This is a genomic window from Alcaligenes faecalis (assembly GCF_009497775.1).
Lineage (GTDB): Bacteria > Pseudomonadota > Gammaproteobacteria > Burkholderiales > Burkholderiaceae_B > Alcaligenes > Alcaligenes faecalis_D.
Map to the genome: position 1 here is coordinate 1381090 of NZ_CP031012.1, position 55182 is coordinate 1436271.

At 56.1% G+C, this 55182-nt stretch carries 64 protein-coding genes, 1 tRNA gene and 1 pseudogene (2 of these 66 cut by a window edge); 44 read left to right on the forward strand and 22 right to left on the reverse strand.

Going from position 1 to position 55182, the window contains the following annotated elements; all coding sequences use genetic code 11:
- The 11 genes from DUD43_RS06295 to DUD43_RS06345 form a co-directional block, all read left to right on the forward strand.
- Nucleotides 1-2279: the 3' portion of a virulence factor SrfB gene (locus DUD43_RS06295; RefSeq protein ID WP_153229581.1), read on the forward strand. The gene continues 940 nt to the left of window position 1, outside the view; only the last 2279 of its 3219 coding nucleotides appear in the window; its start codon lies beyond the left edge, outside the window; the stop codon is at nt 2277-2279.
- Between the two features lie 5 nt (nt 2280-2284).
- Entirely contained in the window at nt 2285-4855 is a 2571-nt protein-coding gene (locus DUD43_RS06300; protein ID WP_194273450.1) for a virulence factor SrfC family protein, read from the forward strand.
- Complete coding sequence (locus DUD43_RS06305; protein ID WP_153229583.1) at nt 4852-5904, forward strand: hypothetical protein; 1053 nt, start codon at nt 4852-4854, stop codon at nt 5902-5904. Before DUD43_RS06300 ends, DUD43_RS06305 begins: the two co-directional genes overlap by 4 nt.
- A complete protein-coding gene (locus DUD43_RS06310) occupies nt 5901-7895 on the forward strand; it encodes a vWA domain-containing protein (protein ID WP_153229584.1) in 1995 nt (664 codons plus the stop codon). The genes DUD43_RS06305 and DUD43_RS06310 overlap by 4 nt, the downstream gene beginning before the upstream one ends.
- A gap of 1 nt (nt 7896) precedes the next feature.
- Nucleotides 7897-8610, forward strand: coding sequence for an ABC transporter ATP-binding protein (locus DUD43_RS06315; RefSeq protein ID WP_153229585.1), 714 nt, complete (start codon nt 7897-7899; stop codon nt 8608-8610).
- A complete protein-coding gene (locus DUD43_RS06320) occupies nt 8601-9809 on the forward strand; it encodes an ABC transporter permease (protein WP_153229586.1) in 1209 nt (402 codons plus the stop codon). The genes DUD43_RS06315 and DUD43_RS06320 overlap by 10 nt, the downstream gene beginning before the upstream one ends.
- On the forward strand, nt 9799-11355 hold the full coding sequence (locus tag DUD43_RS06325) for a formylglycine-generating enzyme family protein (protein ID WP_153229587.1): 1557 nt from the start codon (nt 9799-9801) through the stop codon (nt 11353-11355). Before DUD43_RS06320 ends, DUD43_RS06325 begins: the two co-directional genes overlap by 11 nt.
- Nucleotides 11356-11402: 47 nt before the next feature.
- Complete coding sequence (locus tag DUD43_RS06330) at nt 11403-12134, forward strand: hypothetical protein (RefSeq protein WP_153229588.1); 732 nt, start codon at nt 11403-11405, stop codon at nt 12132-12134.
- Between the two features lie 10 nt (nt 12135-12144).
- The gene (locus DUD43_RS06335; RefSeq protein ID WP_153229589.1) at nt 12145-12651 is read left to right on the forward strand and encodes a hypothetical protein; all 507 of its coding nucleotides are present in this window, start codon (nt 12145-12147) and stop codon (nt 12649-12651) included.
- Nucleotides 12652-12657: 6 nt separating this feature from the next.
- On the forward strand, nt 12658-14250 hold the full coding sequence (locus tag DUD43_RS06340) for a vWA domain-containing protein (protein WP_153229590.1): 1593 nt from the start codon (nt 12658-12660) through the stop codon (nt 14248-14250).
- 283 nt (nt 14251-14533) lie between these two features.
- Complete coding sequence (locus tag DUD43_RS06345; RefSeq protein ID WP_153229591.1) at nt 14534-15850, forward strand: DUF445 domain-containing protein; 1317 nt, start codon at nt 14534-14536, stop codon at nt 15848-15850.
- Nucleotides 15851-16013: 163 nt separating this feature from the next.
- Here DUD43_RS06345 and DUD43_RS06350 read toward each other — a convergent pair whose 3' ends face one another.
- Together DUD43_RS06350 and DUD43_RS06355 are read right to left on the reverse strand one after the other, a co-directional pair.
- Nucleotides 16014-17669 (reverse strand): methyl-accepting chemotaxis protein, encoded by a 1656-nt coding sequence (locus DUD43_RS06350; RefSeq protein ID WP_153229592.1) that lies wholly within the window; start codon nt 17667-17669, stop codon nt 16014-16016.
- A gap of 286 nt (nt 17670-17955) precedes the next feature.
- Nucleotides 17956-19686, reverse strand: a complete 1731-nt coding sequence (locus DUD43_RS06355) for a PAS domain-containing methyl-accepting chemotaxis protein (protein ID WP_153229593.1) — start codon at nt 19684-19686, stop codon at nt 17956-17958.
- A 405-nt stretch (nt 19687-20091) separates the two neighbouring features.
- On the opposite strand from DUD43_RS06355, the gene DUD43_RS06360 reads away from it, so the two are divergent.
- From DUD43_RS06360 to DUD43_RS06370, 3 genes are all read left to right on the forward strand, one after another.
- Nucleotides 20092-21036, forward strand: a complete 945-nt coding sequence (locus DUD43_RS06360; protein ID WP_153229594.1) for an NUDIX hydrolase — start codon at nt 20092-20094, stop codon at nt 21034-21036.
- A gap of 94 nt (nt 21037-21130) precedes the next feature.
- Nucleotides 21131-22030 (forward strand): carboxylating nicotinate-nucleotide diphosphorylase, encoded by a 900-nt coding sequence (gene nadC / locus DUD43_RS06365; RefSeq protein ID WP_045931712.1) that lies wholly within the window; start codon nt 21131-21133, stop codon nt 22028-22030.
- A 22-nt stretch (nt 22031-22052) separates the two neighbouring features.
- Nucleotides 22053-23072, forward strand: coding sequence for a tripartite tricarboxylate transporter substrate binding protein (locus DUD43_RS06370; RefSeq protein ID WP_153231559.1), 1020 nt, complete (start codon nt 22053-22055; stop codon nt 23070-23072).
- Between the two features lie 32 nt (nt 23073-23104).
- Here DUD43_RS06370 and DUD43_RS06375 read toward each other — a convergent pair whose 3' ends face one another.
- Both DUD43_RS06375 and DUD43_RS06380 read right to left on the reverse strand, forming a co-directional pair.
- Nucleotides 23105-23377 carry a hypothetical protein gene (locus tag DUD43_RS06375; RefSeq protein ID WP_060186879.1) on the reverse strand — a complete coding sequence of 91 codons (273 nt, stop codon included), beginning with the start codon at nt 23375-23377 and terminating at the stop codon, nt 23105-23107.
- Nucleotides 23378-23593: 216 nt separating this feature from the next.
- On the reverse strand, nt 23594-24997 hold the full coding sequence (locus DUD43_RS06380) for a GntP family permease (RefSeq protein WP_153229595.1): 1404 nt from the start codon (nt 24995-24997) through the stop codon (nt 23594-23596).
- 315 nt (nt 24998-25312) lie between these two features.
- On the opposite strand from DUD43_RS06380, the gene DUD43_RS06385 reads away from it, so the two are divergent.
- Nucleotides 25313-25389, forward strand: a tRNA-Met gene (locus DUD43_RS06385).
- A 72-nt stretch (nt 25390-25461) separates the two neighbouring features.
- Here DUD43_RS06385 and DUD43_RS06390 read toward each other — a convergent pair.
- From DUD43_RS06390 to DUD43_RS06430, 9 genes are all read right to left on the reverse strand, one after another.
- Nucleotides 25462-26466, reverse strand: a complete 1005-nt coding sequence (locus DUD43_RS06390) for a tyrosine-type recombinase/integrase (protein WP_228125915.1) — start codon at nt 26464-26466, stop codon at nt 25462-25464.
- Between the two features lie 78 nt (nt 26467-26544).
- Nucleotides 26545-26811 carry a DUF4224 domain-containing protein gene (locus DUD43_RS06395; RefSeq protein ID WP_322742799.1) on the reverse strand — a complete coding sequence of 89 codons (267 nt, stop codon included), beginning with the start codon at nt 26809-26811 and terminating at the stop codon, nt 26545-26547.
- Between the two features lie 76 nt (nt 26812-26887).
- Entirely contained in the window at nt 26888-27115 is a 228-nt protein-coding gene (locus DUD43_RS06400) for a hypothetical protein (RefSeq protein ID WP_153229597.1), read from the reverse strand.
- A 104-nt stretch (nt 27116-27219) separates the two neighbouring features.
- Nucleotides 27220-27525 carry a hypothetical protein gene (locus DUD43_RS06405; RefSeq protein ID WP_153229598.1) on the reverse strand — a complete coding sequence of 102 codons (306 nt, stop codon included), beginning with the start codon at nt 27523-27525 and terminating at the stop codon, nt 27220-27222.
- Nucleotides 27522-27878 (reverse strand): hypothetical protein, encoded by a 357-nt coding sequence (locus DUD43_RS06410; RefSeq protein ID WP_153229599.1) that lies wholly within the window; start codon nt 27876-27878, stop codon nt 27522-27524. Before DUD43_RS06410 ends, DUD43_RS06405 begins: the two co-directional genes overlap by 4 nt.
- Nucleotides 27875-28069 (reverse strand): hypothetical protein, encoded by a 195-nt coding sequence (locus DUD43_RS06415; RefSeq protein WP_153229600.1) that lies wholly within the window; start codon nt 28067-28069, stop codon nt 27875-27877. The genes DUD43_RS06410 and DUD43_RS06415 overlap by 4 nt, the downstream gene beginning before the upstream one ends.
- Nucleotides 28066-28452: a phage protein NinX family protein gene (locus DUD43_RS06420; protein ID WP_153229601.1), complete on the reverse strand. Its 387-nt coding sequence runs from the start codon at nt 28450-28452 to the stop codon at nt 28066-28068. The genes DUD43_RS06415 and DUD43_RS06420 overlap by 4 nt, the downstream gene beginning before the upstream one ends.
- A gap of 286 nt (nt 28453-28738) precedes the next feature.
- Nucleotides 28739-29665, reverse strand: a complete 927-nt coding sequence (locus tag DUD43_RS06425; protein ID WP_153229602.1) for a hypothetical protein — start codon at nt 29663-29665, stop codon at nt 28739-28741.
- A gap of 276 nt (nt 29666-29941) precedes the next feature.
- Complete coding sequence (locus DUD43_RS06430; RefSeq protein WP_153229603.1) at nt 29942-30157, reverse strand: hypothetical protein; 216 nt, start codon at nt 30155-30157, stop codon at nt 29942-29944.
- 158 nt (nt 30158-30315) lie between these two features.
- On the opposite strand from DUD43_RS06430, the gene DUD43_RS06435 reads away from it, so the two are divergent.
- Complete coding sequence (locus tag DUD43_RS06435) at nt 30316-30951, forward strand: hypothetical protein (protein WP_153229604.1); 636 nt, start codon at nt 30316-30318, stop codon at nt 30949-30951.
- Here DUD43_RS06435 and DUD43_RS06440 read toward each other — a convergent pair.
- The 3 genes and pseudogenes from DUD43_RS06440 to DUD43_RS06450 all read right to left on the reverse strand — a co-directional run bounded on the left by DUD43_RS06440 (nt 30948) and on the right by DUD43_RS06450 (nt 32696).
- Entirely contained in the window at nt 30948-31844 is an 897-nt protein-coding gene (locus DUD43_RS06440; protein WP_153229605.1) for a recombination-associated protein RdgC, read from the reverse strand. The genes DUD43_RS06435 and DUD43_RS06440 overlap by 4 nt on opposite strands.
- Before the next feature lie 286 nt (nt 31845-32130).
- Nucleotides 32131-32466, reverse strand: a pseudogene (gene ssb / locus DUD43_RS06445) (single-stranded DNA-binding protein); the annotation flags it as partial.
- A gap of 2 nt (nt 32467-32468) precedes the next feature.
- Entirely contained in the window at nt 32469-32696 is a 228-nt protein-coding gene (locus DUD43_RS06450; RefSeq protein ID WP_153229607.1) for a hypothetical protein, read from the reverse strand.
- Nucleotides 32697-32835: 139 nt separating this feature from the next.
- Here DUD43_RS06450 and DUD43_RS06455 point away from each other — a divergent pair, with 139 nt between their 5' ends.
- A complete protein-coding gene (locus tag DUD43_RS06455) occupies nt 32836-33336 on the forward strand; it encodes a hypothetical protein (protein ID WP_153229608.1) in 501 nt (166 codons plus the stop codon).
- Between the two features lie 353 nt (nt 33337-33689).
- Here DUD43_RS06455 and DUD43_RS06460 read toward each other — a convergent pair whose 3' ends face one another.
- The 4 genes from DUD43_RS06460 to DUD43_RS06475 form a co-directional block, all read right to left on the reverse strand.
- Nucleotides 33690-33917, reverse strand: a complete 228-nt coding sequence (locus tag DUD43_RS06460; RefSeq protein WP_153229609.1) for a hypothetical protein — start codon at nt 33915-33917, stop codon at nt 33690-33692.
- Between the two features lie 420 nt (nt 33918-34337).
- The gene (locus DUD43_RS06465; protein WP_153229610.1) at nt 34338-34508 is read right to left on the reverse strand and encodes a hypothetical protein; all 171 of its coding nucleotides are present in this window, start codon (nt 34506-34508) and stop codon (nt 34338-34340) included.
- Between the two features lie 279 nt (nt 34509-34787).
- A complete protein-coding gene (locus tag DUD43_RS06470; protein WP_194273451.1) occupies nt 34788-35414 on the reverse strand; it encodes a type VI secretion system-associated protein TagO in 627 nt (208 codons plus the stop codon).
- A gap of 56 nt (nt 35415-35470) precedes the next feature.
- The gene (locus DUD43_RS06475; RefSeq protein WP_194273452.1) at nt 35471-35896 is read right to left on the reverse strand and encodes a helix-turn-helix domain-containing protein; all 426 of its coding nucleotides are present in this window, start codon (nt 35894-35896) and stop codon (nt 35471-35473) included.
- Between the two features lie 115 nt (nt 35897-36011).
- Here DUD43_RS06475 and DUD43_RS19400 point away from each other — a divergent pair, with 115 nt between their 5' ends.
- Entirely contained in the window at nt 36012-36287 is a 276-nt protein-coding gene (locus DUD43_RS19400; protein ID WP_416202946.1) for a hypothetical protein, read from the forward strand.
- Between the two features lie 166 nt (nt 36288-36453).
- On the opposite strand, the gene DUD43_RS06480 is transcribed toward DUD43_RS19400, so the two are convergent.
- Both DUD43_RS06480 and DUD43_RS06485 read right to left on the reverse strand, forming a co-directional pair.
- Nucleotides 36454-36744: a DUF2513 domain-containing protein gene (locus tag DUD43_RS06480; protein ID WP_228125916.1), complete on the reverse strand. Its 291-nt coding sequence runs from the start codon at nt 36742-36744 to the stop codon at nt 36454-36456.
- A 147-nt stretch (nt 36745-36891) separates the two neighbouring features.
- On the reverse strand, nt 36892-37095 hold the full coding sequence (locus tag DUD43_RS06485) for a hypothetical protein (RefSeq protein ID WP_153229613.1): 204 nt from the start codon (nt 37093-37095) through the stop codon (nt 36892-36894).
- Between the two features lie 103 nt (nt 37096-37198).
- Here DUD43_RS06485 and DUD43_RS06490 point away from each other — a divergent pair, with 103 nt between their 5' ends.
- The 26 genes from DUD43_RS06490 to DUD43_RS06610 all read left to right on the forward strand — a co-directional run.
- Nucleotides 37199-37720, forward strand: coding sequence for a phage regulatory CII family protein (locus tag DUD43_RS06490; RefSeq protein WP_153229614.1), 522 nt, complete (start codon nt 37199-37201; stop codon nt 37718-37720).
- Entirely contained in the window at nt 37717-37977 is a 261-nt protein-coding gene (locus DUD43_RS06495; protein ID WP_153229615.1) for a hypothetical protein, read from the forward strand. The genes DUD43_RS06490 and DUD43_RS06495 overlap by 4 nt, the downstream gene beginning before the upstream one ends.
- The gene (locus DUD43_RS19330; RefSeq protein WP_265588071.1) at nt 37974-38108 is read left to right on the forward strand and encodes a hypothetical protein; all 135 of its coding nucleotides are present in this window, start codon (nt 37974-37976) and stop codon (nt 38106-38108) included. Before DUD43_RS06495 ends, DUD43_RS19330 begins: the two co-directional genes overlap by 4 nt.
- Nucleotides 38095-38619 carry a hypothetical protein gene (locus tag DUD43_RS06500; RefSeq protein ID WP_153229616.1) on the forward strand — a complete coding sequence of 175 codons (525 nt, stop codon included), beginning with the start codon at nt 38095-38097 and terminating at the stop codon, nt 38617-38619. Before DUD43_RS19330 ends, DUD43_RS06500 begins: the two co-directional genes overlap by 14 nt.
- A complete protein-coding gene (locus DUD43_RS06505; RefSeq protein WP_153229617.1) occupies nt 38613-39503 on the forward strand; it encodes a hypothetical protein in 891 nt (296 codons plus the stop codon). The genes DUD43_RS06500 and DUD43_RS06505 overlap by 7 nt, the downstream gene beginning before the upstream one ends.
- Nucleotides 39487-40194: a hypothetical protein gene (locus DUD43_RS06510; RefSeq protein WP_153229618.1), complete on the forward strand. Its 708-nt coding sequence runs from the start codon at nt 39487-39489 to the stop codon at nt 40192-40194. Before DUD43_RS06505 ends, DUD43_RS06510 begins: the two co-directional genes overlap by 17 nt.
- On the forward strand, nt 40191-40571 hold the full coding sequence (locus DUD43_RS06515; RefSeq protein ID WP_153229619.1) for an endonuclease: 381 nt from the start codon (nt 40191-40193) through the stop codon (nt 40569-40571). The genes DUD43_RS06510 and DUD43_RS06515 overlap by 4 nt, the downstream gene beginning before the upstream one ends.
- A gap of 499 nt (nt 40572-41070) precedes the next feature.
- The gene (locus DUD43_RS06520) at nt 41071-41400 is read left to right on the forward strand and encodes an HNH endonuclease (protein WP_153231560.1); all 330 of its coding nucleotides are present in this window, start codon (nt 41071-41073) and stop codon (nt 41398-41400) included.
- Between the two features lie 105 nt (nt 41401-41505).
- On the forward strand, nt 41506-41979 hold the full coding sequence (locus tag DUD43_RS06525; RefSeq protein WP_153229620.1) for a TerS protein: 474 nt from the start codon (nt 41506-41508) through the stop codon (nt 41977-41979).
- Between the two features lie 89 nt (nt 41980-42068).
- Nucleotides 42069-43559, forward strand: coding sequence for a terminase large subunit (locus tag DUD43_RS06530; RefSeq protein ID WP_153231561.1), 1491 nt, complete (start codon nt 42069-42071; stop codon nt 43557-43559).
- Between the two features lie 4 nt (nt 43560-43563).
- Nucleotides 43564-44835 (forward strand): phage portal protein, encoded by a 1272-nt coding sequence (locus tag DUD43_RS06535; protein ID WP_153229621.1) that lies wholly within the window; start codon nt 43564-43566, stop codon nt 44833-44835.
- Complete coding sequence (locus tag DUD43_RS06540) at nt 44832-45509, forward strand: HK97 family phage prohead protease (protein WP_153229622.1); 678 nt, start codon at nt 44832-44834, stop codon at nt 45507-45509. The genes DUD43_RS06535 and DUD43_RS06540 overlap by 4 nt, the downstream gene beginning before the upstream one ends.
- Nucleotides 45510-45523: 14 nt before the next feature.
- A complete protein-coding gene (locus tag DUD43_RS06545) occupies nt 45524-46723 on the forward strand; it encodes a phage major capsid protein (RefSeq protein ID WP_153229623.1) in 1200 nt (399 codons plus the stop codon).
- A 50-nt stretch (nt 46724-46773) separates the two neighbouring features.
- Nucleotides 46774-46965, forward strand: coding sequence for a hypothetical protein (locus tag DUD43_RS06550; RefSeq protein ID WP_153229624.1), 192 nt, complete (start codon nt 46774-46776; stop codon nt 46963-46965).
- Nucleotides 46965-47297 (forward strand): head-tail connector protein, encoded by a 333-nt coding sequence (locus tag DUD43_RS06555; RefSeq protein ID WP_153229625.1) that lies wholly within the window; start codon nt 46965-46967, stop codon nt 47295-47297. Before DUD43_RS06550 ends, DUD43_RS06555 begins: the two co-directional genes overlap by 1 nt.
- Entirely contained in the window at nt 47298-47471 is a 174-nt protein-coding gene (locus DUD43_RS06560) for a hypothetical protein (RefSeq protein ID WP_153229626.1), read from the forward strand.
- Nucleotides 47468-47806, forward strand: a complete 339-nt coding sequence (locus DUD43_RS06565) for a phage head closure protein (protein WP_228125917.1) — start codon at nt 47468-47470, stop codon at nt 47804-47806. The genes DUD43_RS06560 and DUD43_RS06565 overlap by 4 nt, the downstream gene beginning before the upstream one ends.
- Entirely contained in the window at nt 47799-48260 is a 462-nt protein-coding gene (locus DUD43_RS06570) for an HK97-gp10 family putative phage morphogenesis protein (protein WP_228125918.1), read from the forward strand. The genes DUD43_RS06565 and DUD43_RS06570 overlap by 8 nt, the downstream gene beginning before the upstream one ends.
- 429 nt (nt 48261-48689) lie before the next feature.
- Nucleotides 48690-49196: a phage tail tube protein gene (locus tag DUD43_RS06575; RefSeq protein ID WP_153229628.1), complete on the forward strand. Its 507-nt coding sequence runs from the start codon at nt 48690-48692 to the stop codon at nt 49194-49196.
- A complete protein-coding gene (locus tag DUD43_RS06580) occupies nt 49193-49543 on the forward strand; it encodes a phage tail assembly chaperone family protein, TAC (RefSeq protein ID WP_228125919.1) in 351 nt (116 codons plus the stop codon). The genes DUD43_RS06575 and DUD43_RS06580 overlap by 4 nt, the downstream gene beginning before the upstream one ends.
- Nucleotides 49543-49785: a hypothetical protein gene (locus tag DUD43_RS06585; protein WP_153229629.1), complete on the forward strand. Its 243-nt coding sequence runs from the start codon at nt 49543-49545 to the stop codon at nt 49783-49785. Before DUD43_RS06580 ends, DUD43_RS06585 begins: the two co-directional genes overlap by 1 nt.
- Before the next feature lie 35 nt (nt 49786-49820).
- Nucleotides 49821-52364, forward strand: a complete 2544-nt coding sequence (locus tag DUD43_RS06590) for a phage tail tape measure protein (RefSeq protein ID WP_153229630.1) — start codon at nt 49821-49823, stop codon at nt 52362-52364.
- A 3-nt stretch (nt 52365-52367) separates the two neighbouring features.
- Nucleotides 52368-52853: a hypothetical protein gene (locus DUD43_RS06595; RefSeq protein WP_153229631.1), complete on the forward strand. Its 486-nt coding sequence runs from the start codon at nt 52368-52370 to the stop codon at nt 52851-52853.
- Entirely contained in the window at nt 52846-53355 is a 510-nt protein-coding gene (locus DUD43_RS06600) for a DUF1833 family protein (protein WP_153229632.1), read from the forward strand. The genes DUD43_RS06595 and DUD43_RS06600 overlap by 8 nt, the downstream gene beginning before the upstream one ends.
- Nucleotides 53352-53696: a hypothetical protein gene (locus tag DUD43_RS06605; RefSeq protein ID WP_153229633.1), complete on the forward strand. Its 345-nt coding sequence runs from the start codon at nt 53352-53354 to the stop codon at nt 53694-53696. The genes DUD43_RS06600 and DUD43_RS06605 overlap by 4 nt, the downstream gene beginning before the upstream one ends.
- Nucleotides 53693-55182: the 5' portion of a host specificity factor TipJ family phage tail protein gene (locus DUD43_RS06610; RefSeq protein WP_153229634.1), read on the forward strand. 1384 nt of this gene lie beyond the right edge of the window; 1490 of the gene's 2874 nt are visible here — the first part of the coding sequence; its start codon is at nt 53693-53695; its stop codon lies beyond the right edge, outside the window. Before DUD43_RS06605 ends, DUD43_RS06610 begins: the two co-directional genes overlap by 4 nt.

Below are 55182 nucleotides of genomic sequence, written 5' to 3' on the forward strand. Positions count from 1 at the left end.
TGTACAGCAAGCCGTTTGAAAGTCGCGTGGAGTTTGCGCAGACGGACTTCGGCAAGAACCACTTGTCCCTGAAAAGCGGACGTCCCACTGCCTTTTCCTGGCCCACTTTGGTGCGTGTCGGGGATGAGGCCGCGCGTCTGGCCGCCCGCCGTCGCGGTACCGAGGGCACGACCGGGCTGTCCAGCCCCAAGCGCTATTTGTGGGACGAAAACGAATACAAGCACGGCTGGCGTTTCAGTCAGCAGTACGACCGCTCCGATGCAGAACCGCGTGCCCTGGCTGCACCGTTCTCCCTGCATATCGACGAGCGTGGCGAAGCTCTGTACACCCTGGACGAAGACGACCGTCTGCCGGTGTTCGAGCCTTTCTATTCGCGCAGCTCGGTCATGACCTTCATGCTGACCGAGGTGCTGGCCCAGGCGCTGCTGCAAATCAACAGCCCGGCCCAGCGGGTACGCCAAGGTCACTCCAACAAGCCTCGCCGCTTGAGCAATATTGTTCTGACCGTGCCGCCCGGCATGCCTTTGGTAGAACGCAGCCTGCTGGCCGAGCGTCTGCGTCAGGCCATTGGTCTGCTGTGGACCAGCATGGACTGGTATCAAGGCGAAGAAGACCCTTATGGTCTGGAGCCTTCCGAGTCGGGCCGCATGCCGGAGAACCTGCGCGTACCTCTGCCCGAGTTCCGGGTGGAATGGGACGAGGCCACCAGCTCTCAGCTGGTCTACCTGTTTACCGAAATTACCCAAAACTTCGCTGGCCATGCTGACGAGTTCTTTGATGCGGTGGCCGCTCCCTACAAGGAAGATCGGGAAACACTGACGTTGGGCATTATTGATATTGGCGGCGGTACCACCGATATCGTGATCAGCGACTACACCTTGCGTCGCCCGGCAGGGGCGGGCGGTGGCAGCAACCTGACCATCTCGCCCAAACAGCGTTTCCGCGACAGCTTCCGCGTGGCCGGTGATGACATCTTGCTGGACGTCATCCAGCGCTATGTGCTGCCCGCTTTTGAAGATGCCTTGAGCCATGCCGGTGTGGAAGACACGGATGTGTTCCTGTCGCGTCTGTGCGGCAATGAAAAAGCCGATGCCGATAAAGCCGTCTTGCGTCAGCAACTGGCCTTGCAGGTCTTTGTACCGCTGGGCCTGGAGTTCCTGAAACGCTACGAAGCCTACGATCCGCATGAGGACCCGCGTGCCGTCCAGTCCTTGCCATGGGGCGAGCTGCTGGAGTTCGAGCACTTGCAGGGCGATCAGGCCAATGCACCGCTGTCCCACGCGTCGGCAGGCTCGGCCGATGCCTTGCCACGAGTCTCCAGCAAGGTGGTTCAGTACGTGCTGGACGAGTTGCACAAGCATGCCGGTCAGCGCGTCGATCTGGAATTGGCCAAGGTCGAGCAGCCTTTTGATCTGGCCCATTTGCACCAGGGTCTGGTCAGCGGTTCCCTGAACATCAACGATCCCTTGCGCGCCTTCTGCGAAGTGCTGAACTACTACGATTGCGACATTGTGCTGATGGCCGGCCGTCCTTCGCGTCTGCCGGGCGTGCAAGCCTACGTGCGCTCGCAAATGCCGGTATCGCCTGCGCGCTTGCTGCCTTTGCACAATTACCGCACGGGCAGCTGGTATCCCTTCCATACCAATGGTCGGATCGACGATCCCAAGAGCACGGCCTCGGTGGGCGCCATGCTGTGCCTGCTTTGCTACAACATGAATATTGACCAGTTCAATTTCAAAGTATCGAATCTGCGCCCGCGTTCCACCCTGCGTCACATCGGGATTATTGACTCCAATAATCAGATCAAGGATCAGGACATCGTCTACAAGGACGTGCTCCAGATGGACCCCGATACTCGCGAGGAAATGGTGACGCTGGAAAGTGTCAGCAGTGAAGACTCCGATGGCTACCACCTGCTGATGCAGGGCAGCTATCTGCGTCTGGGTTATCGACAACTGGATGTAGAGCGCTGGCCCGCCTCGCCCTTGTACTACCTGCACCTGAACGAGAAGGTGCGTCGCCAGATGGCCGATGCGCCCGACGATGATGGCCAACTGCCATCCATGGAAGTGACCTTGATGGTGGACAAGGCGTCCCAAGGTGGGCAAGGACGCCGTTTGATCAGCGATCGTCTGAAGATCAAGAACTCGGCACCCCGAGACTTCAAACTGAGTGGCGTGTCCAAAGGGGCCGTCCGTATCCAGCTCAACACCATGCTGGAAGCAGGCCTGGGTGATTCTCCATATTGGCTCGATAGCGGGAGCGTAGTGCTCAAATGATGGACATGACGATCTTACAGCAGGATTTGTGCCAGGACTGGCAGAACGTATACCAAGGTGCCGGACAGGCCATTGACTGGGTGATGCAGGCTCGCGCTTCGTCGCAGCGCCTGAACGCGCAGGCCGATAGCCTGGTGCTGGAACTGCGCCGTGCCCGCAATACCGCCCGTAGTCTGGGCGTGGTGTCGGGCCGCCCCATGACAATTGGCTTTTTTGGACTGTCGCAGGCGGGCAAGTCTTATCTGATTTCTAGCCTTGCCGCCGGTGGCAATGGCCGTCTGGAAACCAATTACGGCGGTGAAACCATCGACTTCCTGCGCCATGTGAACCCGCCTGGGGGCGGTAAGGAAGCCACAGGTCTGGTGACGCGCTTTAGCCGCAATGCCACCGCAGGCCCGGATGCCTATCCCGTCGAACTGCAGATTTTCTCTGAAGTCGATATGGTGAAAATCCTGGTCAATAGTTACTTCAATGACTTTGACAAGGAACAGATCGGCTACACCTTTGCAGCGGACCGCATCAAGGCCTTGATCGAATCGCTCAAGAGCCGTGCCGGTGCGAACGATGCCGGCTTGAGCGCCGATGATGCCGTGTCCCTGTGGGACTACGTGCGCAGCAGTTTTGGCAATACCACTCGCTTGCTGGACAGCACCTACTGGCCGGAGGTCATCAATCTGGCCCCCGCCTTGCGTCTGGAAGACCGGGCACAGCTGTTCTCCATCTTGTGGGGCGAGCAGGCTGAGCTGAGCGAGCTTTATATCGGCCTGGCTAAAGTGCTGCAGGCTCTGGGTCACCCCAGCAAGGTCTACGCACCGCTGACAGCGCTGATCCGTCGCGAAGGCGATGGCTTTGTGCAGCAAGACAGCATCATGAACGTGGACGTGCTCGAATCCCTGGGCAGTGCCACCGAGAAAAGCCTGAGCGTCTTGCCCGTACGCGAGCAGGACGGCCAGCCCGTTGTGGCCGCCCAGGCGGTGGAAGTGCCTTTGGCCCATCTGGCGGCGCTGACGGTGGAACTGACCTTCCCCCTGATTGGTGAAACCCAGGGCGGCGGCGTGGACAAGGTGGATCTGCTGGACTTCCCCGGTTACCGCGGTCGTTTGAATATTCGTTCCGTGCAGGATGCCGGTGCCGCTTCGGAAAGCAGCGGTGGCAACCCCGCTTCGCAACTGATTCTGCGCGGCAAGGTGGCTTATCTGTTTGAACGCTATACCGACCAGCAGGAAATGAACGGTCTGGTCATGTGTACCGCTTCGGACAAGCAAAGCGATGTGAAAGATGTAGAGCCTGTGCTGACACGCTGGGTCCATCGCACTCAAGGTGCCACGCCGCAGGAACGTCAGAACCGTAAAGTGGGCCTGATGTGGGCTATCACCATGTTCGACAAGCGCATTGGTGCCTCCCTGATTCAGGACGACGCCCAGGTGCGCGATAGCTGGGACGGCTTGATGAAGATGAGTTTCAAAGAGCGTTTCGGCCACTGCGAATGGTTGCAGCAATGGCGTCCGGACCAGCCGTTCTCCAACACTTTCCTGGTGCGCAAGCCCGGCATGCCCACCCCCTTTATTGATCTGGACACCGAAAGCCGGGAGCTATCCATTACGGCATCCGTGGCCGAGAAAATGGGGCGCATGCGTGGCAGCTTTATCGAAAACCCGCTACTGGCACAGCAATTAAGCGATCCGGCCGAAGCCTGGGACGCCATGCTGGCTTTGAATGATGGCGGCATGCAGCGTCTGCGTGCGTATGTGGCCCAGATTGGTGGCCTGGACTTCAAGCTGATGCGCTTGCAGGAACAGTTCCGCAGCTTGCATGACAGCCTGGTCAAGAAGTCCCTGCATTCTTGGTACAGCCAGGACGGCGACCAGCAATCGGTGGTCAAGGAAGCCCTGGCCAAACAGTTCCGGCAGGAACTGCCTGCTTACCGCGCCATCGTGGGCGAGCTGCTGGCTGCGCTGCATCTGCCGCAAGACACCTTGCGTGATCTGTTCCTGAGCCTGGGCTCCAGCAAGTCCGAGCCGGATGAGCCCGGCGTTCTGACGCAAGAGCAGCCCTTCGAGCAGCAGTACGCCGATCTGGTGTACCGCAGCTGGGTCAGCCAGTTGCGCGAGCTGCCCGCCAGCCGTACCAATCAGAACGTGCTGCGCATGCCGGTGGATTTGCTCTCCAGTCTGGTGGAAGAGCTGATTGTGGCCTCGGACCGTTGGGCCTTGCGCGACAAGTTGCTGGCTGTGCTGACCAAGCGCCGTCAAAGCGGCGTGCGTCGCGAGCGTCTGGCCGATCGCCAAGTTTGCAATGTGGCCATGACGATCAGCGAGTTTGTGACCTGGTTCTACCTGAAAGGCGGCAGCGACGACTTCTTCAAGAGCCCTAAAGCCTTTGCCCAGGATGGCATGCCGGTCTTGCCGGCAGAGCCCCAGGATCACGGCGCGATTTTCTTTGAACAATGGCTGGCCGCTTTGGCACACACCACTTTGCATAACGCCGGTTATGAAGGTGGCCGCGAACTGAGTCTGGAACAGAACCAGGCCTTGGGACGCATTCTGGAACGATTTACCGATAAGAGCGTGGCATGAAATTAAGATTTAGTTTGCAGGCTTTGGAGCCCGCGGTCCCTGGCCGTGCTCGTCTGTATGTGCGTGATTTGGATGAAGAGCTGGACCTGGGCGAATACGCGATCGCCATTCAGCGTAGCCAGAACAGCTATTACCTGCACTCGGCACAAAGCTGGGATGCGTCCTTGCGCTGGTTGCCGCAACAAGGCTGGACCGAGCATGAAGAGGGCATTGCTGTTCTGCTGAACGCTGACATTGTGGATTCGCTGCTGGCCAATGCCAGCGATGCGTATCAAATCACTTTGGCGGAGGCCAACGGCGAAGAACTGGGCCGCAGCCCGCTGAAACTGGACAAGGGTATCTTGCCCTCCACAGCCGGTGGCAATGCCCAGGCTATGGAGCTGACCATGCCCGTGGCCGCCGTACCTGAAACGCCCGCGCCGGAGCCTGTTGTTGAAACGCCTCCGGTGGTCGAAACGGTGGCTCCTCCACCGCCAGAACCCGTCAAGGTAGAAGAAGCGCCGGCTCCCAAAGTGGGGGCGATTGCTCCTGCCCCCGTGGCCCCTCCTGCCAAGAAAGGCGGCATGGGAAAATGGATTGGCCTGATCGTCCTCTTGTTGATTCTGGCGGGCGCAGCCGGTTACTGGTTCTACAGCCAATCTGCCAAGGACGACAGCCCGGCCGCCCCCGATGCACCCGAGTCCAAGCCTGCGGTCGTGGAAACAGACAACTGCACCATGGACAAGCTGGCAGACCGTCCCGGCCTGCAATTTGTGCAAGAGTGCGTCAAGGAAAGCAAAACCTCCGAACAATGGCTGGCCGTAATTGAAGAAGCCAAAAAGGCGGAGCAGTGTGACGTGGCCCAGCGCTTGTACGTGAACAAGGCGCAGTCCGGTGATGTGAAAATCGCCATGGCTTACGCCCGTGAATACGACCCCAAAGATCACCAGGCCAATGCCTGCTTTAGCAAGCCCAATCCGGCTACGGCTGCGTACTGGTACGAAACCGTCTTGCTGTCCGAGCCTGATAACGCGCAAGCCAAGGCCCGCTTCCAGGAGTTGAGTCAATGATGATGCGTCCCCTTGTTCGATTCAGTTTGCTTGGTGCTCTCCTGTTGGGCGCAAGCCAGGCACAGGCCGCAGCTCCCTTGCTGCAAGAGGGCAAGAAGACGCTGTATCAACGTGTTCTGACCACGCCGTCCTGCCGTCTGTTTTCTTCGGAAACGGATCAGCAGGGCAAGCCGGTGCCTGCGTTCAGCCGCTTTTATATTTATCAGCGCAAAGAGCAGGGCGGGGCAGAGCGTGTACAGGTGGGCCCGGACAGCCAGGGCAAGACCGTAGGCTGGCTGGACAAGGCCTGCACGGTGGACTGGAAAATGCAGTTGACCCTGGCCTTCACCAATCCGGCCAACCGCGATCGCATGCTGTTTTTCCAGGATCGTGCCTTGCTGGAAAAAGTGCTGGATACGCCGGACCCGGCCACCCTGGTGGCTCCTATGCGTCAGGCTTTGCGTAAAGACTCGCAAACAGAGGGCGTATTGGCGCAAGAGCCCGAGTACTTTGTGGATGTGCAGGAACAGTTCTACCTCTTGCCCGTCTTGAGCGGTGAAGAGGTCATGACTGAAAACGGCTTCCGTACCCGTTTGCTGAATGTGGCGTCCGTCACCAAGCACACCGCAGATCAGAAAGAGCCGGAAGCTGCCAAGAAAGAGCCTGAACAGGCTCAGGATCAGGATACCGCCCAGCGTACGTCCCAGATCAAGGGCTTTAGTGCTGCCGTGGTCTTTGTGATTGACTCCACCATCTCCATGGACCCGTACATTGATCGCACTCGCGAGGCCGTGCGCAAGGTTTATGCCAAGGTGGAAGAGCAGGGTCTGTCCGATCAGGTCAAGTTTGGCCTGATCGCGTTTCGCTCCAATATGGAAGCCGCGCCGGGCATCGAGTATTTGACGCATATGTATGCGGACCCCAATACCGTGACCAGCAGTGAAGACTTCCTGTCCAAAGTGTCGGACTTGAAGCAAGCCAAGGTGTCTACCGTGGCTTACGACGAAGATGCCTACGCGGGCGTGCTGGAAGCCCTGGACAAGGTGAACTGGAACAATTTTGGTGCGCGCTATGTGGTGCTGATTACCGATGCTGGGGCGCTGGAAGGCAATAACAAGTATTCCTCGACCGGACTGGATGCACCGCAACTGCGTATCGAAGCGGCCAAACCCGGTGTGGCGATCTACACCCTGCATTTGAAGACACCATCGGGCAAGAACAACCACGCCAAGGCCGAAGACCAGTACCGCGAGCTGTCCACTTACGGTGGTACACAAACCTCGCTGTACTACCCGGTCAATGCCGGTGACGTGAACCAGTTTGGCAAGATGGTCGATAACCTGGCGACCGCACTGACCGAGCAGGTCAAAGTGGCCTACCAGGGTGGGGATGCGATTGGCAGTGCAGCCCGTGCCCAGGAGACCGGCGACACCACCACCGACCAGATGCTGACCGACGCCGAGCTGATCGGCCATGCCATGCGCCTGGCTTATTTGGGCAAAACCACGGGCACCACCGCGCCTGAAGTGTTCCATGCCTGGATCAGCGACCGTGATCTGGTGCGCCAGAACATCCCGACAACCGACGTCCGTGTCTTGCTGACCAAAGCTCAGTTGAGTGACTTGAGCGATGTGGTCAAACAGATTCTGGATGCGGCCAACGAAGGCATGATCTCGCCTACCGATATGTTCAACCGCTTGCGTTCCGTGGCAGCGGCCATGGGGGCGGACCCCAGCACCCTGAAACAGGACAAGGGCACCAAGCTGGCCGAACTGGGCCTGATGAGCGAGTACCTGGAAGACCTGCCTTACCAGAGCGCGGTACTGACCTTGGATGAAGATACCTGGACCAGTTGGGATGCCTTGAGCCAGGAAAAATTCATTCGTGACCTGAGCACCAAGCTGCGCTACTACGAGCGCTACAACGCCGATGCGGATCGCTGGGTGTCGCTGGCTGAAGGCGCCGATGCACGTGATGACGTTTATCCCGTGCCGTTGGAGATGATGCCCTGACATGCTCCGCATTCAGCAGCTAGAGGTCTCCCGGGGGCAAGGCCCCCACGCTTTTCGTGTGCAACTGCCCGAGCTTGCTCTGGACGCGGGGCAGATTTTGGCCGTGACCGGCGTGAGCGGTTGCGGCAAAAGCACCTTGCTGGAAACCTTGGGCCTGCTCTTGCGACCCACTCAGGCTCAGGTCTTTAGCTTGGGTAAAGAGGCCAAGGACATCAATGCCTTGTATGCCAGCGGGCGCGAGTCTGAACTGGCTCAATGGCGGGCCAGAAACCTGGGCTTTGTGCTGCAAAACGGTGGCCTGCTGCCGTATCTGTCGGTCCGGGAAAACATGGTTTTGCCGCGCCGCTTGTTGGGTTTGCCCGTCAAGGCAGACCATCTGGACGCAGCCATTGCTACCCTGAAGCTGGAACGACTGCTGAATCTGTACCCCTCGGCCTTGTCCATTGGGGAACGACAGCGCGTGGCCTTTTCTCGTGCCATTGCTCACGCCCCTGGTCTGGTGCTGGCGGATGAACCTACCGCTGCCCTGGACCCCGAAACGGCTCACAATGTGTTCCAGCTGTTTTTCAGTCTGGCCAAGGAGCTGGATCTGGCGGTCTTGCTGGTTTCGCACGATTGGGACAGCTTGAGCCAGTTCGCTATTCCGCGCCTGCAAGCCAAGCTGGAACCGGGCTTGAGCATTTTTGTTCCCGAGGTTGCCGCCCCATGTTTGTAAACGTCTTTCGTCTGGCCTGGGCCGACTTGCGTTTTGACTGGCGCATCTCTTTTTGCATGGTCGCGGCCATGGTAGCCGTGGTGGCTCCCTTGCTGCTGCTCTTTGGCCTGAAGCACGGTGTGGTCACCCAGTTGCAGCAGGAGTTGCTGCAAGATCCGCGCAACTTGGAAGTGAAGATGTTGAGCAGCGGCAGCTTTGACCAGGCCTGGCTGAACAAGCTGCGTCAAATGCCCGGCGTGGGCTATGCCATTGGCATGACGCGCTCCTTGAATACCCAGGCAGATTTGCGTCTGGACCGACGCCGCTTTCTGGAAAATGTAGAAGTGCTGGCCAGCGCACAAGGCGATCCCTTGCTGCAGAATCAGGCCCGTGACTTGTCTCCCCATGAAATCATCCTGACTCAGGAAGCCGCCCGTCGCTTGAACTGGACAGCGGGCGAGTTCGTGCATTTGCGCCTGAGCCGCCGTCTGGACGGACAGCTGGAGCAGGGCGACAAGGCCATGACCGTGGTGGATGTGCTGGCGGAACACCGCTATTCGCGTCCCGCCGTGTTTGTAGCCCCGGAAACCTTGCTGGCGCTGGAATACGCTCGTGATGGTTTTCAAATTCCCGATTTTTCCCTGCTGACTGGCAAGCCTTTGGCCGCTGATATGCCCGTGCTCTACGCCCGCGCCCGTGTCTATGCCAGCACGATTGATCAGGTTGGCGAGGTGGCAAAAGGCCTGGAGCAGCAAGGTATTCCAGTCGCCAGTCGCTACGCTGATATTGAAAACGTGCGCGCCATCAACCGGGTGCTTAGCCTGATCTTTGGTGTGATTGCTTTGACCGCTATCGTGGGCTGCGCAGCCTCTTTGGGCGGAGCATTTTTGGCGAATGTGGACCGCAAGCGCAAAGATCTGGCGGTCCTGCGTTTGCTGGGTATTGATAGCGGTGGAGTCATTCGCTACGTGCTGATTCAGGCCATTTTGTTAAGCCTGATCGCCTATGCCTTGGGACTGGGCCTGTATGGCCTGGGCAGTACCTTATTCAATCAACTACTGGTGGGAGATGGCCTCCAGACGGACTTCGTGTGTCGCATCACCATGGCCCATGCCCTGTACGCCTTATTGATGGTGGCAGGTCTGGCGTGTGTGGTGGCGGCAATCGGAGCCTGGCGGGCCGTTCGTGTTCAACCTGCGGAGAGTTTGCGTGAAATTTAATCCTTTGTTCAGTGCGGCCAGTTTGTTGCTGGGTTTCAGCGCTGTGGCGCAGGCAGCGCCCTGGGACGAGAAGTACTACAACCCCAAGCCAGCCGAAGGCGATGTGGTTCTGCCCATGCCTTGCGAAGGCGCCATGGTGTTTCGCCGTGTGGCCGTGCCCGTCGCCGGTCCTTTGGACGATATGCGTGTGGTGGTGGGGCAGGAAGCCGAGGAGTGGGGCTATATCGAACACAAGCGCCCCGAGTTCATTGCAGGCAGCTTTACCGATAGCAAGGCCGGTTCCTCGCGTTATTACCTGATGGCCAAGTACGAACTGAACAAATTGCAGTATCAGGCCATGACGGAAGCCACCTGCCCGACACCCAAGAACACCTTGGTGGTGCCGCAGACCGACATCAGCTGGATGGATGCGGTGCATTTCTCCGATCTGTACAACCAGTGGCTGCGCGAGAACGCGGCCGACAAGCTGCCCAAAGAAGATGGCTTGGCTGGTTTTGTACGCCTGCCTACGGAAATTGAATGGGAATACGCGGCGCGGGGCGGCTCGGCCCTGTCTTCGGCCGAGTTCCGTGACGTGCGTTATCCCATGCCCGAAGGCATGAACGACTATGAATGGTATGCCGGTGCGCAGTCCTCCAACGGGGCTGTTCAGTTGATGGGACGGCTCAAACCCAATCCGCTGGGTCTGCATGACATGCTGGGCAATGTGGACGAGATGATTCTGGAGTCCTTCCGCCTGAACAAGCTGGACCGTCAACACGGCCAGGCCGGTGGCTTTGTGGTGCGTGGTGGCAATTTCCTGTCCAAGCCCGAAGCCCTGCGTTCTTCGGCTCGTAAAGAGCTGGCGTACTACGGTCCCAAAGGACCCACTCAAGCCAAAACAACCGGCATGCGTCTGGCCCTGGTGTCGATTGCCTTGACCTCGCGCGAGCGTGTGCAGGCCATTGAAAAGAGCTGGCAAGCCCTGGGTACCGAGCAAGGCACGGTCAACCCGAATGGCCCGGCAGAAGAGTCCGCCGTGCAGCGTCTGAGTTCCTTGGCCAGCAGCCTGGAAGACGACAAGCTCAAAGCCCAGTTAAAGCAATTGGAAGGGGATTTGCGGGCCGCCAATCTGCGTCAGGAAGAGATGCGTGACCAAGCCATTCGCGCCAACCTGGAGCTGGGTTCTTTCCTGTGCACCAAGCTGAAAGATGACGTGCTGTTCGTGGAATTGCTGCATCGAAATTACGATGCCTTGTGCGAAGCCGATACGGACGACAAGCAATGCGCCAGCCGCAAATTGAAGCTGGACGAACAGGAAGACCGTGTCGCGAAACTGGCACGGTATTATGCGAGTAATTTAATTGACGCCTCGTCCTTGTACGGGCTGAACTTGCTGGAAAAACAGGTGCCGGTAGAGCGCCAGATGATGGAACAAAACAAGAGCCTGAGTGCTTTGAAACCCTATCTGGAAGTGCATTGGAAAAATCAGAAGGATTATCTGAAAACAGATGCCATTGATATCAATGCCTGGAAAAACAGTTGTAAATCCGTGCCCAACTCGTGAATCACGAGCCAATAAAAATAGACGTACTTCAAATGGAAGAGGAAGTTATGCAACACGTGCGCCGTTTTACCCCTAGAACTTTGCTGGGCAGCCTGATGCTGGGCGTGGCTTTGCTCTCGGGTTGTGCCAGTACTGGCAGTAGTTTGCTGGGCGGTGCCCAGGCCGATGACCGCCTGACAGAGGGTCAGGATGCGAAATTCTTTAGCCGTTCGGGCTTTCAGGCGTGTGCCGGTGCCGCAGCCGTGGGTGTGCTGGCTTGCATGCTGTCGAACTCCAGCAATAAAGCGGCTTGCGCGATTATTGCGGGTGTGGCCGCTTGCGGTGTGGCCATGGGTACCAACTACTATCTGGACCAGCGCCGCACGGAATACGCCAATACCTCGGATCGTCTGGCTGCCATGCAGCGTGACGTAGAAGCCGATACGGCCAATATCATTGAGCGCACCAATACGGCTCAACAAGTGATTGCTGACGACAAGCGGCAGATTGCTGAAATCGAAAAGCACATGAAAGAAAAAACGATGGAGAAAAAACAGGCCGAGAAGCAATTGGCCCGTATCGATAAAAATATCGATGTTCTGAATCGTGATCTGAAAAACATGAACGAAAAGGTTAGCCTGTACCGCGATGTGGCCGAGGCTGAACGCAAGGACGGTGGCAAGAAGTCCGAAGTCCAGCGCCTGGACCGTCAGATTGACCAAATGAATGTGAAAGTGGCCGTGCTGCAAAAAGAAGTAGACGACCTGTATTCCATGCGTTCCGCCGTTACTTTGGGTTAAAGAGTTTCTTATGCGAGTATTTCTGCGTTGGACCCCCTTGGCAGCCAGCCTCTTGCTGGCCGGTTGTGCCACCACCATGAGCGAATGCGACCCCTCTGATCAGGACGCCGGCTTTTTCACCAAAATCAGTTGCGACACCTCGGGTGCCTATCGCCAGCATATTGATGCGCGCGAACAGGGCTTGTTGAGCGCACAGGAAGCCAATGCGCTGTTTCATCAGGTCTACAAGGATATTCAGACCCAGCAAAGCCTGAGCAAAGCCAGTCTGGCCCAGCAGCGTCAGGCCCAGACGGCCCTGAACCGTTCCATGGGGCAGTTGGTGCGCAGCTTGCAGGCCAGCAAAGGCAAGGAAGCCGGTTTGCAGAACCAGCTCAAGGACCTGGATAAGGGCCTGAAAGACGTGAACCGCTCTACCGAAGACAATAGCTCGGCCGCGATCGCCCAGAAGCAGCAGCAATTGCAGAAGCTGCAAAAAGACGTCAGCCGCCTGCAGTCCAGTTTGGGTTACGACGAGTAAAAGCCTATGCAGCGTGTCATTCTTGATTCGATTGGACCATCCTCGGCGTATCAGCAGCATCAGCATGCGCTCAATGTGCTGAAACGCCAGGATGAACCCTTAACGCATCTGTTTTCCACCTATCAGGCTGATGGTTCCGACACCACCGCCTGGTGGACGGGCATGCAGGGCCAGGCCGTGCCAAAAAGCAGCTTGTCTGCGGCACAGCAACAGGCTCTGGATGCGCGTTACCAGCAATCGCTGGACCGGATCGAGGTCCTGAGCCGCCAGTTGCAAGAGCAGGGGGCGACGCAGGACGCGCAAGCGCTGCAAGCCTTGCTGAAAGATGTGTCGGCCAAAGGGGCGGTGTACAGCGTAGGCGGCAAGCCTTTGCTGGTCATGAGCGAGAACCCGGCGCTATCGCCCGAACCCTTGTTCGAGTCCTATCAGAAGCGGGTGGCACCGCCACCGCCTGTACCTCCTGTGGTGCCTGCGGCAGCAGCCGTGGGGGCAGGGGCTGCAGCGACGACCGTGGCCGCCTCCAAAGGTCGTCCGTGGCTATGGTTCTTGTTGGCCGCTTTGCTGGCTTTATTGCTGGCCCTGTTCTTGTCCTGGTGGTTCAAGTGGCCTCCGGGCTGGTGGGACAAGGAGGTGGTGCCGGTAGAGCCACCCGCCGTGGTCAAGCCTGATCCTGTGGTGGAAGAGCCTGTTGTCCCTCCAGCGCCGCCTCCTGAAGAGCCGGTGGTGCCTGTTCCTGAACCGGAACCCGAGCCAGTCAAAGTAGAGCCTGTGCCCGAGCCCGTGGTGGAAGAGCCGCCTGCGCCTCCTCCTGCACCGGAGCCGCCGCCCAAGCCCGAGCCACCACCGAAACCCAAGCCTGAACCCAAACCCAAGCCGGGCCCCAAGGTGTCGTCTGATCCTAACTTTGTGTGTGCTCAGGACGAGAAGGGTGAAGTGCTCAAGCCCGAGGTCTACATCATTTTTGATTCCTCCATGTCCATGTTGCTGAGCGTCGATGCCAAGATCCAGGACGAGGAGTGGTTCTTCAGTCAGGATCTGGACGATATGGGTTCCTGGAGTGATTACGCGACCCAGCGTGCTCAAACCCTGTTCCGGGGCACCTCGCGTATCGATGCGGCGCGCAGTGCTTTCTCCAGCATGGTGGACAGTTTGCCGGCCGGACAGGATCTGCACTTGGTGACCTTCGCACAGCAGTGTGCTGCGCCCAATTACCAGGGCCGCTTTACGACTGCACAGCGTGGGCGCTTGAAGAACCTGATCCAGAATATCGAGGCCAAGGACAGTACTAATCTGGTGCAGTCCCTGAATCTGGCTGCCAGCCGGGTGGATGGGGTGAACCGGGATGCCTTGATCGTCTTGTTCGTGGATGGCAATGACGGTTGCGATCAGGATATTTGTGCCGTGTCGCGCAGCATTGCTCGTGCCAAGCCACGTTTGCGCATTAACGTGGTGGATATCACCGGGCAAGGTTTGTCGGCTTGCGCAGCTACGGCAACCGGTGGGGTCACGCTGGCTCCCAAGCAGTCTGGTCAGATTGCCAAAGCCCTGCGTGATGCCACAACGGACTTTGTGAAGCGCGCCGAGCAGGCTTGCAAGTAAACATCGTTTGACCTTGTGCCGTGATCAGCCTGGGTTCGCCCAGGCTGATTCGTTTCTGGACAGGCAGAAAAAGACAGGGTGACAATAATGACCTGAACTTTGTGTGAACTTGCCAAGGGGGCTGAGGTCGGGCTCTGTCCGTATGGACCGTAAGTGACGCCAAGCTCGTGATGAGATTTCTGTGACAGAACGGGAGGTCTGAGGCTTGGAATCGTTTTCCCCGAGACTTGGCTCCGCACTATTCAATACCGCTTTTGCGCTGAACTACGCATAGACTGTGGAAATGTCTACATCATCCTCTCGCCCTGACTCGCCCGAACGCCGTCTGCGTCGCATGAAGCGCAGCGCATTGGCTTTGCTGGTGCTGACTATCTGCCTGTTCCTGCTAAGCCACGCCATGATGCGGCAGGGCGAGGCGGCACCTGTCGCCGGATTCTGGCCCTGGTTGCGTGCCTTCAGCGAGGCCGCCACTGTCGGTGCGCTGGCTGACTGGTTTGCCGTCGTTGCCCTGTTCCGCCACCCGCTGGGCCTGCCGTTTCCACATACCGCCATTATTCCCAACAAGAAGAACAGCCTGGGTGAAAGCCTGGGCGTCTTTGTGCGCGACCACTTTCTGGATTCAGCCATGTTGCTGGAAAAGCTGCGCAGCCTGGACCCGGCCGCGCGTCTGGGGCAGTGGCTGTCGCAACCTGAGCAAAGCGAACGTGTCAGCCGTGCCTTGCAAACCGCCATGGGCGAGGCCCTGCGATTGCTGGATGAGCGCAGCGTCAAACAAGCGCTGACGGATGGGGTGCGTGGCTACCTGATGCGGGTGGATATGGCCGGTTCCAGCTCCCAGATTCTGGGGCTGCTGACGCGCAATGCCCGCCACCAGCGCTTGCTGGATGAAGTCTTGCAGCAATTGGGTGGCTATCTGTCCAACGAGGCGGTCAAGCAGCGTGTGGCTGATGTATTGGTGCGCTACGCCCAGCGTGAATGGCCTAAGCTCCTGGCTATGGTCGGAGTAGTGACTTCGGTAGACGAGCTATCCGGCAAGATGGCCGATCGTCTGGCGCGAGCCCTGGTGGACGAAGTGCAAACCATTTTGAGTGAGCCCGAACACCCCTTGCGCAAGGATTACGAGCAATGGGTACACGACTATATTCAGCGCCTGGGCCAGGACCCGGACTTGATGGAGCAGGTAGAAGCCATCAAGCAGCGCTTTTTGCACCATAAAGATGTGGGTGAATACATTGATGGCGTCTGGACGGATGTGATGCGTGTTGTGCGCAATGATCTGGCCAAAGAGGATTCGTCTGTCGCGGCCCATCTGCGCCAGGTAGCGCAGGACTTGGGTACACGCTTGAATACCGATGCAACGCTGCGTGACACCCTGAATGAGCACATGCTGTCCGCAGCAGCGGGCTTGGCCGAGCAATTGCGTGAAGGGGCCAAAGACCATATCTCGCGCACCGTGCGTCAATGGGATGACAGGCAACTGGTGCGCGAGCTGGAACTGACGGTAGGCACGGATCTGCAATACATACGCTTTAACGGTACGGTAGTAGGCGGCCTGGTTGGCGTAGGCCTGCACGCGATCCTGTTATTGGGTCTGGTCTGAAAAGACAAGCAGACCGGAGTTATCCGAGTGCCTGGGCCGGGCTTGGCAAACGTGGCAGCGCATTTCAGATCAGAAGTAGCTGAATCCAAGGCCTTGCCGAATTGGGAATATAAAGGGGTGGGGGCAGCGAGACGTTCAGCTCTTTGCCCCCAATGCTTTTCTATCAGGCAACTTTCAGCAAAGGGACTGGTTCCTGGGTGGCGTTCGGGTCGGGGACATAGGTGGATCGGCCAGTCACCCCCGTATTCAGAAGCTGAATGGACAGTTTCAGCTCTTGTGCCTGACGGCTGAGTTCATGAACCGTCACCCCTAAATTACGGGCCAGATCGGCGTTGTCGTTGGTATCGCTGTCCATGGTGGAGACAGCATCGTTAATCTGCGCCAAACCGCTGGCTTGCTCGTTGGAGGCCGTGGAAATTTCGCTGATCAGATGCGTCACGTCCGAGACCGATTGCATGATCTCGTCCATGGTGGAACCAGCCCGTTTGGCATGATGGGCGCCGGTTGCCATGCGTTTCAAGGAATCTTCCACCAGGTTCTTGATCTCCCCGGCGGCCTGCGCACTTTTCTGCGCCAGACTGCGGACTTCACCGGCCACCACCGCAAAACCCTTGCCTGCTTCACCGGCACGGGCTGATTCCACGGCGGCATTCAGCGCCAGGATATTCGTCTGAAACGCCAGCCCTTCAATAATCGACACAATATCGCCAATGCGCTCAGAGCTATTGTGGATGTCCTGCATGGTACTGACCATGTCCTGAACCACTTCGCCCCCACGCCTTGCGGTAGACAGGCTTTGGTCGGCCAGCTGATTCGCCAGTCTGGCATTGTCCGCGGTCTGCTGAACATTCATGGTCAACTGCTCCATATTCGCGGCCGTGCGCTGCAAGGAACCGGATTGGGCGGCGGTACGGTGGGATAGCTGGCGGTTGCCGTCCTCAATCTGTGTGGATACATCCAGAGACGCCTGAATGCCCTGATGCACATCACGAGCAAGGCTCAGCAAGCTCTTGCGCATCATGTCCATGTAGAAATACAGCTGCGCAATTTCCTGGCTGCGGGTGTGTTGCGGGTTCAGGTCGATCAGCAAATTGCCCGTCGCGATTTGCTGGGCGATATGGGTGGCGCTGTGCAGGGGTTGCATCATGCGCTGGGTCACAATCCAGCCGTAGGCCAAAGTGGCCAGACTGACCACACCCAGGGATGCCAGCCCGGCTGTCAGATAGGTGCCGGATGCGCCGCTGCCCAGTAGCAAACCAGCGCTTAACGTTACCAGGCCGCCCGTCAGAATCCCGAAGCGTAGCAAGCTGGCGCGCAGGCTACGGTTCAAGGGTTGGAGCAGGGTGTTCAGGGCAGAGCGCCAGCCTCTGGCTTGCAACTGGCCTTCATGCAGACGAAAGCCGCGTAAGCCTTGCTGCTGAATGGAGTGGTACAGATATTCTGCTTCCTTGATCTCTTTGGGCTGGGCGCGTACCCGTACCGAGGCATAGCCATTGACGCGGCCGTTTTCGATTAAAGGAATGACGCGCGCCTTCACCCAGTAAAAGCCGCCGTCTTTGCGGCGGTTCTTGATTAGCCCCGACCAGGATCGTTGTTGCTTGAGGGTCTGCCATAAATCCTGAAAAATCACGGCCGGCATGTGGGGGTGACGCACGATATTGTGGGGTGCCCCGATCAGCTCATCATGGCTGTAGCCGCTAACCTCGATAAAGACCGGATTGGCGTAGATGATGCGCCCCTTCAGGTCTGTTTTGGAGATTAAATAGGTTTTTTCGGGTACCTGTGTTTCATGAGACGTAATGGCTTGGTTTTCACGCATGATCTGGCCCTGTTAAAGACGTAGGCGGAAAAGGACAGATCATTATGTTGCATATTGACTCAATTTTGTTACTTGGTATTTGTATTAGAGTCTAAATGTGTCACCGTAATGACAAGCAAAAGCCAAGGTTTCAGAGCAAGGTTCCTGTGGTCTACTGCCTTGATTTTATTATTGATTATTATTTTTGAGCATTCAGGGTATCAAAATCGATCCCAGAATTATTGTTTTGTCTAGCTGTCAGTTTTGTCAGGATCGGCAGAGTCGCTGCCGATCCTGATTTTATGGTTTAGCGGCGAATCGCTTCCAGACGGGCGTTCGCTGTTTTGGCACTTTGTGCCTGAAAGGGCTGCGTGTTCTGGTAAGACAGCACCTGCATGGTCGGCGCCTTGCTGAGCTGAGCCAAAGCAGGAGCACTTTGGGCTGCTTCGACAGAGCCGGTATTCAAGGCCTTGATGGCATCAGCCAGCTCGGAGGCTTCAGAGGCCAGATCGCTCATGGTATTGCCCAGATCCTGCACCAGGGCCGCGTTTTGCTGGGTGACCCCATCCATCTTGGCCATGGCTTCGTTGATCTGATCCAGGCCGCTGGCTTGTTCAATCGAAGCGGTGGAGATCTCGCCAATAATATCCGTGACGCGTTTAACCGAGTCCACGACCTCGCCCATGGTGTCGCCCGCGCGTGCGGCCTGTTCGGCGCCCACAGCCATACGGCTTACCGACGCATCAATCAGGTTCTTGATCTCGCCTGCGGCTTGCGAGCTCTTCTGAGCCAGACTGCGCACTTCACCAGCCACCACCGCAAAGCCACGGCCTGCCTCACCGGCACGGGCCGATTCCACCGCCGCGTTCAGCGCCAGAATATTGGTCTGGAAGGCAATACCTTCAATCACGGTGACGATGTCGCCAATACGGCGCGAGCTGTCGTGGATGCCTTGCATCGTCTGCACCACTTCATTGACCACATCGCCGCCACGTTGCGCAATCTGCATACTGGCATCGGCCAACTGGCTGGCCTGATTGGCGTTGTCGGCGTTCTGGCGTACGGTTACCGTCAGCTCTTCCATGCTGGCGGCCGTTTCCTGCAAGGACGCGGCCTGATCTTCGGTACGCGAGGCCAGGTTGGTATTGTTCACTTCCAGAATGCGAGCAGCATTGATGGAGGCATCAATCCCGGCGCGGGCATCGCTGGCAATCCCCACCAGACTCTTGCGCATCAAATCCAGGCAGAAGTAGAGCTGACCAATTTCCGAATTGCTCTCGCTGGAGTTGATATCAATATCCAGCTGCAAGTTGCCGGTGGCAATTTGCTGGGCGATCAGGGAAGCCTGGTCCAGAGGGCGGATCACACGTTGAGCAATCAGCCAGCCGTAACCCATCATCACGGCGCTGGCCAGACACAAGCCGCCTGTCAGCCACAAACCCGAGCCTTGAGGGACGCCACCTGTCAGGGCGAAGTACAGGGCGGTGCCGGTCGTGGCCAGAGCCAGGGCACCCATACGGAACAGGCTGGCACGTAGGGAATTGCTGAAAGGACGGCGCAGCTGACTCAAGGCCTTGCGCCATCCAGTAGGCACGGCACGGCCTTCATGCAGGCGTACACCTTTGGCGCGGCCTTCATTGATGGCGGCGTACAGGCTTTCGGCCTCGTCGATCTGTTCCTGGCTAGGTTTCACGCGCACCGAGGCATAACCGGCGACGGTGCCATTTTCATAAATAGGCACCGCCATGGCGTAGACCCAGTAAAAGCCACCGTCCTTGCGGCGGTTCTTTACCACGCCCATCCAGGGGCGCTTGCTTTGCAAGGTGTCCCAGAAATCCTGGAAAGCCTCGGGCGGCATGTCGGGGTGACGGACCAGGTTATGGGCCTTGCCAACCAGCTCCTCGCGGGTGAAGCCGCTGATCGCAATAAAGGCCGCATTCGCGTAGGTGATCCGACCTTTCAGGTCGGTTTTTGAAATAAGGTACTGATCGGCCCGGACACGAACCTCGTCCTGGGTAATGGGGAAATTCTTACGCATTCATCATCCTGGAGGAGAACAACAAAGGGGACGCGGGGGGCCGTCAAGCCCGCATGGGCCATGCAAAAAAGAGGCATAGGCTTCTGTCTGTCCGTGTTCGACCTGAATTGTCAGAAACCTTCTATTTTTGCGAATGGCGGAGCAGAACAAAGCGTGAAACTGTTGACTGATCCGGCCTCTGACTGAGCGCTTGCTTGTCATTTCTGGCAAACACATACAGTTCAAACGCTTAACGGCAGCCAGGCGAATTTCTTTAGGCTTAGATGTTCATGGGTCATAATTTGATCATCTGAAAATAATGTACCCACTGTATTTTCGGATACGGCCCCTGCCGCCCGCCGGAGCAGGGCGGGCCTCGCTTATAATCCGCCAGACGCGCGCTGGCGCGATTCAGAAGGAGAATATGTGATCGATACGCAGGAACCTGTAGTCAGTGCTGAACTGGTGGCTGTTTTAGTGGCTGTCAGCGACGGCGAGCCTCGTGTCTTGACCACGGATGCCGGCCAAGCCTTGCCCGCCGGGCCGTTTCAGCACACGCACCGTTCTTTGCAAACGGGGCTGCGCGATTGGGTGGAAACCCAAACCCATCACCCGGTGGGGTATGTGGAGCAGCTGTATACCTTTGCAGACAGGGATCGTTTTGACGCGCAGGGTACGCGTATTGTGTCGGTCAGCTATGTGGGGCTGACGCGCGAAGTGGGCCAGCCGGATGTGGCCCAAGTGATCTGGCAGGACTGCTACCGTTACTTCCCGTGGGAAGATCGGCGGGATGGCGCGCCCAATATCATTCAGGAAACTATCGTGCCTGCTCTCCTGAACTGGTGCGAGCAGGATGAATCCTTGCGTGCCTTGCGTCGTCAGCGCGTCAATTACAGTTTCGGCCTGGAAGGGGCGATCTGGAACGAGGACTTTGTCTTGCAGCGTTACGAGCTGCTGTATGAAGCGGGTTTGTTGCCCGAGTCCTGTCGCCGTCGCCAGCGTGAACAGCAGGAGTTGGGTAAGCATTACGAGCTGGGTCTGGGCATGCGCCACGATCACCGTCGTATTCTTGCCACCGGCCTGGCGCGTTTGCGCGCCAAAATCAAATACCGCCCCGTGGTGTTTGAATTGATGCCGCCCGAATTCACCTTGCTGCAATTGCAGCAGGCTGTGGAAGCCCTGGCAGGGCGGGGACTGCATAAGCAGAACTTCCGCCGTTTGATTGAACAGCAAGCACTGGTAGAAGAAACCGGCGCCATGAGTGTGGGTGGCTCAGGCCGGCCCGCCAAGCTGTTCCGCTTCCGTGGTGACGTTTTGTTTGAACGGGCGATCTCGGGCAGTAAATTGCCGTTGGCGAAACAAGCACGTTAAAAACCGGGCCTATGGCTTGACAGTGCTTATGCTCAGGAATAGCATAAATACACCGTGCCATTAGGCCTTATTTTTAGCGATTTAAATACTCATAATGAGCATAATTAATGCCCCCGAGCCGACAGTACAAGCTGTAGAGACACGAGCTCACCGTATTCCTTCCTTGCCTGACGTCATTCTGGAACCCTTGGTGCGCGCCACCTTGCAAGAAGACCTGGGTCGCGCCGGTGATCTGACAACGGACTCCATCGTTCCCGCAACAGCGCGTACGCAAATGCGTCTGGTTGCCCGCGAAGAAGGCGTATTGGCTGGCCTGGATCTGGCTCGTCTGGCTTTTACCTTGCTGGACCCGACGCTGCGCTTTGAAGCGCAACTGCAAGATGGCGATGCCCTGACTCCGGGTGCACAGATTGCGGTCATCAGCGGCTCGGCCCGTTCCATGCTGACGGCAGAGCGTTGCGCCTTGAACTTCCTGGGGCATTTAAGTGGCGTGGCATCGGCCACCGCTTCCATCGCTCGTGCAATTGCACCTTATGGCACTAAAGTCACCTGCACCCGCAAAACCATGCCCGGCCTGCGCGCCGTGCAGAAATACGCGGTTCGAGTCGGTGGTGGCAGTAACCATCGCTTTGGTCTGGATGACGCGGTACTGATCAAAGACAATCACATTGCCGTGGCCGGGGGCGTCAAAGCCGCTGTGGAAGCGGCCCGTGCCTATATCGGCCATCTGGTTTGCATCGAGGTGGAAGTCGATACCCTGGAGCAGCTGGATGAAGTGCTGGAATTGGGTGTGGACAGCATTCTTCTGGACAATATGGACACCGCGACCTTGACCGAGGCTGTGGCCCGCGTCGCAGGCCGTGCCAAAACAGAAGCCTCTGGTCGTATCACTCCAGAAACAGCCGTAGAAATTGCCCGTTGCGGTGTAGACCGAATTGCAGTGGGTTGGATTACGCACAGTGCCCGTGTACTGGATATTGGTCTGGATGCTTGAGTAGAGAAACGTGTTGGCTGTAATGGCGGGTTTTCAGGTGGGTAAGCGGGCGGCAGCAGTCGCCTTGCTGGGAATGGTAGCGCTGGGTTTGAGCAATCAGGCGGCGCAGGCAAGGGAGGAGGCGGCCGAGCAGGCTGTGAAGTATCCCGTCAAGCCGATTACCGTGATCGTCACCTTTCCGCCTGGCGGCGGGACCGATTTGCTGGCCCGCAAACTGGGCCCCAGACTGGAAAAGGCGTTGGGCCAGCCCGTCATTATTGACAACCGACCCGGTGCCAGCGGCAATATCGGTGCGCGCGCCGTAGCCTATGCCCGCGCCGATGGCTATACCTTGCTGATGGCCAACAGCTCCTTTGCCATCAACCCTGGCGTGTTCCGTAACCTGGGCTTTAAGCCTAAAGAAGACTTTGCGCCGATCGCCAATATAGGCTTTGTGCCTTCCGTGATCGTGACGGGGCACGGCTCGGATATTCAGAATCTGGAACAAGTGCTGGAGCAGCAGTCCGAACCAGCCTTGGCCTACGCATCCTGCGGAAACGGCACGCCCCAGCATCTGGCCGGGGAAATGCTCTACGACTTGCGAGGCACGGCCTTGCTGCATATCCCGTATCGTGGCTGCGGCCCCGCATTGAATGATGTCGTCGCAGGCCAAGTGCCTTTAGGCATCGTGACTTTGTCCAGTGCCGCTACCTTGATCGAGTCCGGGCATTTACGTGCCCTGGCCGTCACCTCTGCCCAACGCAGCCCTGTCTTGCCTAAGGTGCCAACCGTGGCCGAAGTCAGTCATAGCGATTTTGAACTGGACCAGTGGCATGGTTTGCTGGCGCCATCCCACACGCCTGAACACATCATCAATACGCTGAACCGCGTTGTGCAAAAGGCGCTGACAGACCCGGCCATGCAATCGCAATTGCTGGCATTGGGCTATACGCCACAAGAAGGCAATGAATCAGCGCAAGCCAGTGGTTTCAAGGCCATGATCTGGAATGACATCGACCGTTTTGGGGCCTTGGCTTACAAGATTGGTTTGCAGGTGGATTAGGATGGGGCTTGACTGGTCACCCAAGCAGCTATTTAGAAGAAGCTGTCCTCACTGGGCGCCTCAGGAACAGGCTGGGTCGCAAACCAGTGTTTTTCCAGCAGCAGAGTATGAGTTAAACCATCCTTGCTGCAATTGGAATCGATCTCGATCTGGCCGCGCTGGCTGCCATCTGCATTGAAATTATCAGCTTCGACTTCGGCAGCGGCGATATAAGCTTGCAGGTTCAGATCAGGCTGACCACGATCCAGAACAAACTGACGAATCGCTTCAGTGCCTAACTCATTAAGGGTGTAGGTGTAGTTCATGGCGTGCTCCTGATTATTGACCTTGATAATACGGGACCATATGCCTGAATCCTAGCACGCTGAGGGGCGATGTCGGATAGCAAAGCGTTACGGGTTTTCGCGATAGAAAACGAAACACGCTTGTGGACGATGTAAGGCCAATAAAAAAACAGCTATGCGCGAATCTGCACATAGCTGCTATAGCTGCTCTATATAGAGCCTCCTTCCTGAACCTGCTTAGAAGCTGCCAAAAATCGTACCCAGCGTAATCACCGTGATCAGCGCAAAGATAGGAGCGGCCATCGTCACCATGGCGATATTGCCGTAGGACTGACGGTGGTTCAGCTTGCAGATGGACAGCAAGGTAATGATCGCGCCGCAATGGGGCAGGGTATCCAGACCACCCGCTGCCATCACCGCCACACGGTGGAGCAGTTCAGGGCTGATGCCAGCCTGCTGGGCCATCGCCAAATAATCCGAACCCAGCGTCTGCAAGGCAATACTCAAACCGCCCGAAGACGAGCCGGTAATCCCGGCCAGTGTCGTCATGGCCACTGCTTCCGAGATCAGCGGATTGCCCGGAGCTACGTTCAGCACAAAGTCCCGAATAATCGCAAAGCCGGCCAGGCTGGCAATCACTGCACCGTAACCGACTTCAGAAGCGGTATTGAACAAGGGCAGCATAAAACCAAACACGCCTTTATTAATGCTCTCGCGCAGGCTTTTCCAGTGACCCAGGCGGCTGATGATCAGCACCAGATTCGCCGTAATCAAGGCAATGATCAGTGCCCACAGACCCGTAATCTTGGCAGGATCAACCTGAGGGAAACGCTCGGCCATGAACTCGAAGTTTGTGCCGGGGAAAATCCCATAGGTGAACAAGGCATTCACGCCAATCACCAGAATCAAAGGCAGGATAGCCAGGAAGATAGGCATGGGCTTCTGACCATGCGTGCTGTCCTCGGCGCTGGCATCAAAATGATCCTGGCCGTGATCACCATAGGTTTCGCCCTTGGCTGCGGCTTTGCGCGCACGTGACTGCAACCACCACAGACCGCCTAAAGCCATGATCAAACCACCAATAATCCCCAGTCCAGGCGCGGCAAACACGTTAGTGCCGTAGTAAGGAATAGGAATCGCGTTCTGAATGGCAGGCGTGCCTGGCAGCGCGGTCATGGTGAACGTAAACGAACCCAAGGCAATCGAAGCAGGAATCAGACGCTTGGGGATGCCCGCAGCACGAAACAGATCTTTGGCAATCGGGTAGATGGCAAAGGCCACCACAAACAAGGACACACCACCATAAGTCAGTACGCCGCACACCATCACAATGGTGGCAATAGCATGACGATGCCCCAGCTTGCGCGTAATCCATTGAGCAATCGCCTGAGCCGCTCCGGAGTCTGCCATCAACTGACCAAACAAGGCACCTAACAAGAAGATGGGCAAGAACTGAAGCACATAGCCGCTAAGCGCGCTCATGAAAGTGGAGGTGTAGATGGGCAACAAAAAACCGGAGTCCCCCGAGAGCAGCACAGCCAGGGTGGCCATCAAGGGGGCCAGCAACAGAACCGTCACCCCCCGATAAGCGAAGAACATCAGCAGCAAAAGCGAGACAACAATAGCAAGCGTACTGGCCATAAACAAAGTTCCTGTGGAAAGTCCGGATCACGGACGTCAGTCAATTAACAAGGACGGATCAAACGCCAAGCAGGCAGTGTAGCAATAGGGGATGACAAACAGGCTTGATAGGGCGCAAGGGGGCAGAGAAGGGGGGATAGGTTGTTTGCTTACTTTTCGTATCATTTTTTTGGGCGGAGGAAGAGAGCCTGGGAAAGGGTAAGCTCAATGAATACAAGGGCTTAGCGTTTTCATAGGAGAGAATCATCAAAAAGATGAAAAAAGATCGAGATAAGTGCTTGCTAAAAGACGAAACCTTGCTATAATTTCTTCTTCGGCGCATTAGCTCAGCAGGTTAGAGCGACGGAATCATAATCCGCAGGTCCCCTGTTCGAATCAGGGATGCGCCACCAAGATTTAAGCGGCTCACAGCAATGTGAGCCGCTTTTTCTTTGCTCCGCAGTTTTTGCCCTGCTCCGCAAAATCTATTTGGTAGGGCCTACCTTGTCACCGCGACGGTTCCGAACATAGTGCTCAGTCATGGTTACCGACTTGTGCCCAAGCTGACGTTGTGCCTGGCGAATGTCACCAGCGCTATCTGCTTTGTCTGTGCCCGCTTTTGCACGCAGGTCACGGAGTTGGAACTGGTTTTTCGGGATACCCGCAGCTTCGCGGGCCCTGTCAAACCTACTCCGTAGTGCCTCGGCCCCTAATGGCTGGCCGCTTTCATTCACGATGAGTCGGGTACTGGTTACTTTGTAGGCCGCTTTACGAGCACGTATCCGTTTCAGAACGGTATCCAGCATCCCCTCGATTGTGATCCGTAAGCGATGGCCGGTTTTACCTTGCCGCAGCTCTAGCGCCCCATCTTGAATATCTCGCTCATCTAAGGCCAAAGTGTCTGCAGGACGCTGCCCAGTTACATACATTAAGTCCATAGCATCTCGAAGAGGCTGGTCTGCTTTCTGGTGTACAGCGGCGTAAAGGTTGTCCTCGACATAGGTGTCTCGCCCCTGCTCTTTCGTTTTTCTAACTCCAGTACTGGGATTGGGCGCGGCAGTTAGACCAATCTCTCGCGCATAGTTAAAGATATGGCTAAATAGAGCCAACTCCCGATTCGCTCGTATGCCGCCAGCTTCGACTGGAATGGGCCTGTCACGCTCTTTTAGCCAGGCCTTCGTTTTTTCGATTCTCCAAGTGCGATATTGCCGGATGTGTTGCGGCTCAATTAAATCGAGCGCGGCGGGCGGGTTGTCGAAGAACTCATACAAAATGTCCAGTTCAGTGAGATTGTCTTTACGGGTGCGCTGTGCTTTCAATGGCAGGACGTCCCGCACATAGATCAAGGCGGCGTCGCGGAATGTAGCGGTAGAGGGCGGCACCTTGGCGTCAGCCTCAAGCTCAGCCCATTTTTGTACTGCAGTAAGGTAGTCTGAGCCCAGTGGGATCTCTTTTCGCGGCTTTCCCCCTGTATCGTAGTAGTAGAACACTCGTCCAGACCTCTGGACCCGTCGCCGCATTCTTGGCGGCAGGTTTTTGTTGGTAGAGGGCTTTCTCCCCATGCCGTTTTATCCTCCTGTTAAGACACTAGGTTGCCAAGCGCGTACAGGCTTAGGGTCACCGCCAGCCGTGCGACCCTCTATAGCGGCGCGAGCTACTATTGGTCGGCCACGCGCATTTTCAAAAAACGGGATACCGGATGTCCGCAGCCATTGAACCTGCAATTGCTCCCTATGTAGCAGATGCCCGCTGATTCGTTTGCCCTTGTTGATTCCTGTGAGCTCTGCGACTTCAGCAGGCGTGAGGAACACATCTGCTCCCATATGCCCTCCCATTAAAAACCCGCCACGGGGGCGGGTAGATTCCAATCTTTGGCCGTAGCAGCCAGTATTTCCAAAATTCGATCATTCATCAGCGGGCCTGTCGAAACTCCTGCAAGAACCGCTGGCGGAACTGCTCAGTTGTGAGCTCGGTAGTCAGCTTCGTCATGTTTTCCGGGTTATTCATCCAGTTCCACATCCGCGTGCTGAGCATTTGAGCGCCGGTGATTTGACGCTGCAGCTCATCGATTTCGCAGGCGACGCAGGTGCGGCCGCGATGCACTTGGGCTTCACTGTGTTTCTCACAGCTGTAATTCATGTCTTTTTCCTGGTCAAAGAATTAAAGGGGAAGGCTGTCCACCCATTTGAGGAACAGCTCCCATAGTGTTTTGCGTCCGGCTTCAGCGGCCTCGGGGGAAATGCTCATGCTCCAGGCTCCTTTTCGGCCGGGGCCTGGCGCAGCATCTTGAGCAGTGCTGTCCGGTATTCTCCAAGGCTTACATAAGAGATAGCGGACGCATCGCAGGCAACGAAGGCCTCAATGTTGGCCAGGGTTCTTTGTTGCTGGTCAATCCGGCCAGCTGCTTCGAGCATGATTGCTGTGGGCAGCACCATGCCCTCAACAGCAGGCCCGCTAAAGTCTCGCCAGCCAAACTCGGGCTCGCCATTGGCCTGGATAGGCCCCATCGGATACTTACAGCGCAAGCGATGAGTGAGGTCATCCGTCATGGCGTTTGCTCTCCTGGGTCCGTGATCGGGGTGAGCTCATAGTCGCAGGAGTAGTGCCAGTCATTGCCGCTGAACCCCTCGTCGGATAGCGCCTGCTCGTGTTCCTCGTCGCTCTCAAAATCCTCACGCTTTGGCCGTAGCACCACCTTTTTCGGAACGGTGTGGTGAGTGATCTCTCCTGCAACGACTTGCACAACACTCTCGCTCCAGCAGTCGTCCAGATACCCTTGGATTGCGTCTTCGGCGTCAGCGTTGCGCTCTTCGGCTGTGCGGTAATACCGCATGCCATCCCCTTCAAGGTCATGAAGGAAGAAGCGGTATTCTGGTGTAGGGGAGTATTTGAAGTCAGTCATGGCTGCTCCTTTCGGATTAACTTAACTCGCACCTTGCGGTACTTGGATTTGGGTTTTCGCGAGAACCAGAGAGCCAGCAAGTAGACGACGGCTACCCCCATCGTGAACCCGAGCCCCGGCAGGAAGCCATCAAGAAATTTGCTCAGCATCACTAGGTAATTGAACTCAATGCCGAAGAGGGTGACGGTCATTGGTTTGCCTCCTGTGCGTCAGCAGGCACAGAGTCACCATATTTGCTGGAGACGGATGCACGCATAGCGGCGATAAGAGGGGTTTCGCCATAACCATATCTGGGGGCCAAGCCATGGCGATCTGAGTCGATGCGTGCGCTCCAGCTCTCTCGCTGCCAATGCTTTCTTAGCTCAATGGCTTCGCGCTCAATGATCGGGCCGCCATGCTTCCAGTCGCTGCTCGGGCTGTAGAGCGTGTTCCCATCAGTTTGGACATGCTCCACAAAAACAAAGCCGCCTTTCTCTGTAGGTCCTACACGGCGAAGCTTCGGATTATTTAGTCCTGCAGCTCGCGCCACCCAGTAATTCAGATCAGCTCCTGTTAGTTCAGATATTTTTTTCATGTCTGTTCCTTATGAGCTGCGTCGGCTATCAGAATTTCTCGCTGGTTGTTTGAGCATAGGTCGTCCCGGCCTTCTACAATTCCGTACCACCGAAGGAGCGCTTGTCCGTCGCGCATGATGGCCTTCCAGCACTTCCCAGGGTAGACGCCAGTAGGCATGGAGCGGGAGTAGTCCGCCAGGGCGTCGAACTGCCTCTGCGTCATGATCGCGTGCGTATCGTCTATGAGAAAGCCGGCGGGGTCTGGTTGCGACCAATGCCGGCCCAATGAGTCTGTGATTGGCGGGATCATATTTGCCCCTCCTTACGGGCTGCGTCCACCAGGCGGCAGGCGCGGTTGTATCCAATGCCCAATCGGTTTGCCAGTCCAGCAGGATCAGAGACGCCGCAATCTTTCACCAGCCAGTCTGCTGCGCCTTGCAGCGGGTCTGCAGGCACCTTGTTGATGTCCCGGCTGGATGGAAGCATGTGATACGCCAAGGCTGCGACCTTGCCGAAAGTTTCAGCCCGCAGTTCTTCCTGAATGTCGTCGGGGTGGGGTTCGCCGGTGAGATGGCCGATTTCGTGGGCCAGCATGTGAATCAACAAAGCGCGGTCTACGTCTGGAGCGGCCCACACATGGATTTGGTTTGTGTCGGTGTCGGCACATCCCCAGCACTTCTGATCGCGTATGGCCTGGATCTCTTGTTCGTAGGTCAGGTCAACCTTTTGTCGTTCTTCGGTTTCACCTACCATTGCGCCTTCGATCAACTCCTCATAGGTCAATCCGTTTTCAATGGCGGTTTTCTCCCAGAAGATGCGATGTACTGCTTCTGGTGTGTCATGCCATTGGATTGTGAGCTCGGGCAAGTTTCCGGGGTTTCCGGATGGTTTGATCATTTTCGTGGCGTCAGGTAAATGGTCGAGTTGTCCGGTAATACCGGATAACTGAGCGGGGGCGAGTGCGGCGCGTGCGGATTTCAGCCACGGGTCACTGGCCTCCATCACATCAACAGGATCGCACTGTCCACCTAAGTCAAGTATCCTGTCCCGACCATTTTCCAACAGATTTACGTAGCCCCGGGTAAGATCACGCAGGGCTTTGCTTAGGTCAGCACCGCTTACAGGTTGCTGCGCGGCAGGCCCCTTTAGGTGCTTGCGCCAAATGGTCGCTGGCTCTTTGATCTTTGCTTCGATTTCTTCAATGCAATTGCAGTTCATGTTTTTGCTTCCCATCCGTTCTCACCCCAGACCACACAAGAGCGTTCCAGCTCATGGCACAGGGATGCATATCCGTTATTGAAATGACCGTGAGTGCTTGTCTTGTGCAAGAGCACGCGCACCTCGGAGTCATGGCGAAGGGTAAAAAATTGCCCCGGTTCGATGTGTCGAAGGCGGGGCAGGGGTCGGGCAAATTCGGCTTGTGTGGCCATGCGGCCTCCGTTTTCATCTACTGGGACGTCAGAGCTTCTGCTATGGCAGTGGGGGTGGCAGATTCATTTATCTGTCTGGCTACTCACCAGCGAGGGCCAGCGCACCATCCAGGATGGAGCGGATTGATTTCACCACCTTCTCGGGCTGACCTAAGTCCACCACTAGTTCTGTGGCTTCGAGGTCGATTCCTGCGGAGTCAGCGAACGCTTGGGTGGTCTTGGCAAGCATATAAACGTAGGCGCGCAGCTTGCGTGCCTCTTCAGCGGTCGGTGCTGGAGATTCAGCGGTGGTCATGGTTTGGTCCTAGAAAAGAAAAAACCCGGTTGAGTAAATCAAACGGGGTTATGGGGTGTTGCTGTAGTCGTAAATCCTCATCCGCGAGGCTTTATTTATGAGGATCGACTATGATCCTTGCGGATATAGGCAAGAGAAATTGTTTGGAGGTCACGAGCATGCGCACTAGAAGCTGGCTTGCGTTGTTAAATACTGCCGTGTTTATCGTATTTGTGGTAATCGGGTGGGGGCTGGTTTGGATGTTTATGCAATACCCGGTAAAGGATGCGGGGCATATAGCGGCTTGGTTCCAAGCAATTGGATCAATAGGCGCGATCTTAGGGGCTTTTATGGTTGCGAAGCATCAAGCAACCATGCAAGAAAAAATACGACGTAGACTTGCCGATGAAGAGAGCCAAGCTCGTGAAGCAGCGTATTTATCGATTATGGAAGTTGCGAAAGATTACATGCTCACAATTACTGAGCGGATTCAAAATAAGGATTTAACTGAGGAGTTAGCAAAATGGATCGAACTGGAAGCGGAAGGTTTAAGGCTGGCAGCAGCTTCGCTTGACAGTATTTCTCTATTCGAGATTGGCGGGACAGAGTGCATAACAGTTTTCAGCGGGTTTAGGCAAGGAATTAATAATTATCATCGATTGATTGAGAGTCGTATGCCCAACTCAAAGAGAATTGGGACGCGAGAGCAGATGGCTTTTGTTGACCTGTCACACTCTTTAAAAGTGATATCGGATTTGGCGTATTCTCACTACGCGCATTTAGTTCATATGAAGCGAGGGAATAGCTATTGCTAGTGTCTTTCGCCACCTAATGCATTCACTAGGTCACTGATCATCTTGGCCATCTCCGAAGTCATCAGCGTCATGTCGGCATCAAAGATTTCGTCATCGTTGACGGCCGTCACATCTTGTTTTTCAGTCAGGATGTCCAAAGGGGCCACGCGTTTGACGTCCAGCGCGTCGGTCAGCACAAAGCTGATGCGATCCGCCCAGGTCATGGCCAAACGGGTGCATTGCTTGCCGGCTTCAACGTGCTTGCGCACTTCGTCAATGTCGGCGCTTTGCTTTACGTAGCGCACGGCGGCACCGCTGTCGCCGGTGGAGCGCAGCTCAGCATCTTGGTCAATGGTGAAATTGTCGGGGGCTTCATCATCCACCAGCCAGCTCGTCATAGCGCGAGCGGGTGACTGCTCGGTATACAGGGGCAGAACAGGGAAGGGGTCTACGCTCTTTGCAAATAGGCCCAGAACCTCATCACTCTTAGCCACGGCAGCAGCATCAATCACAAACCAATGGTTTCGTGTGTCGATCCACACCAATGTGTCGCGCTGCACAGCATGAGAGCGTGGCATCAAGTCGATGATGATCTGCTCTTTGATTTCCTTCATTTGCTTTCGACCCGGCTTGAAGCCTTGCTGCTCTTCGATTTCGCGGGCCTTCTCGCGGGCTGCCTGGTTGATCACGGCGCTGGGCAGCAATTTCTTTTCAGCACGCATGCAGATCAGATACTGCCCGTTCACTTCATGCACCAGCCTACCGCCTTCACGCGGCGGTACCCAGCCCAGGCTGAGAGGTTCTTGGCTGCCGCCAGGAGCGAATTGATGCTTGGCCAATATGTCGGCCAGTTGTTGAGCGGACAGGGCAAATGCCGTATCCAGACGATAGATACGCAGGTTTTTAAACCACATGGGTGTATTCCTTTCAGGATGGGCTATGCTCCAAGATCAACTGTCAATTTGGAGTTGGTATGGGAGTCAAATTTTCTATTACACAAGACCAAGAAGGGGCTTGGGCCTGGCGGGAGTCATATACGGTTAGGTATCGCCGCGCTGGTGTGCAGGTTGCTGAGGAAGGGCGGCTGAAGGAGAGCGCTCAGACGTTTGCAACGGAGCAAGAGGCGATTACAGATGCTTTGAAACAGCTAGGACAAGATGCTGAGCGAGACTGAAGCTGCAGCGTTGTTTGCTGGTGTCACTCACGGCCATCTAGCATCTGCATTTGCTCGGCAATAATCTCGGTCGTGAAACGCTCCTGACCGTCCTGACCTGTCCATTTACGCGTACGCAGGCGACCTTCTACATAAACGGGGCGGCCTTTGCGCAGGTACTCACCCGCGATTTCAGCCAGACGGTTGTAGAGCACCACACGGTGCCATTCGGTTTCCTCGCGAGGTTCGCCGGTTTGCTTATCCTTCCAGGTGGATGTAGTGGCAATCGAGATATTGCACACGGGGGCGCCACCGGCCTGGTATCGAACTTCGGGATCTCGCCCAAGGTTGCCGACGAGAATTACTTTGTTGACTGAAGCCATATTTAGAAGCCCGCTGCGGGGGCGATGAATTTCAAGATCACTGCAATGACAAAGAACGCAGTGGGCATTCCCAGACACCAACTGGCCGGAGTCTCGCTTTCAGCAGGCAAAGGCTCCCACCCAAAGTGAGCGGCCAGGGGAGGGCGCACAGAACGCACCCAGAACTTGTCGGCCAGCAGCGCGATGGAAAGCACGCCAGCCCACATAAACAAATTTGCGAGCGCAGTCATAGCGCCTCCTGTTGAGAAAAGAAAAAGCCCCAATTCGTATGAAGAGGGGCATGGCTTACTTTTTTTCCGCCTGGTATTTGTTATAAAAAGGCATCGTCAATGCGTGACATGTCTTTTTTACTAGCCTTGAGGTAATTAAATGAGCTTCGATTCCCAGACATACGGAGAAACGTACTTTATTGCGGGGCAGGAATTTAAAGGTACAGCTCAAAATGGGGGAAAGATAAGTATTCCCTATACAGTCTTGCCCCCCGTTGAGGTTGGGGACACCGTTCACAAGAAGGCGGGAAATGGGAGAGTTGGTTGGGTGGTGCAGGATATTTCCTGCTATGAAGACGGGACCATGAACATAGGCACCGAACACGATCATTTACTTATTCTGACCGTCGAATCTGAGGTTTCGCGGAATAAGATGAATTCCCCTACTTACAACATCAACACTTTAAATGGGCATACCGTTCAGCTTGGACAAGAAAACAGTATCGTGATGAATATTACGGTAGAGGATCTTGTCAGGAAGGTGGCTGAATCAAGTGACGAGGAGTCTAAGTCCAGGTTGGGCTCCTTTTTGGAAAGCTCGGCAGCCAAAGCGATTCTCGGTGTGGGGATTCCGGTGCTAGCAGGCCTCCTAAAGGGCTAGAAGGGCAGCCATGCCATAGGAATCTTGCCGGTGCGCTTATTTGGCCGCCCATTTGGTTTCGGCCCGCGCACCATTACGCGCAGCCCATCATGGCCAACCGTCCTGCGGGCTACTGCAATCCAGTCATGACAAAACTGGGGAGCATCAAACTCAGGTGACACCTGGCGGTGTTTGGCTGATTCAAAGATTTTTGCTGCACGATCTGCGTACCACTGTCGTAGATCCTCTGCGGTCATCTTCTCCAGCTCCTTCTTGGGGGGGGGCTTTGCGAGCCGCCAGTTCCCTAGCCAGTGATTCCGTCATACCAAATACACAGAAAGCGGACATGCCGATCTCCTATAGTGGGGGCGGTGTTACATCACACGCCCAAGACAATCACACAGATAAGTGCGCAGCAGCTTCAGGGCCTCGTCCTCCTGGCCCAGCGACAGCGCCTGAAACATTGCTTGTAGAGCGGGGGCATGATCGACGCCTTCTACGCCTCGACTCTCCAGCTCTGAAATCAAATCACTTGTATCGATGTCGCTAAGCTCGACATCTACATCAATATCGACGGTCGTAGATACCGTGATGCTCGACATAAAAATCTCCTCGCATGGAAAACCGCCCTGAGTAGGACGGTTCCAGATGCGGCCCCACCAAAGGGGCCATGAGTGCTGGGATTCCAACCAGCGTGACCGTTTCCGTTTTTGGCCGTCTACGCCTCACCCTTTTTCTCCGTGGACCGTGCTTTGACGGACTGGAGACGGCAGGGATACCGCGCAGAGCCACAACCATGCTTGTGGGTGCTATTGAGCCGGACGAACACGCCCACATAGGCGGGGTGAGCAACATCGGCAGGTGGGTTGTTAAAGATCAATCGCTTTCAGTAGGGCGCGATGCCTCTGTACTGGCATGTCCGTCAATCAAGCTTGATCGAATTATCGGTAAGCCGATATTAAATGTCAATCGGAATACCGATATTGAGCGGGATTTATTTTGTTGATTGTTGCTTTAGGGGGTTATTTTGGGCTGGCGGCAGATGCCATTAACCTTGCGCGTAAGTCGTTGAGCTGTGCCACAGTGCCGGACGACAAGACCCCGAGGGGAGCAAGGTTGACTGCTTCAGAAAGCGCTTCAATATCTGCTGTGGTGCCGGCATCCAGCGCCGAGACTTCTGCACTATTGTTCATATCGCTATTGTTTTCTCATTCTCTTGGATCTGACAATTGCGCTCCGTCGGGCTCGATTGATCGGGCGCACCATTAGGCGGGGAGGATGTGGGAAAATATACTGTATATGTGTACAGTAGTTTAGGTCAAGCAAATCCGTTGCAGAAGAACTTGGAGAGACGCGTTTTTTGGGGGGCAGCCCTGCTGCTTTATTGGGTAGGCATAAGAAAACCCGCAAAAGCGGGTCTGGTTTGAAGCTCAGTTTCTCTAATGCGCTAGCTCATCAAGATGAGCTTGTTCCTACCATTTGCAGGCGGTCCGCAGTGGCTGTATAGCATATTCCAGGCCTGCAATGTTTAAGGAAAAGGTTACTGGCGAGTCATTAAATGGAGTGGCTTGGACAAGTAAGGTGTTGCCACCGTACAGCCTCTTTATGAAAGGTATCGCTGAGTTACCACTCCATAGACCTAAGGCTTTGTTATCGGTCGAGTTTCTAGTTCGCAGGGAGAAGGCCTTCTGCTTGTCTACACGGAACGTGACCTGTCCATAGTTTTGGATATCTGTCATGTGAAGGCCGTCAAAGTTGATATAGGCGACGGTAGTGTTTTCTAGGCAACGCAACACCAGGGTTGGTGTTGCGATACGGTTAAAGCGTCCGGCAACTGGTTCCTGAGCTCTAGTTCTTAGGAGCACTGTGGTGGTGTCATCAATTTTGGATTGGGAAATAGATAGATCCCAATTATCCGGAGTAGAGCCACTATCCGTTAGTTCTTTTGTTGCTTGTTGATCAGCATTGGCCTGTTCACGCGCAGCAAGATTATCGAAGCACTCTAACCGTTTAATGCTATCGGTTAACGCAGAGCATGTAAGAATCTCCTTGTTAAGATCGGCTGCTAGAGACGGCGTCACTAGCAGGGCCGTTGTCAACGTAATTACCCCTCTTTTCACACTCCCTCCTCGGCAATGCAACATGGAAATTGACTTCAGTTTTTGGCTGAGCGGGCAGATTGCATCTGCTCTCTGACTAGTTGGCGAGCATTCTCTATGGCAGAGGCGGTGCCTTCTGTCATCCACTGAGGCCTAGGATGATCACTTTCCCGCAATAGCAGGTCAACCATCGCGCGGGTTGCATCGTCTTGCTGGTTAAACCTTCGTAGTAAGGTTTCCATCTCTGGGTTATCGAGCAGTTCTACCGCGGCGATTTCTCGCGGCCCTTTTCCTTCCGCTAACCACCTGGCACTCACCTTATATAGGTATGCCAATAGAAACACATACCCCGATGTCTGGTAGTGGTCGTTTTCAAGCTCGGATAGCAGCGATTGGCCAATCCCAGTTCGACTAGCCACCTCTTTTTGGCTTAGTCCAATAGCCTTGCGAGCTTCACGTAATCTAGCGCCGAATGTACTCATATCGGTATTCTGATATAAAACAAGATCGGTTTGCCGATTGTTAATTAATCGGTATTCCGATATTATGTGCGGCATGGACTGGAAAAATATCATTCAAAGCCTTCTGTCAGATGGGATGACTCAAGCGCAAATTGCTAAAGCGGTAGGCGTTGCACAGCCCACAATTTCTGGGTTGTTGTCGGGGGCACAACGCGACATGAGATGGGAAAGTGGGAACCGACTCATTTCGTTGTACCGCCAGAACTGCAAATCGGCGCAGAGGAACCCGCTTGATGTTGGTCCACTTGTTTTTGAGGAACCCCACATGCCCAACACCCCTGATCCAAAACCCGACGACCGCATCCCCATCGGTCCCCCTGACTGCATTACGAGAGGGGGCGCACATGTCTAGTTTCCCGCAACGCATCGCAGGACTTGCTGATTCCTGGATGAGGCGTAGCGGGTCTTCACTGAGCCACCGCCACATCCACAGTGCTTTGGATTTTGCAGTTGGAGCTGAGGGTCTCAGTGCTGAGGATCGCATTCTGCGAGCTGCAGCTTGTGATCTTTATGACGCCTTAAGCGCTGCCCCTGAGGGTCGGCAAGCCTTGAGTGATCTCGGTTTTAAGCCACTCCCTGAGAATCGAGAAGGTAAATGATGCGGATGGTTTTAGAACGGTTTCCTTTGCCTTTTTCCACAACGTATCGCTACGGATTTCGTCAGCAAAGTTACAGCCATCCCAAGTAAGGCGTTTTATCGCTGCGTTTGTGGTGCCTTCAAGGTAGTCGGTAATGGTCGCCTCTACGAGACCAGCTTGTTTCATCCATCTGGCGTGTTCAGCAAAAACAGCAGGGTCAATACCTTCCACGCTTTCGAGCCACTTTAGGGGGGGGGCAACTGCTCGGCAGCAAGTGTGATTTTACGAACCAAGTCCATATCTCGCTTCACGGTCAATTCCTTTCAGAAAAGTTTAGTTACTTGCATCTCTAAGCATAGCTGATCGGGATTGACCACCTCAATGAACGGTAACGGCCCCGAGTTCACCCAGGCCATGCAGTTCATTCCAAACGAGCCGGTCGTAGATGCCGGTTATGTGGTCATCGGTAGGACAGTTGAAGACCTGGTACGCCAGCTCAGTAGCCCTATCAATGATTTCAAAGCGGGGGAGTTCATTTTTATCCATCCCCGCATTTTCAGTTTCACGACCGATTTTTTCCATTTGTAGTTCCCACTCCGTATCAATCACTACGCACTTTTCACACTTTTACTGTAGCGATTACCAGGAGGGGGCGAAACGCTGAAATACACAGGAGTTCAGCCCAATGACAAGACGTTTTTCTTCCTTGAACTGGCGGGACGCGCTTTACAGTGCCGTCCGTCAGGCCCCAGGCGGCGTTGGCGCGGCTGCCGTATTTCTCTCTGACCGTCGCGGCCTGTCGATCCATCCCGAGTCCCTGCGCCGGAAACTCACTGGTGGTGAGCAATTGGACATCGACATGGCCTTCTTGCTCACCGAATGGCTGGAAGAGCTGGCCGACTGCCGTGAAAGCGCCCGTGATTGGCTCATCGCAGCGGCTCAGCAGGGCGGATTGCATGTAGTTGATCTCCCACCAGAGCCGGTCGGAGGATTCGACAACGAGGCCAGTGCTCTGAACGAGAAGGCACTGAAAGCTGCCGCTGAGCTCGGCGAAATGTGTAGCGCAATCACAGGCACAACAGCAGACGGTCGTGTGACTCATGAAGAGCGTGAGCGTGTGGTGGCCAAAGCCTTGGACCTGATCCGCCTGTGCTTTCGCATCATCCGCAACGTGACCCGCTGGCACCGTAAGGAGGTCTCAGCATGACCAAGGCACCTTACGGCACTTACTACACCGACCTGTATAAGCTCGGCTGGTTCAACAGCCCCCAGGTATGCAAGGTTCTGAAAGTCGCTTTCGACCAAGAGCCGCATGAGCGCCAGCGGCAGATTAAAGAAAAGCTGTATGCAGAGTTCGGCACCGACAGCCTGGCCAAGGTGAGCCCACAGCACTTTGTGCGCGTTCTGGACGGCATGGGCCTGTTCTTCACGCTGCCAACCTCTTTGAAGGATCAATTGCGATGAAGGCCTTAGAAACACTGACAGCACTGTTCAGCGGCTACCCCATGCCTTTGTGGGCAGCACTGACAGCAACAAGCATTGTCATGGGCGCATCACTGTGGATTGCTTTGGGGAAGATCGATGAAAAAAACTGATCTCCCCCAGCGTACCCAGCTGCAGCGCCGACATGCACTCAAGCGCAGTGCATTCAAGGCAAAGCCAAAGCAAAAGAAGGGCCCCAGCATGCCCATGGTCGTCGCCAAGCTCGTAGGCACCCTTTTCAAGCACCAGCCCAAACTGCCGGCCGTTTTCCGCTCTGAGCAGCACCGTCGCAACGTCGCGGCACTGCCATGCGCCAACTGCGGCCGCTGGCACCGGTCCCAAGCTGCCCACATGAATGGCGTTGAGTTTGGCAAAGGGTTGGGCCTGAAAGTATCTGACGCTTTGATGTTCCCGCTGTGTACCGATAACGCCTGGGGGCGCGGCTGCCACAGCAAGCTCGACCAGGGCGGCATCTACGACAAAGACACCGCAGTGGGTCTGCAGATCGCCTGGCTGCACCAGACACGCGATGAATTGAAACGCTTGGGCCAATGGCCCGAGCAAGCCGACCGCGACGTAGAGACATTCGTGGGGGCGTATTTGAGGAGGCAGGTGACATGCTAAGTGCATCCGACCTGATGCGCACGATAGGGCGTCCAATTGCCTATCACCCCGCCTTGGCCCGAATGGTTGGAGGCGTTAATGCGGCCATCTTCCTGTCTCAGCTTATCTACTGGGATGAACGCATGGAAGACGCCGAGCTGGGCGTGTACAAGACCGCAGAACAATGGGAGGCAGAAACGGGCTTGTCCGCTAAAGAGCAGGCCACAGCGCGTCGTCAGCTCCGTGCCCGTGGTCTTATCACCGAAACCCACAAGCGTATCGAGCACAAGCTGTACTTCAAACTCGACCGAGATGCGTTTGACAGTCTGGTTTCCGAGGCCGTCGAGGGGGCGCAAAACAGTGGAAACCCCGAACGCCAAAACGGCGATTCCCGAAACGCCAAAAGGCAATTCGGGAACAGCGAAAAGGCAATTACCGAAACCCCCAAAGCGGAACTCCCGAACTCCTCAAACGGCAGTTCGTTAATAAAGACAGAGATTACTACAGAGACTACAGAAGAAAAAAATACCAAAAAAGAAAGTTCGCCAGCCTTCAGCTTCGAGCACTGGCCTGTGAATCCTTCGCCAGAAGTCTGGGCCGATTACCTGCAGCACCGCAAAGCGATCAAAGCGCCGTTGACCCAGACTGCTGCAAACCGCTTGGGGGCGGAAGCGCATAAAGCCCAGGCTGCAGGGTTCAGTGTTGATGACTTCCTGGCCGAGTGCATGCTGCGTGGCTGGCGGGGAGGGAAAGCCGACTGGCTAACGCGGGGGATGTCGCAGGACCAGCAAGGGGGCGGGCAAGCGGCTCGGGGTGGAAAGTTTGACCCGAATGCGTTTCTGGAGCAGCGACGCAAAGATCGGATGAAGGGATGCCAAGGAGGTGGTGATGTTGTCGACGTTTGAGCGTGAAAGTGCCTGGCTCAAGCCAGTGCCCAAGCTGGATGGCAAAACGCTGATGGAGCACCTGTACGCTCGGATGGACGGCCTGTACCCCGGCAAGTGGAAATCCAATTTTGTGGGCGAGGCAGCCATGTCGAACTGGGAGCAGGCGTGGGCTGAAGCATTCGATGAGGAAGACATTGTGCCGGTGGATGTTGCTTTGGGGATCCAGAACAGCCGACGCATGTACGACTGGCCACCAAGCCTGACCGAGTTCTTGCGAGCCTGCCGTCCCTACCTGGAGCCGGACGTAGCGTTTTTTGAAGCAGTGCGGGGTATGCAAGCGCGAGAGCGTGGTGAGCGTGGCGAGTGGTCACACCCTGCGATCTTTCACGCCGCTGCAATTGTTGGCCGGTTTGATCTGCTCAACCAAGCCTACCAGCAGATGGAAGGGCGCTGGAAGAAAGCGCTTCATGCCCAACTGGCCCTGGGGGCGTGGCCCGACATTCCCGACCCAGCGCCAGCACTGCCAGCGCCATCAAGCGCGGCGCAGACTGAGCAGGGGACCAAGGCTATGCGTGAAATGGCTCAGCGAGCAATCAGCCGGAAAGGGAAGGATCACAAGGCGTGGGCAAAGGGAATCGTGGCTAATCCCAAGGGGCGGTCTCCCGCAATCGTTCGTATGGCCCAAGCAGCAGTAGGGGAGGCCGCATGACCGAAGCGACCGCATTAACTCTGGTGCTGCCTTGGCCTGATATGCGTTTGATGCCCAATCGCAAGAATGGCCGGCACTGGGGCGGCGTCCAGTCGGCCAAGGAGCAGGCAAGACGTGATGGGCGTGTGGCGGCAACCGTTGAGCTGGGGCGACGTCGCTTTATCGGTGGGGAGCGCATCCCAGTGAAAGTGACTTTCATGTCGCCGGATCGCAGAGGGCGAGACCTGGACAACCTGTTGGCCTGCATCAAGCCGCAGATCGACGGTATCGCCAAAGCTCTGGGAGTGGATGACAAACGGTTTCGACCGCTGATTGTGGATGATGGACTGGACCCAGCCAAGCGCGGGTATCTGAAGATTGAAGTGGGGGATGTATGAAGACGAGGCTTGAGATCCTGCTGGGTGAGTGGGGATGTTGGAAGCGAGGGGAAAATCGGTCAGCCCTCGGGTTGCCGTCTCAGTCAGCATTTCAGAATATGCGTGTTGATGGGATGTGCGCACCAGAAGCTGAGGCGCTGCTTGTGGATGATGAGTTGCGGCGTTTGGATGGCTGGATTGACACACTCTATCCAGACGCCAAGGCTGTAGTGATTGCGCAGTATGTATGGCCGGGGCTGGTAAAGCAAAAGATAGATCGTCTCGGGCTCTCACGGCCAACCTATTACTTCCGGCTAGAGTTTGCAATGAAGCAGCTTGACCACCTCATGTATGGCGTACCAACTAAAGTGTCTAGACAGGTTGCCCAAGCGTCTAGATGAAATCATACTGTTTCCCGTAGGCTGGATATTGCTCAGCCTGAAGATTGAAGAACCAAGCCCTGCCGGAAACGGTGGGGCTTTTTGTTTGGGGCAAGGTGAGCGGCGTGAACGGTAAACCGGTGAGAGTCCCCAGTTGGCGGTCAGACCGGCGTACCGCTGCTGAGCGTGGTTATGGCAGTAGGTGGCGTAAGGCACGGGAAGCATTCCTGCGCGACTATCCGCTATGTCAGTACTGCAAGGAAGACGGAAAGGTCGAGCCTGCCACTGTGGTGAACCACATTAAACCTCACAGAGGCGACCAGGGGCTGTTCTGGGATCGAGCCAACTGGCAGGCGGTATGTAAGCTGCATCATGACAGCACCATTGCCAGGGAAGAGGCGAGAGGAACCAGAGTTGGCGGCGATGAGTCTGGCCAGCCTTTGGACCGAGGGTCGCACTGGTATCGATAGGGGGGGGCGGGTCAAAAGTCTAGTGCAAATCCGGAGGAGACCGCGCCCCCAGTCTCGCTTTATCGCTAACTCACTTTTTCTCCCGCGCGCGCGCGAGCTGCAGCCATGACACGACGACAACGCGTTGATACCGTGAAAGGCGCCGTGACCACCATGGCCGGCGCAGTAAATGAAATTGAAGTTCCCGAGCATGTGCTGGTGCCTGAGGCAGCCATGAAGTTTTGGCGTTCCATTACAAAGGCTCGTGCCGCCGACCGCTGGAACGATTCTGATCTGGAAGTGGCTGCCGAGCTGGCTCGTACAAAGGCCAGCATTGAGCGACTGAATATCGACCTAGCCGAGGAGGGCGACGTAATCACCAATGAACGCGGCACTCCTATCGTGAATCCAAAACACAGTTTGCTTGAGACGTTGACTCGACGAATGGTCGCGCTGTCTCGCATGCTGCAGGTCCACGCTGAGGCTACGCAAGGAAAGAGCCGCGAACAAGTTAAAGGCAACCGGGCGCAGGCAGAGGCGGCCACTGCTGCAGAGAAAGTACAAGGCGGCCTGATTCCTGGATTACGCGTGGTGTCGTGAAAGTAGATCCGATTAAATGTGGACCACGACCCCGGGTGCGCAAGTGGCGCAAGCTGCCGCTCGAAAAGCTCACACGAGCAGAGCGCAACATGCTATTCGTGGAGACCTATTGTCGTGTGCCTGAGGGGGCCTTGGCAGGGCAAAAAATCCAGCTGGCGGGATTTCAGGAGCGCTTCTTCTATGCGCTCTACGACAACCCGCACGGAACCCGTCGCGCTTACCTTTCAATTGCCCGCAAGAACTCCAAGACTGCAACCATTGCCACGATTCTGCTGGTTCATCTAGTGGGTCCTGAGGCACAACTCAATGCGCATATTCAGAGCGGCGCGATGTCCCGTGAGCAGGCCGGGCAGGTTTACAAGTACGCCTCCAAAATTGTGCAGCTCTCGCCAGAGCTTTCGGGAATCGTTCGGATTGTCCCCAGCGGCAAGAAGTTGATCGGCCTACCGATGAATGTGGAATATGCGGCATCTTCGGCGGAGGCGAAAACAGCGCATGGCGGCTCCCCCATCCTGGCCATTTTGGATGAAACCGGCCAAGTAAAGGGGCCGCAGAATGATTTTGTGGATGCCATCGTGACCAGCCAGGGCGCGTACGAGAATCCGTTGCTGATCGTCATCAGCACTCAGGCGGCGACGGATGCCGATTTGCTCTCGCTGTGGTTGGATGATGCGGAGAAATCTCAAGACCCGCATATCGTCAGCCATGTCTATGCGGCTCCGGCAGACTGCAGTTTGATGGATAAGAAGGCATGGGCGGCCGCAAACCCTGCGCTAGGCCTGTTTCGTTCGCTCAAGGACGTTGAGGAGCAGGCTAAGCAGGCATTGCGGATGCCATCAGCGGAAAATACCTTCCGCAACTTGACCCTCAATCAGCGTGTTTCGACGGTGACGCCGTTCATTAGTAAAAACATTTGGGATGCGAATGCAGGCGAATCGGGCGGGCTGGATGGGGTGCCTGTTTGGGCTGGGCTGGATCTATCCGCCAGGACTGACCTTACAGCGCTGGTAGTAATTGGACGGATTGACGGTGTATGGCATGTGCAGCCCCACTTTTGGACGCCGGAGCAGGGCCTGCTGGATCGCGCCAAACGGGACCGCCAGCCCTACGATGTTTGGGCGCGACAGGGGTTCCTGCGTACTGCACCTGGCGCAACGGTTGACTATGAGTTTGTCGCGCGTGATATGGCCGAGATCCTGTCCGATCTGGATGTCCAGGTTATCGCATATGACCGCTGGAGGATCGAGTTCCTAAAAAAGGAACTGGACGATTTGGGATTAACGCTGCCTCTGACCCCGTGTGGACAAGGTTTCAAGGACATGTCGCCTGCAGTGGACACCCTAGAGTCTGAGCTACTGAACGGTAGGTTGGCCCACGGTAATCATCCAGTGTTGACGATGTGTGCGGCGAATGCCGTGCTTACCAAGGACGCCGCTGGTAACCGCAAGCTGGACAAGCACAAGGCAACCGGCCGTATCGATGGCATGGTTGCGCTGGCCATGGCCCTGTTTGCCACTGGTGGTCAGGTTGAGGATAGCGCGGATCTAGCCGACTTTCTGAGTAACCCAATTATTTTCTGAGACTATGAGCGAAACCAAAAACAAGCAGCCAGGGCGAGTGAAGTCTGCCTTGCTGAACTGGCTGGGCGTGCCCGTCTCGCTTGTGGACGGCAGCTTCTGGGCAGAATGGTCGGGGGCAAAAAACTACGCTGGAAAAACAGTCACGGTTAATTCCGCGCTGCAGCTTTCGGCCGCCTGGGCATGTGTGAGGCTCATATCTGAGACCCTCTCCACGCTACCGCTGAATCTGTATGACGACAGCGGCCAAGCAAAGACCATGGCGCGCGATCATCCGCTGTACCGCCTGCTTCACACCCAGCCTAATGCCGATATGACTGCCGCCGTTTTCTGGCAGGCGTATGTTGCCTCTCTGCTGCTGTGGGGAAACGCTTATGTCGAGATCCATCGCTCGGGAGGCGCGATCACATCGTTGGAGTTTCTGCTTCCCCAGTTCGTTACTCGCAAGCGCACCAGTTCGGGGGCGGTAGAGTGGTCTTACGCCGACCCCTTCGCGAAAGTGACGCGCAAGATAGCGGAAGCACAAATGTGGCATACGCCAGCGTTTACAACCGACGGCGTTACGGGCCTGTCGCCGATTGCGCTGGGGGCTAACGTTATTGGCAGCGCGATGGCGGCTGATGAGGCCAGCGCTCACACATTCAAGAACGGCATGAAGGCAGCCGGCTTGGTCACCATGGATGCCGTGCTCAAGCCCGAGCAGCGCGAGGACGTGCGCCAGCATGTGCGCAAGGTGTCCGCTGATGGTGGCGTGATGGTGCTGGAGAAGGGCTCAGCGTTTCAACAGTTGACGATGAACCCGCAGGACGCCGAGCTTCTGTCTACTCGCAGCTTTAACGTGGAGGAAATCTGTCGCTGGTTCCGTGTGCCGCCCTTCATGGTCGGGCATAGCGAGAAATCCACCAGTTGGGGCACCGGCATCGAGCAGCAGATGATCGGGTTCGTGACATTCGTGCTGCGGCCCTGGTGCGTTCGCATTGAGCAGTCGATTCGCAAGAGCCTGATGACGCCGGCCGAGAAACAGCGCTACCAGGCCGAGTTTGCGATGGAGGGTCTGCTGCGGGGCGATAGCGCGGCCCGCGGGCAGTTCTATTCGACCATGGTCCAGAACGGGATTTACACGCGCAACAACGTGCGCCGATTAGAGAATCTCGAGCCCGTTGAGGGTGGCGATGAGCTGACTGTGCAGTCAAACATGATACCCATCGGGATGCTGGGGCAGGGCACGACCGCTCAGGATGCATTGAAAAACTGGCTGGGCATAGAGGACAAGACATGAGGCATAAATCCGCTGCGATGCAAGTTCGCGCATTCGATTATCAAGTGAAGGCCGTCAATTCAGACGGCCTTTTTTCTGGCTACGGCTCGGTGTTCGGCAACGTGGACAGCTACAACGAAGTGGTGGCGCCCGGAGCGTTTGCTGAGTCACTGCAGGCTACTCGTGCCAAGGGACGCACATTTCCCGTCCTGTGGCAGCACCGCTCGGGCGAACCCATTGGCAATTGGGATATCGACAGTCTGAAAGAGGATTCACACGGGCTGTTTGGCGAGGGACAGCTGTGGCTGGATGAGGCACCTTACGCCAAGGTGGCCTACCGAGGCATGCAGGCCAAGGCCATCACGGGGCTCTCGATTGGCTATTACGTGCGTGAAGACTCGTTCGATGAGAAGACGCGCATTCGAACGCTTAAGCGGTTGGACCTGGTGGAGATCAGTGTCGTGACGGCACCGGCGAACGACGATGCGCGCATCGATGCGGTCAAGGCTGTTATTGCCCAGGGCGGCCTGCCTTCCCTGAAAGAGTTTGAGCAGATCCTGCGCGAGGCAGGGTTCTCGAAAAGTCAGGCTACGGTCATCGCTAACCGTGGCCTGAAGCACCTGCTTCGGAGTGAGTCCGAGGAAAAAGCGAGCATTACCGATGCCCTCAAGGGCTTTGTCATTCCCAAGTTCTAAAAGGACCCACTACCATGTATCGAACCAAATCTCAGGGCGATAACCCCGAAGAAATCAAGGAAATCGTCTCCGCTGAGCTCAAGCGTATTGGCGACGAAGTAAAGCTCGCCGGCGAGAAGGCACTCAAGGAGGCGAAGAGCGCGGGCGACATGTCTGCTGAGACCAAGGCCAAGGTCGATGAACTGCTCATCAAGCAGGGCGAGCTGCAGGCCCGTCTGCAAGAGGCCGAGCAGAAGCTGGATCGCCGTGGCTCCCAGGGCGAGCAGGAGCATAAGAGCGCCGGTGCCGAGTTTGTCGAATCCGAGCGCTTCAAGGAATATGTCGAGGCGGGCAACTTCCGCAAGGGCTTTACTGGCAGCGTGAAAGCGATCACCTCGCTTCCAGCAAGCGCTGGCGATACGATCGCTCCAGACCGTCTGCCCGGCATCCTCTCACCCGCGCTGCGTCGCCTGACGGTGCGTGACCTGCTCACACCCGGCCGCACCAGCTCGAACCTGATTCAGTACGTTCGCGAGACTGGCTTCACCAACAGCGCAGCGACTGTGGCCGAAGGCGCAAAAAAGCCCGAGTCCAATCTGACCTTCGAGCTGACCTCGACGCCAGTGGTCAAGATCGCCCATTACGTGAAGGCATCGACCGAGATCCTGATGGACTCGCCCATGCTGCAAAGCTACATCGACCAGCGCCTGCGCTACGGGCTGCGCTTCGTGGAAGAAGGGCAGCTGCTCAATGGCTCCGGCGTGGGCAATAACCTGAACGGCATCATGACTCAGGCCTCGGCGTATGCTGCTCCTATTGCGGTGCCCAGCGCGACCAATATCGACACGGTCCGTTTGGCGCTGCTGCAATCGGAGTTGGCTGAGTTCCCAGCCACAGGCATCGTGTTGCATCCTTCGGACTGGGCGGCCATCGAGCTCACCAAAGACAGCACCGGCGCCTACATCTTCGCCAATCCTCAATCCCTGGCCCAGCCCGCTCTGTGGGGCCGGCCTGTGGTGTCTACCCAAGCCATGACCGTGGATAGCTTCCTGGTTGGCGCATTCCAGCTCGGCGCGCAGGTGTTCGACCGCATGCAGGACACCGTCACCGTGGCCACCGAGAACGAGGACGACTTCGTCAACAACCTGGTCACCATCCTGGCTGAAGAGCGCCTCGGCCTGGCCGTGTATCGGCCTGAGGCATTCGTGAAGGGCGCCTTCACCGCCGGGCCTTAAGCAAGTTGGGCGGCCAGGTGTGGCCGCCCTGATTCCTTTGGAGATAATTCATGAAAGCGATCGCGATACAGCGCTTTGTCCACGGCGCCCTCAATGTTCAAGCGGGCGATGAAGTGGATGCACCCGAGTCTACCGTGCGAGAGCTCGAGGCAGCCGGTCTGGTGCGTACAGACCAGAAGGCCGCACCTAGCCCCGAGAACAAGCAAGCGCCTAAGCCTGCCAACAAATCCAAGGGGATGTAATGCTTGTCACCGATGAGCAGGTGCGCAATCACTTGCGCATCGAAGCAGGCGAGGACGTTTCGGTTTATGTGGGCGCGGCGCAGGAGTCTGCTCAGCAGTTTCTAAACCGGCGAGTTTATGCCAGCAATGACGAGCTTACCGCAGCCGAGCTGGAAGGTAGCGCAGGGCTTGAGCCCATGATTGCAAACGACGCCATCCGCGCCGCCATTTTGTTGATTTTGGGGCACCTGTATGCCAATCGTGAAGAGGTGGTAACAGGCACCATTGCCACAGAGCTGCCGATGACGTCGCGGCACTTACTGCAGCCCTATAGAAAGGGTATGGGGGTATAGATGAGGGAACTGATCAAGGCGCTCACAGCACAAACGGCGGCGTTGCAAGAGTTGGCGGTCGAGATACGGTCCTTGAGTCAGCAGAATCAGGCTTTGATTCTGGCGCTGGCTGAGCAGGACTTAGATGAATTGCCTGCTTCTTCTGGCTATTACCTGGACGGGACACCGAAATGAGTCTGCAAGCTGGACGGCTCCGTCACAACCTAATTATTCAGGAGAACCGGCCAGGCCGAGACCCTGATAATGGCGCGGTGATTCCCGTTTGGGTTGAGCTGGTAACTGTTCGCGGCTCGTTTGAGCCGTTGTCCGCTCGGGATTTCATTGCAGCCGCTGCTGCGCAAACGAAGTTGTCGGCCCGAGCTGTGGTTCGGTACCGCGCTGACATCAAAGAAAAGATGCGTCTGTTCCATGCTGGGAGAGTGTTTCTGATTCAGGGGGCGCTGCCTGATAAGGAGTCTGGGCGCGAGTATCTGACTCTCCTTCTTTCGGAGGATTTGTCTGATGGTTGAGTTTGAACTGAAGGGCTTGGATGAATTGCGCAAGAGCCTCAAGAGGCTGCCAGCCAAGATGCAGCAAAAGGGTCTGAAGTCTGCCTTGGGTAAAGCGGCGCGAGTAATTCGCAATGCAGCCAAGGAAAATGCCCTTCGCGTGGATGACCCTGAAACTGGTCGCCGCATTGCAGACAACATCGTTCAGCGAGTACGTGGGCGTCATACACGTCGTACTGGCGACTTGATGGTAAGTGTGGGGGTGGCGACCGAGCGCGGCCGCATTCCTAAAGGTAATCCAGACGATGGCGCTAAAGGAAACACGCCTCACTGGCATTTGGTTGAGCTTGGCACAGAGAAGATGCAGGCGCAGCCATTCTTGCGGCCTGCCGTTGAGGGAAGTGCTGAAAGCTCTTTCGATGTGTTTGCTGAGGAAGTAGATCGTCAGGTACAGAAGGCATTGGCTGAGAAATGACCAAACTATCCATATATCGGGTCGTGAAGGCCTGGCCCCAAGTGTTGCAGACGCTTGGGGGGCCGGAGCCACGGTTTTATCCCTTTGGGGAAAATGACGACGCGCCAATCAAGTATCCCTACGCTGTGTATCGCGTGATACCTGGTGGTGGCCCTCAGAACTACTTGGCCCACCGCCCAGATATGGATGAGCTGTTGATCCAGATCGATGTGTATGGAGCAACCGACAGCCAGGCCGGAGAGGCCGTTATTGCCCTCCGAGATGCTTTGGAGATGCACTGCCGGATTGTCGCTTGGCGCGGTTCCTCCCGCGATCCAGAGACAAAGAACTACCGACAGAGCTTTGATGTTCTTTGGGTACAGCCAAGACTTTAGCCTTTGATTATGCATACAGCCGCTTTCGAGCGGATTTTTTTATTTGGGAGTGGATATGTCCATTTTGACTCAAGGAACCCAAGTGTTCCTGTTGGACCCCGGAATCGGTGGTGCAGGCCCGTTGGCTGTACTGGAAGTTAAAGGCGTCACTGCGTTCAACCCTGGCGGTAACCCAGCGGATGAAATTGAAGATACGCCTCTGTCCGAGCGTAACTCTAAGAAATTCAAACGTGGTTTGCGTACACCGGGCCAAGCTTCGGTAACGGTCAGCGCTGACCCGCGTGAGAGCAGCCATCTGCGCTTATTCCAAATGGCCGAGAGCAATTCGGAAAGCGACGAAGGTAATTCGGTCAAGTGGGCTGTCGGCTGGGCTGACGGTACTTCGGTCCCGACACTGAACACTGATGGGGATGATTTTGAATTGCCTGAAGACCGGACCTGGTTCTTGTTCGAGGGTTATGTCAGCGACTTTCCGTTTGATTTCTCTGGCAATACCATCGTGACCACAGCCGCTACGGTTAAGCGCTCTGGCGGCTCTCAATGGATTAAGAAGGGGCCATGACTATGGATCTGAAAGAACTTCAGGCTCAGGGCGGGTTTGTCGACGATAAGCCGGTCAAAGAATCCGTTACCTGGACTCGTGGCGACGGCGAAAAGATCAGCTTCGATGTGCATGTCGTGCGTCAGCCTTTTGGTGTGGTGGACGAAGTGCTGAAGACGACCGATGGCCGTAGCCAGTCGGCACGCATGATCAGCAACTGCATCCGGCTGGGGAAGGAAGGCAAGGACCGCTTGACCTATGAGCAAGCGTTCGTGCTGGACCCCACTCTGGCTTTCTCCCTGATTGCCGCCATTAACCGGGTAAACGCAAAAAAATCGACGCCGCCGACGAGCTCTGGTGTGAGTTAGTGCTCAACGGCATCGGCGGCTGTACGGTGGCCCAAGCAAAGAAGGCTGTTTCGTTCGATGAGTACTTGATGTGGATGGCTTACCGAGAGAAGCATGGGTCTTTGAATTTGGGTCTGCGCGTTGAGCACGGTGCAGCCTTGGTGGCCTGGTCGATGCAGGGCGGTGATTTTGATCGCTTCTTGCCGCAAAGGGGAGGCCAGCAGGGAATTTCGCTTGAACAAGCTATGCAGGAATGGAAGTAGCCGCCTTCGGGCGGTTTTTTATGGGTGATTGATTTATGTCCAGCAGATCTCTAGGCACGCTGACCTACGACTTGATCGCCAAGATTGGTGGTTTTGTTGCTGGCATGACCGAGGCAGAGCGGGTGGCTGACCGTAAAACTCGGGAGATGGAACGAAAGTCTCGTGCTCGGGCGAAAGCAATGAGCGATGCCTGGTCAAAAGCGAGCAAGCTGGTTACCGCAGGTATTGCTGGTATCACTGTTGGTAGCGTCTACCTAAAGATTATCAATGAGACCAAGCAAGCGGAGCATGAGCAGGCCCAGTTAGCTGCAGTGCTTCGATCGACAGGGAACTCTGCGGGTTATACAAAAACTCAGCTGAACGAGATGGCCAATGCCATGTCCGCGCTGTCTGTTGTGTCGTCAGGGGAGATTAACCAGGCGCAGACAACGTTGCTGGCTTTTACCGGCATTGTTGGTGACGAGTTTCCGCGTGCATTGCAGTCCGCAATTGATATGGCCCAGCGTACGGGCATGTCTGTCGTGTCTGCGGCTGAGACAGTTGGTCGAGCCCTGGATGTTCCATCCAAAGGCCTAACTGCCTTGAGTCGCCAAGGGTTTCGGTTCACCGAGGAACAGAAGAAGCTCGCAGAGAAACTGGAGGCCGCAGGTAAGACTGCTGAGGCCCAAGGAATCATTCTGCAGGCCTTGGAAGAGTCTTATGGTGGTGCTGCTAAGGCGGCACGGGATACCTTTGGCGGCGCTCTGTCTGCACTGCAGAACCAAATCAATTCTCTGCTGACAGGCTCAGATGGAAGTTTGGATGAAGCGAATATCGCGATAAATGAATTAACTGATTTGCTTGGGGGCGAGGATGCAAAGCAAGCGTTTGCGTCGATCATTGGATGGGTTTTTGAGTTAACAAGCGCTGTTGCTGAGCTCGCAGTTCAGTTTGGTTTGGGCTTGCAATATTCCGATGGTTTCTTTGATGCCCTGAGAAAATATGGGCTATCAAATCCTTTTAAGTCTCATGCAGAACAGGTCGCGAGTATTCGTGACGATATCGCCTCGCTTGAGTCGGCAGGCAAAGACCCGTCGCTTTTGGCCCAGATCGGTGGTGAGCAAGGACGACAGGCTGCCCTTCGTGATGCTCGTCAGCGGCTCCAATACTACGAGGCGATGTCAAATCGTGATCAAGCAAAATCCGATAGGGAACTGTTTGGGGCGTTGCGCAATGTGTCAGAAACTGGCGGACCGGTACCAAGTCTCAGCGCTATAACAGTTACTGGCTCAGGGGGTGACAAGAAACCAAAGAAGCCAGGGTCTACGGTTGATGAGGGGCAGCGGTTTATTCAGCAGATGCGAGAACGCATTGCGCTGATTGGCTTGGAAACCGAACAAGAAAAGCTGCTAGCCAAGGCGGTAATCGGCACGATCAAGTTCAAAAGCGAGGGGGATAAGGCTGAGGCCGTGCGCCTGGCGGGCCAGTACGATTCTGCCAAAGCTGCTTACGAGCAGAAGAAGGCTGTTGAAGAACTGACAGTCTCCTATGGCCGCTTGCTGGATGAGCAGGAGCGCAATTATCAAGCCCAGTTGAACTCCATGGGCCTCGGTGAAAAGAACCGTCAATATTTGGCCGAGCAGATCCAGATTCAGGACGAGTTCAGAAAACGACAAGAAAACCTTGATGATGCCCTCCGCCGTGGCGACGTATCCCGTGAGCGGTACGAAACAGAGCTGCGGATGCTGGATGAGGCACAAGGCAGGTCTCTGGCGCTGCTTGACCGGTACAACAGCGAGAAACAGAAGAAAGAGCGGGACTGGTTGCTTGGCGCACAAGAGGCCTTGATTAACTACGGTGATGAAGCGGCCAACATCTATGCGTCGGTTGCGGACGCTGTGGCTGGCGCATTCAAAGGCATGGAAGATGCGCTCGTGCAGTTTGTCAAAACAGGGAAGCTCGACTTTAAGAGTTTGGCCGACAGCATTATTTCTGATCTCGCCCGAATTGCAGTTCGTCAAGGAATCACAGGCCCCCTTTCTGGGATGTTGGGTGGGCTGCTGACCAACACTCTGTCCGGTTTGGCCATGGGGCTTGGCGGAGGAGTCAAGATTGGCTCCGGTTTCAACTTGGGTGCTGGGCTGGGTGGCGGATCGGGGGCTACCTTTGGGCCGATGATGAAGCTGTCATCCGGGGGTTATACCGGTGATGGAGGTAAGTATGAGCTCGCCGGCTTCGTTCACAAGGGCGAGGGTGTTTTAAATCAAGATGAAATCAACGCACTCGGAGGTGAGCAGGGTTTCAATCGGTTGCGTCAGGCGCTGAAGGGGCCGGGTCATTCGATTGGGGGGATGGCAGGGCGGCCAGCACTACCGCCTGCAGTACAGGGTGGCGGTCAATGGCGCCCAGGGGTTGTGATTAACAATAATGTGTCTGGCATTGAGTTTGAAGAGCATATGTCGAATGATCAGTTCATGTTGGAAGTTGACCGCAGGATCGACCGTCGATTGCCTAAAGCCATGGCCCGCGAGCAGGCGAACCCGAATAGCCGATTATCCCGACAACAGGCCGTTAGCTTGGCTGTATCGCGCAAAAGGTGATGTATGAAGGTCTTACCGTTTGAGCCGTTGCAGGCTGGCTATGGCGCGCAGTTTAACGATGGCGTGAGCCGTATCCCCTTGCCTGGCGGTAAGGGGCGCAATCGAGTCACTTCCATTGGTGATAGTGATTTGGTGCACGCGTCCTGGAACCTGACCGGTAGGGATTACTCCATGTTTATGGGGTTCTACCGTGATTGGGGATCGACGGCTGAGGTATTTCAAGTGGATTTGATGCTTCATTCACATGAACTAAAACGCTATACCGCCTCGTTCATTCCTCAATCATTGCAGCTTGTTGAAAAAAAAGGGGCGCATTTTCTTGTGTCGGCTCAGTTGGAAGTCCATGCGCTGCCTGAATTTACGGATGCCGACCTTGATTACTGGCGCAGCGTCGTTTCGCTGCTGATTATCTATGGTGGATACGATCAGGCCATGGAGGTACTGAATCTGCTCGATAAGCTGGTTAACGAGGATTTGCCACATGAATGACGCTGATGCTGACTACGTCAGTTTTTTCTTTGATTCGCCCTCCAGTGTGCCGGAGCTGGAGACCTTGGAAATCAGTCACCCTAGTTTCTCTAAGTCGCGTCTGCTTGTGCGCAACTCAACATTTGGGCTGGCTGCACAATCGGAGACAGGAGAGCCTGCCTTCTTTGAGTACTGTCCGATGATCCTGCGGCCGATGGCTGACCGTGGAACGCTTGATTACGGAATCTCCGTGACGCTGGGAAACTATGACGAGATCAGCGATGAGATCGCACGGGCCAGGGAGGCGGGGACGTTGGCAATTCGTCCGACGGTGAAGTATCGAAGTTATCGGGGGGATCGGCTGAGCAAGCCGATGTTTGGGCCTATAACGCTACAAGCACAATCCATCTCAATCGGCGCCTCTGGCGCCGTTTTTGATGCTGGGGCACCGAGTTTGAACCTGGTGCGAACCGGCGAGCGTTATTCCGTTGACCGCTTTCCTATGCTGCTGGGGTTCCTGTGAGTATCGATGATCTGCTGTTTCGCCAGTACGACCGCAAAGCATATAACTGCTGTCATTTCTCGGCAGAGGCTTGGCAGCGGTTCACAGGCGACAAGCGCCTGCACGCCATCGATGAGAGCACGCTCCAGGCCGGCGATCTTCGATTGCTGTTTACGCACTATCAGCGTGTTGATGGGCCGACAGTAGCGCCTAGCATCGTGCTGATGCAGAACCTGCAGGGTGAGTTTCACATGGGGGTTTGTGTGCGTCGGCGTTTGCTGCATATCCGCGAAGAAGGCGCAGCCTTTCTCCCCTTTGATGCTTCGCTCTACACGTACCGTAATTTCAGGTTTTATCAATGAAAACTGTTTATCTCACTCGCACGCCAGACCAGGCAGGGCCGGAGATCCACCAGGTCGCTGATCTGCTGACGTTCTTGCGCTCGGAGTTTGGGCAGTGGCCAGCAGGTGCGCGGATTATTCATCAGCCGGACGGGCGGGTGGTGACACCAGTGACGCCGTCTGACATCCCGCGTTTACGTGAACTACCGGGGCCTTTCATCATTGAGGTGTTCCCGCGTGGGCCGGAAACGTGGATTCCGATGCTGATAAGCCTGGCTGTGTCGGCTGCCCTGTCGATTGTGTCGATGATGCTGGCCCCCAGCCCTCCGAATCAGACGGCACGCAATATCCGCAGCGAGTCGCCAAACAATGGCCTGTCTGACCGAGTGAACCGCGAGCGGGTCAACGGCCGCATCCCCGACATTTATGGCACCGTGCGCTCAACGCCGGATTTGCTCTGTGCGCATCGTGTGTTTGAGAACCACGTCGAGAAAGAGATTGCTTATATGTGCATTGGGCGCGGTGCCTATGAGGTCTCAGACATTCGGGATGGCACGACGCCAGTGGCCGATATCGCTGGGGCGTCTGTAGCGGTCTACGGGCCATACACATCGCCTAACGGCGGGCAGCCACAGCAAGTCATTGGGAATCAGATCAATGTGCCTGTGCTGATGACCAAGCGTGAGAACGCGGTAAACGGGCAGGTACTACAGCCGCCCAATGCCTCGCGTCTGGTCCTGTCTCCCATGGTCTTCGAATCGCCAAATCTTATCCGCAGTGTGGATGGCAGGGTGGACTTTACTGAACAGTTCCTGGCTGGTGATGTGATTGAAGTAAAAGGAGCTCGTGTTACATCCGGGGTGTACCAGTATGTCGCCCCTGCAGAGACGGCTGGCATATCTAACAGTAATTATGAGACAGGTTACTTAACTCTGGGCGGCGACCAGTCTGAGCATTGGGAGGCGGGGCAGGTTGTGACCATTACCAATGGCACCTTCGCTTGGATTGGTGTGACTGGTGGCGATAAAGGCGAGCTCTATGACGCTTCTCGGAATATTAATGGTACGTACGAAATCCTTGGAGTCAGTGTCGTTGGGAGTTTGAGCAAGACTACTGTGATAGCTCTGAATATTTCACAGAACTATTCATCTTGGCCTGGCCCGCTGGGGAATGTTCATACCTCCCCCACTGGGAACCCTACATTGACACGACCTTCGGGCGAAGCGCTTTATGACTTGTCCGGCACGTACACCATCAATACCCTCAATAGTGACGTGTTGACGCTGTCTAACCCGGTTGCTGTGAACCCGGATTGGGATGTGATGGCCAATGAGTATGGTGGTGCCTCGGGTACGTTGACGGTGACAATTGAAGCTCAGAAGGAGCGATGGGTAGGGTGGATGATTGCGGAGTCAGCAACGCCGATCCGACGAGCAATCTGCAACCTGGTGGCCCTCAATGGCTTATACGCGGATAACGGACGCCAGCAATACCGGCGTGACGTAAC

Bases quoted from the DNA above. Each gene is read 5' to 3' on its own strand.
- DUD43_RS06300 (WP_194273450.1), top strand. From the start codon at position 2,285: ATGACGATCTTACAGCAGGATTTGTGCCAGGACTGGCAGAACGTATAC.
- DUD43_RS06305 (WP_153229583.1), top strand. From the start codon at position 4,852: ATGAAATTAAGATTTAGTTTGCAGGCTTTGGAGCCCGCGGTCCCTGGC.
- DUD43_RS06310 (WP_153229584.1), top strand. From the start codon at position 5,901: ATGATGATGCGTCCCCTTGTTCGATTCAGTTTGCTTGGTGCTCTCCTG.
- DUD43_RS06315 (WP_153229585.1), top strand. From the start codon at position 7,897: ATGCTCCGCATTCAGCAGCTAGAGGTCTCCCGGGGGCAAGGCCCCCAC.
- DUD43_RS06320 (WP_153229586.1), top strand. From the start codon at position 8,601: ATGTTTGTAAACGTCTTTCGTCTGGCCTGGGCCGACTTGCGTTTTGAC.
- DUD43_RS06330 (WP_153229588.1), top strand. From the start codon at position 11,403: ATGCAACACGTGCGCCGTTTTACCCCTAGAACTTTGCTGGGCAGCCTG.
- DUD43_RS06335 (WP_153229589.1), top strand. From the start codon at position 12,145: ATGCGAGTATTTCTGCGTTGGACCCCCTTGGCAGCCAGCCTCTTGCTG.
- DUD43_RS06340 (WP_153229590.1), top strand. From the start codon at position 12,658: ATGCAGCGTGTCATTCTTGATTCGATTGGACCATCCTCGGCGTATCAG.
- DUD43_RS06345 (WP_153229591.1), top strand. From the start codon at position 14,534: ATGTCTACATCATCCTCTCGCCCTGACTCGCCCGAACGCCGTCTGCGT.
- DUD43_RS06350 (WP_153229592.1), bottom strand. From the start codon at position 17,669: ATGCGTGAAAACCAAGCCATTACGTCTCATGAAACACAGGTACCCGAA.
- DUD43_RS06355 (WP_153229593.1), bottom strand. From the start codon at position 19,686: ATGCGTAAGAATTTCCCCATTACCCAGGACGAGGTTCGTGTCCGGGCC.
- nadC (WP_045931712.1), top strand. From the start codon at position 21,131: ATGAGCATAATTAATGCCCCCGAGCCGACAGTACAAGCTGTAGAGACA.
- DUD43_RS06370 (WP_153231559.1), top strand. From the start codon at position 22,053: ATGGCGGGTTTTCAGGTGGGTAAGCGGGCGGCAGCAGTCGCCTTGCTG.
- DUD43_RS06375 (WP_060186879.1), bottom strand. From the start codon at position 23,377: ATGAACTACACCTACACCCTTAATGAGTTAGGCACTGAAGCGATTCGT.
- DUD43_RS06380 (WP_153229595.1), bottom strand. From the start codon at position 24,997: ATGGCCAGTACGCTTGCTATTGTTGTCTCGCTTTTGCTGCTGATGTTC.
- DUD43_RS06395 (WP_322742799.1), bottom strand. From the start codon at position 26,811: ATGGGAGGGCATATGGGAGCAGATGTGTTCCTCACGCCTGCTGAAGTC.
- DUD43_RS06400 (WP_153229597.1), bottom strand. From the start codon at position 27,115: ATGAATTACAGCTGTGAGAAACACAGTGAAGCCCAAGTGCATCGCGGC.
- DUD43_RS06405 (WP_153229598.1), bottom strand. From the start codon at position 27,525: ATGACGGATGACCTCACTCATCGCTTGCGCTGTAAGTATCCGATGGGG.
- DUD43_RS06410 (WP_153229599.1), bottom strand. From the start codon at position 27,878: ATGACTGACTTCAAATACTCCCCTACACCAGAATACCGCTTCTTCCTT.
- DUD43_RS06415 (WP_153229600.1), bottom strand. From the start codon at position 28,069: ATGACCGTCACCCTCTTCGGCATTGAGTTCAATTACCTAGTGATGCTG.
- DUD43_RS06420 (WP_153229601.1), bottom strand. From the start codon at position 28,452: ATGAAAAAAATATCTGAACTAACAGGAGCTGATCTGAATTACTGGGTG.
- DUD43_RS06425 (WP_153229602.1), bottom strand. From the start codon at position 29,665: ATGGGAAGCAAAAACATGAACTGCAATTGCATTGAAGAAATCGAAGCA.
- DUD43_RS06430 (WP_153229603.1), bottom strand. From the start codon at position 30,157: ATGACCACCGCTGAATCTCCAGCACCGACCGCTGAAGAGGCACGCAAG.
- DUD43_RS06435 (WP_153229604.1), top strand. From the start codon at position 30,316: ATGCGCACTAGAAGCTGGCTTGCGTTGTTAAATACTGCCGTGTTTATC.
- DUD43_RS06440 (WP_153229605.1), bottom strand. From the start codon at position 31,844: ATGTGGTTTAAAAACCTGCGTATCTATCGTCTGGATACGGCATTTGCC.
- DUD43_RS06450 (WP_153229607.1), bottom strand. From the start codon at position 32,696: ATGACTGCGCTCGCAAATTTGTTTATGTGGGCTGGCGTGCTTTCCATC.
- DUD43_RS06455 (WP_153229608.1), top strand. From the start codon at position 32,836: ATGAGCTTCGATTCCCAGACATACGGAGAAACGTACTTTATTGCGGGG.
- DUD43_RS06460 (WP_153229609.1), bottom strand. From the start codon at position 33,917: ATGTCGAGCATCACGGTATCTACGACCGTCGATATTGATGTAGATGTC.
- DUD43_RS06465 (WP_153229610.1), bottom strand. From the start codon at position 34,508: ATGAACAATAGTGCAGAAGTCTCGGCGCTGGATGCCGGCACCACAGCA.
- DUD43_RS06475 (WP_194273452.1), bottom strand. From the start codon at position 35,896: ATGAGTACATTCGGCGCTAGATTACGTGAAGCTCGCAAGGCTATTGGA.
- DUD43_RS19400 (WP_416202946.1), top strand. From the start codon at position 36,012: ATGACTCAAGCGCAAATTGCTAAAGCGGTAGGCGTTGCACAGCCCACA.
- DUD43_RS06485 (WP_153229613.1), bottom strand. From the start codon at position 37,095: ATGGAAAAAATCGGTCGTGAAACTGAAAATGCGGGGATGGATAAAAAT.
- DUD43_RS06490 (WP_153229614.1), top strand. From the start codon at position 37,199: ATGACAAGACGTTTTTCTTCCTTGAACTGGCGGGACGCGCTTTACAGT.
- DUD43_RS06495 (WP_153229615.1), top strand. From the start codon at position 37,717: ATGACCAAGGCACCTTACGGCACTTACTACACCGACCTGTATAAGCTC.
- DUD43_RS19330 (WP_265588071.1), top strand. From the start codon at position 37,974: ATGAAGGCCTTAGAAACACTGACAGCACTGTTCAGCGGCTACCCCATG.
- DUD43_RS06500 (WP_153229616.1), top strand. From the start codon at position 38,095: ATGAAAAAAACTGATCTCCCCCAGCGTACCCAGCTGCAGCGCCGACAT.
- DUD43_RS06505 (WP_153229617.1), top strand. From the start codon at position 38,613: ATGCTAAGTGCATCCGACCTGATGCGCACGATAGGGCGTCCAATTGCC.
- DUD43_RS06510 (WP_153229618.1), top strand. From the start codon at position 39,487: ATGTTGTCGACGTTTGAGCGTGAAAGTGCCTGGCTCAAGCCAGTGCCC.
- DUD43_RS06515 (WP_153229619.1), top strand. From the start codon at position 40,191: ATGACCGAAGCGACCGCATTAACTCTGGTGCTGCCTTGGCCTGATATG.
- DUD43_RS06525 (WP_153229620.1), top strand. From the start codon at position 41,506: ATGACACGACGACAACGCGTTGATACCGTGAAAGGCGCCGTGACCACC.
- DUD43_RS06530 (WP_153231561.1), top strand. From the start codon at position 42,069: ATGCTATTCGTGGAGACCTATTGTCGTGTGCCTGAGGGGGCCTTGGCA.
- DUD43_RS06535 (WP_153229621.1), top strand. From the start codon at position 43,564: ATGAGCGAAACCAAAAACAAGCAGCCAGGGCGAGTGAAGTCTGCCTTG.
- DUD43_RS06540 (WP_153229622.1), top strand. From the start codon at position 44,832: ATGAGGCATAAATCCGCTGCGATGCAAGTTCGCGCATTCGATTATCAA.
- DUD43_RS06545 (WP_153229623.1), top strand. From the start codon at position 45,524: ATGTATCGAACCAAATCTCAGGGCGATAACCCCGAAGAAATCAAGGAA.
- DUD43_RS06550 (WP_153229624.1), top strand. From the start codon at position 46,774: ATGAAAGCGATCGCGATACAGCGCTTTGTCCACGGCGCCCTCAATGTT.
- DUD43_RS06555 (WP_153229625.1), top strand. From the start codon at position 46,965: ATGCTTGTCACCGATGAGCAGGTGCGCAATCACTTGCGCATCGAAGCA.
- DUD43_RS06560 (WP_153229626.1), top strand. From the start codon at position 47,298: ATGAGGGAACTGATCAAGGCGCTCACAGCACAAACGGCGGCGTTGCAA.
- DUD43_RS06565 (WP_228125917.1), top strand. From the start codon at position 47,468: ATGAGTCTGCAAGCTGGACGGCTCCGTCACAACCTAATTATTCAGGAG.
- DUD43_RS06570 (WP_228125918.1), top strand. From the start codon at position 47,799: ATGGTTGAGTTTGAACTGAAGGGCTTGGATGAATTGCGCAAGAGCCTC.
- DUD43_RS06575 (WP_153229628.1), top strand. From the start codon at position 48,690: ATGTCCATTTTGACTCAAGGAACCCAAGTGTTCCTGTTGGACCCCGGA.
- DUD43_RS06580 (WP_228125919.1), top strand. From the start codon at position 49,193: ATGACTATGGATCTGAAAGAACTTCAGGCTCAGGGCGGGTTTGTCGAC.
- DUD43_RS06590 (WP_153229630.1), top strand. From the start codon at position 49,821: ATGTCCAGCAGATCTCTAGGCACGCTGACCTACGACTTGATCGCCAAG.
- DUD43_RS06595 (WP_153229631.1), top strand. From the start codon at position 52,368: ATGAAGGTCTTACCGTTTGAGCCGTTGCAGGCTGGCTATGGCGCGCAG.
- DUD43_RS06600 (WP_153229632.1), top strand. From the start codon at position 52,846: ATGAATGACGCTGATGCTGACTACGTCAGTTTTTTCTTTGATTCGCCC.